Source organism: Gardnerella nova, assembly GCF_049244055.1.
In the GTDB taxonomy this organism is placed as follows: Bacteria; Actinomycetota; Actinomycetes; order Actinomycetales; family Bifidobacteriaceae; genus Bifidobacterium; species Bifidobacterium vaginale_H.
Window position 1 is genome coordinate 1,614,320 of record NZ_CP058369.1, and the last position, 57,671, is coordinate 1,671,990.

Genomic DNA, 57,671 nt, shown 5'->3' on the forward strand with positions numbered 1-57,671 from the left:
CGAGATTGCTAATTTCGCGAAGCTCTTTAACGATTTGCTTAGCAATTGTTTTGTCAATTTTCCCTAGCTGTTTTTCAGCTCTTTTAGATAAATTAATCTTCCAAATCAAGGCGCTTCACCACGTCGTCGAGTGGAGATGTTTCTAATTCTCCACGTTTATATGCTTCAATATCTGCCATTAGACCATATTCATGTTCAAGTTCATCGATTTGAGCCTCTAGTGCTTGATTCATGTAAAATGAACGAGTGCGGTGAGTGGTTTTAGCGAGCTGATCATAACGATCTAAAACGTTAGAGGGTACTCTTAATCCTGTAATTGTTGCGGCCATTTTTAATCTCCATTGTAAAACATGTAAAACATATATTACCTTACATGCAGAATAATGCAATTCAATGCGCTATAATCGCGAAGCATCGCGCGGTAACGCTAGACTGTAAACCATGAATCCAGAAAGCTTAAGTGAATTAATTGAAAAAATTGCTAAAGATTTAGTAGCAAACGGTAAAGCAGGCAGTTTAACAGAAGATTTGATTCCTGCAGCCGAAAAACTTGCTGTAATGCGACCAAAGGATCGCGCTCACGGCGATTGGGCTACTAACGTTGCTATGCAGCTTGCAAAAAAGGCTGGTATGAAGCCTCACGATTTGGCGGAACTTTTTGCTGAGCGTTTGCAAGAGGCGGAAGGAATTGCGTCAGTAGAAGTGGCCGGACCTGGTTTTATTAACATAACGCTTGACTCTGCTTCTGCAGCGGCCGTTGTCGACGAAGTCCTAAAGCAGGGCGCTAATTTTGGTAAGAATGCGCACTTAAGCGGCAAAACTTTAAATCTTGAGTTTGTTTCTGCAAACCCAACTGGCCCAATTCATATTGGTGGCACTCGCTGGGCTGCAGTTGGTGATTCCATGGCTCGAGTTTTGGAAGCAAATGGCGCAAAAGTTGTACGCGAATACTACTTCAACGATCACGGTGAGCAAATCAACCGTTTTGCAAAGTCTTTAGTTGCTGCAGCTCACGGCGAAGAAACTCCTGCAGACGGCTACAAAGGCGCGTATATTAACGAAATTGCGGATGCTGTTATAAAAGAAGCACAAGCAGACGGCATTGATATTCTTTCTTTGCCAAGGATTGATCTTGGAAAAGACGAGGAAGGTTTGTCACTTGGCGAAGGAGATTCCGAGCAGCGCGAAGAATTCCGCAAGCGCGCAGTTCCAATGATGTTTGCTGAGATTCGTAAGTCGATGCGCGATTTTCGCGTTGGTTTTGACGTGTGGTTCCACGAAAACAGCTTGTATGAAGATGGCGAAGTTGAGCGCGCTATTGCAGACTTGCGTGAGCGTGGAGACATCTTTGAAAAAGATGGCGCAACTTGGTTTGAATCCACTAAGCATGGCGACGACAAAGATCGCGTAATTATTAAGTCCGACGGCAACTACGCCTACTTTGCTGCCGATATTGCGTACTATCGCAACAAGCGTCACCGCGAACAGAATCCTGCAGACGTAGCAATCTACATGCTTGGTGCAGATCACCATGGATACATTGGTCGAATGATGGCAATGTGCGCTGCTTTTGGAGATAATCCTGGCGAAAACATGCAGATTCTTATTGGCCAGCTTGTAAACGTTATGAAAGACGGCAAGCCTGTGCGTATGAGCAAGCGCGCTGGAAATGTTATTACGATTGACGATTTAGTTGATGCAATCGGCGTTGACGCTTCTCGCTACTCGCTTGCTCGCACCGACTACAACACAAGCGTTGATATTGATTTGGATTTGCTCGCTTCTCACAGCAATGATAATCCTGTGTACTACGTGCAATATGCTCACGCGCGCAGTTGCAATGTGGCTCGTAACGCTGCAGACGCCGGAATTACGCAAGATGGCGCTGATTTGAGCTTGCTTAACACCGAAGCGGACGGCGAAGTGCTGGCTGCTTTGGCGCAATGGCCTGCAGCTTTGGCACAAGCTGGTGACTTGCGCGCTCCGCACAGAGTTGCGCATTATCTTGAGGATTTGGCTGCTAGCTACCACAAGTGGTACAACCTTGAGCGCGTAGTGCCGATGGAATTGAGTGACCCAGAAAATCGCTTGCCAGAAGCAGAGCGTGAAGCTGTTCGCATTGCAAAGTGCCCAGAGCCAGCACGAGCTGCAGCTCGACTTAAGCTTAACTCTGCTGTGCGTACGGTAATTGCAGAAGGCCTTGATTTGCTCGGTGTTTCTGCTCCGGAAAAGATGTGATTTTGCTTATTTTATATAAGATTTATAGCAAAAATATATAGCATTTTTTTGATTAAGTAGGACGTTGGTAACATTCCAGCGTCCTACTTATTTTTGATGAGAAGACACGCGCGAAATTGCAAATTTTTGTCGATTAAGTACATGCGATTTATTAATATACCCCCTAATATTATTTTCGCTTTAAATCCACAAAATTACAGAGTCAGAGATTTAGCTGAATAATATGCTTAAACAATTTTTCACCATATAGGAGGTGTAAGCATGAGCGTCACAACACAAAGTGTCAGCACAGACAGTGCCCCGAAAAAAAGGAACCTGACAATTATTGAATCCGCATACGTGGCGGTCATGTTGTTTGGCATGTTCTTTGGTGCTGGAAACCTGATTTTCCCTGTGTTTCTTGGAGCTAATGCAGGCACTAATTCTGCGCCTGCAGCGTTAGGTTTTATTGTTACTGGCGTTGGCTTGCCACTGCTTGGCGTTACAGCACTCGCAATGAGCCGCGCAAACGGTCTTTTTGAGCTTTCAAGCAAAGCTAGCAAAAAGTACGGCATGTTCTTCACTTGTGTGCTGTATTTAACAATCGGCCCGTTCTTTGCAATCCCACGCTGCGCAACAACTTCATACACTGTTGGATTAGAGCGCGTTATTCCGCAAGATGGAAACGGTCAGCTTTACTTATTCTTGTTCTCCGTAGTGTTCTTTGCGCTCGCGTTCTTCTTTGCTATGAAGCCAAGCGGAATACTTACGTGGGTTGGTAAAGTTCTTACGCCAATCTTCCTTGTGTTCCTAGCGATTTTGGTATTTACAGCACTATTTTCTCCTGTAAGCGGCGCTTCTGCGGATGCTGCTCCTATGGGAAATTACGTTAATAAGTCATTCTTTACAGGATTCTTAGATGGCTACAACACAATGGATGCTTTAGCTAGCTTGGCATTTGGAATTGTGGTTGTTAGCACCATTCGTCAGTTTGGTGTAAAAGATCCTAAAGATGTGGCAGTGAATACTGCTCGCTCTGGTTTCTTTAGCTGCTTGCTTATGGCAGTGATTTATGTTGCGATTGTTGTTGTTGGCGTGCGTAGCCGCGCTCTGTTCCCACCTGCAGAAAACGGTGGCGTAACTTTGGCGCAAGTTGCACGATACCATCTTGGAAACGTTGGCTTATTCGTGCTTGCTGCAACTGTAACTCTTGCATGCTTAAAGACTGCAGTTGGCTTAATAGTAAGCTGCTCGGAAACCTTCTCTAAGTTATTCCCTAAGGGGCCTAGCTATCGTGTTTGGGCTGTGTTGATTACGCTTGTTTCGTTTGGCCTTGCAAACTTTGGTTTGAGCGCAATCATCGAATACGCTGTTCCAGTATTAATGTTCTTGTATCCACTGTCAATCGTACTGATTCTTTTGGCTTTGTGCGGTCGACTCTTTGGAAATTCCAAAGTTGTGTATGCTTGGACACTTGGTTTTACTGGCGTTGCAGCTGTATTTGACTTTTTGAATAGTTCGCCAACAGCTTTGCGCAACGCATTGCATATAAACGATATGTTGATTGTTGCTCAAAACTGGTTGCCGTTCTCGGAATTTGGAATGGCTTGGGTTTGCCCTGCTGTTGTTGGATTTGTTGTTGGCTATGTTCGCATGGTTTTATTTGACAACAAAGGTATGGAAGAAGTGGCTCGTGCGGCTGCTGGCCCGGATCTTGAAGGCAGCGTTGCTAGTGACGATGATTATTCTTCAAGCGATGCTGACTTTGACGAGTCTGCTGACTTCGCTGCATCGGCTAAGTCTACTGCTGACGAACCTAATTTTAGTGAGCAATCCTAAATTTTGTAGAGTCGCGTAGACGTCATAATAATCGCCATATTTTGATGCGTATTTTACGTAACAAGATATGGCGATTTTTGTATAAAACGCGCACTTGACTTATTTATTGGAACGATTTAGTATATTTCAATAACGAACAAAATAATGTGCAATCTAAAGTAATTCTTGCTTAGCCAGTAAAGCAAGATACAAAAAGGCACGCACCTAATGCTCGATGCTGAGGCATTAGCAAAAGTGGTTGTTCATGAGTGAAAGGAGTAAACGACGCTGTTTGCAGCAGAAGTCTGGCGTTGCTATATATCAAATGGTGTATTGGGTGGTAAGCCCAAGAACCTAAGTTTCTCTAAATATTTCTAAGGAAGAACAACGATGTTGAAACTAAAAAAGTTTGGAGCAATCTCTATGATGCTCGCTGCTGCGCTGTCTCTTACTGCATGCGGTGGCGGCACAAGCTCTACAAGTAATACTCAAGGTAAAACAACCGTTTCTGTTTGGCACTACTGGGATGGTGCTAATGCAGATGCTTTCGATAAAAAAGTAAAAGCATTTAATGCTTCGCATAAGAACATTGAGATTAAAACTACAAATGTTCCTAATGCTGATTTCTTAACAAAATTACGCGCATCTGCTACGTCAAATACTTTGCCTGATATGGCAATAGGTGATTTGATTTGGATGCCTCAAATGGCGCAAATTGGCAAATCTGCAGACTTAAAAAAGCTTCTCAAGCCTGAAGTAATTGACAATATTAACCCAGCATTAAAGAATTTCGGCTCAATTGACGGTCATTTAGTATCCGTTCCAATGTCAGCCAATAATCTTGCATATATGTACAATCGCACAGTATTTAAGAAGGCTGGTTTAGATCCAGATAAGCCACCAAAAACTTGGGATGAATTAAAGCAAATGGCCAAGCAGATTAAAGATAAGACTGGTCTTCCAGGTTACGATTTGCCAACTGAAGCAGGAGACAGCGGTGAGGCTCTTACTTGGAACTTCCAAGTCAATCTTTGGCAAGCCGGTGGTGAATTCTTAAAGAAAGATAACTCTGCTGCAGCATTTAACACTCCTGCAGGTAAGAAAGCTGCAAACTTCTGGATGGATCTTATTAAAAGCGGAGTGAGCCCATACGCAGGATGGGGCAAATTTGAAAAAGGCCAAGGCGGTTCTGCTCAGGAAGGTTCTTGGATGGTAGGTATTTGGGCTGCTGACCCGCCGTTTGATTTTGCTGCAGCGCCATTGCCAACCCCTGAAGGTGGTAAACCATCTACCAACCTTGGTGGAGAACAGGCAATGCTGTTTAATAATGATGATGCAAAAGTAAAAGCCGCTGCTGAATTTGTTACTTGGTTCTTGCAAGATAAACAGGTTCTTGATTGGTGCGAGTCTACTGGATTCCTACCTGCAACAAAGAGTGCAGCTAGCAACGCAGAGTATCGTTCCTGGGTTGAGAAGAAAGAGCCTCGTTTGCTGCCATACATTGAACAAATGGCAACTGCTCATACTCGTCCGAACACTAAGCTATATCCACAGATTTCGTTGGCATTCGCAAAGGAAATGGAAAAAGCATTTTCTGGCGAAGTAAATGTTGATACTGCATTAAAGAATGCAGAAAAAGCAGTCAACGACGTAATAGCGCAAGGTAAGTAATCATGCGTAACCCGATAACACAGCTAAAAAATAAGCAGACAGCTGCTATTGACAATGTAAAAATTGGCAGTAGTAAGCTGATGCGAAATGGTAGTAAAACTGTAGGAAAATGGGAGCAAATTCTCACAGCATGGGGATTGTTGCTTCCGGGATTAGTGATTCTCGTCATCTTCACTTTTTATCCAATTATTTCTGCAGCCTACACGAGCTTAACGAATTGGAACGGTTTTTCTGCAAATCCAGATTTTATTGGATTGAAGAATTATGTAAAACTATCTCAAAATCCAGAATTTTGGAATAGTCTAACTGTGACTGTTATATATGCGTTTGGCGTAGCTGTGTTATCGGTTGTTTCCGGTTTGATTTTTGCGGTATTACTAGATGCGCCAATTCGCGCTCGCGGATTGTATCGCACCATATATTTCCTTCCTGTCGTTACCTCCTCGGTGGCTGTAGCAATTGTGTGGAAATATATGTTGGATCCATCGGGTCTTGTAAATTCTGTACTCTCATCCCTAGGTGTTGCAGGACCCGACTGGCTCCACAATAAGTGGCTAGCATTATTCGCTACTATATTTCTTACAGTTTGGAAGAACCTCGGTTTTAATATCATTCTATATTTGACTGCTTTGCAATCTCTTTCTAAATCAACTTATGAAGCGGCAAGTCTTGATGGTGCTACGAGCTGGCAACAGCTGCGTTATATTACAGTTCCTCTGTTGAGGCCAATGACATTCTTTGTGGTTGTGCAAGCGCTGATTAGTAGTTTCCAATCATTTGATTTAATTTACGTGTTTACTGAAGGCGGTCCTCGAGGGGGCACTGACGTACTAGGAATGTTTATGTATCGTCAAGCATTTAGGTTAGGCAATTTCGGTTATGGTACGGCAATTGCTATAGCGTCGCTGGTGTTAGTTCTTATCGTAACTCTTGTGCAATGGAAGGTAAGTAATGCAGAAAATAAGTAAGGTCTTTACGAGATTGCGTTCGTTGCATCTTGCTCGACATATTGTATTAATTGTTGGCGCAGCTTCAGTACTCATTCCATTTATGTGGATGTTTACAACGTCGTTGCAAACAAAAGCCGAAACGTATGCCGTTCAGTCAGTGATTCCAACATCGTGGCATTGGGAAAATTATTTGCATGCTTGGCAAAGCGCTCCGTTTGCAAACTATTATATTAATAGCTTGATCATGTCGGCAATTATTGTAGTTGGTCACCTTGCGTTTGATGCTATGGCAGCTTTTGCTTTTGCGCGATTAGAGTTTCCTGGAAAGAAAATATTATTCGTGCTGCTACTTTCTGCTTTCATGGTTCCAGCCTTCGTAACGGTTATACCTATGTACGGTATTATCGCCCAGTTGCGTTGGATTGATACTATGGCAGCCTTAACAGTTCCGCGTTTGGCTGATGTGTTCGGCATTATTTTGCTGCGGCAACATTTTACTACTATCCCGCGCGAACTTGATGAAGCTGCAAGAATTGATGGATGTTCAAGCCTTGGTATTTTTATTAAAGTTATTCTTCCGCTTTCTAAGCCAGCTCTTGCAACTCTTGGTGTATTCTCATTCCTATTTGCGTGGAATGATTTCCTGTGGCCTCTGTTGGTTACAAATGCAGAAGAAATGCGTACTATTCAAATCGGCTTAAGTGGTTTTGTTGGACGTTATGGTACTTCATGGAACTATTTAATGGCTGGAACTTTGACGTCAACTTTGCCATCAATTATTATTTTCTTCTTCTTCCAAAAAGCTCTTGAACGAGGAATCGCTTCTACTGGTCTTAAAGATTGAAGAAGTGATAAAACTTTCGTAATTTGTAAAATTTACTATTCGTTAGGAACAAGTCATGCAACCTGAATGGGTAAAATCAAGTGTATTTTATCAGATTTTTCCGGAGCGATTCGCAAATGCAAATGCTTCTATTAACCCTAATCCTGTAGAATCATGGGATAAATCTCCAACTAGGGATAATTTTTTCGGTGGCGATTTGCAAGGTATTAGTAAGCATCTTCCATATCTTGCGGATATGGGTGTCAATGCTTTATATCTCACTCCAATTTTCCAAGCAGATACGAATCATCGCTATGACGCTACTGATTATTTCAAAATTGATTCTCGACTTGGTAATGACGCAGATTTTGATGAATTTATTAAGCGCGCTCATGAATTGCAGATTCGTGTAGTCTTAGATGGTGTATTCAATCATTGTGGAATAGGCCACTGGGCTTTCCAAGATGTTGTGCGCAACGGTGAACAATCGCAGTATGTTAATTGGTTTTCAGTAGAGGGTTTTCCTGTAGTGTCTCATCCGGAACCAAATTATAAAACATGCTCTGGCTGCTACTATTTGCCAAAATGGAATGTATATAATCCAGAAGTGCGTAGGCATCACTATAACGTTGCTAAATATTGGTTAAATCGTGGTATTGATGGCTGGCGTTTAGATGTTCCATATTTCGTAAATAAAACATTTTGGAAAGGTTTCCATAAGGTAGTGAAATCTTTTGGGGATGATAAATACTTAGTAGCTGAAGAATGGCGTAACCCTTCTCAATGGCTTACGCCGGAACTTATGGATGGAACCATGAATTATACTGTTCGTGATTTAGTCCTAGGTTTTTGTGCTGATGAAACATTGGATGCTTATGATTTTGCAGATGGTATGAATGCTTTGTATAACGATATTCCAGAAGAACACCGCTCTTGTATGTTGAATTTGCTTGGGAGTCACGATACTGAGCGATTACTTACGCGCACAAAAGCTCATGAATATGCTTGGGATACGCCTGCTGAAGACGCTGAGAATTTAGCTTATGCGCTGTTATTCGCTGCTGATGGTGCTCCTATGGTGTACTACGGCGATGAAAATGGCATGGAAGGAGAAAATGATCCGGGTTGCCGCGCTCCTATGATTTGGAATGAGAATGCTTGGAATTTATCTGTTCGTAAAACAGTTTGCAAATTAATGCGTCTGCGTAGAGAAAATGCTGCTCTCCAATATGGCAGGCAGCATGTAGCTGCTTTAGGTAAACATACTGTGTGTGTTACGCGTACTTTGCCTTCAGGGCGTGCGTGCTTATGCTTAGTGCATCGCGGATCTGGAGCTTACATCAATTGTGATGATTTGCCAGTGCGTATGGATCGTTCGCTATTTGGTGTGCCAAGTATAATAGGTAATCAATACCGTATGGGAGAAAAATCCATAATAATGTATGAAGGTGAAGCAGTGGGGAAGCTATGAATGTTCGTAGAGTGACTATTAAGGATGTTGCAAAGAAAGCTAATGTTTCCAAGTCTGCAGTATCTTTTGCATATAATGATCCGTCAAAACTGTCTGAGGCGACGGTTGAGCATATTATGCAAACTGCTGAAGAAATGGGATATGTGCGAAGTGCAACAGCTAGAGCATTGCGCACGAATTCTTCGAATGCGTTGGGCTTGTTACTCCCGCAAGGTATTGATACAATTTTGCAAAATCCTTATTATTCACTTTTGATTCAAGGCATTGGGCAGGTTTGCCAGTCGGAAGGCTACACTTTAATGCTTGTCCCTCCGCTAAGAGGTTCAATGTTAAAAGCTATTCCTACAGCTGCAGTAAGTGGTTTTATAATTTGCGGCTTGGAAGCTGAGCGTGCAGAAGTTGTTGAAATTTTGAATAAGCATGTTCCTGTAGTGATTGTTGATCCTGCTCAACCTATTAACGTTCCAACTGTAGAAGTCGACGATGAGCATGATTTTGAAGATTTAGTAGATCGACTTATTGATTTAGGTCATAGGAATATTGGTATTGCAGCAATTGAAACGAAATCGCATACTGATTATCCGGGATGGCAAGGAATAGTTGGTAGACGCATGGCAAGTGTTGTGCGTGCGCTTAAAAAGCATAACTTATCGCCAGAAGATAAAGAAATTACCGTTATAGAAACGCCTTGCACGTATCAGGGTGGGGCTGATGTTTTCAACAAAATGTGGAATGACACTGATATTGAATGTAGGCCTACTGCGATTGTGTCGTTTAGTGACATTATTGCGCTTGGGGTGCTTGGAGCAGCTCAAGCGCAAGGATTACGCGTTCCTGAAGATCTTTCCATTACGGGTTATGATGATTTGCCTTTGTCTACAATTTGCACGCCTAGATTAACTACGGTTCATCAGCCAATTACTTCGAAAGGACGTTTGGCTGCAGAAAGTTTGATTGATCAAATACGCTTTGATGAAGAAGCTTTGCCTGTTTCTCATAAAAAACTAGGAACTGCCCTCATCGTGCGTGAATCGGTTGGGGCAGCTCCTACTAAGAAGTAATTGGCTTTAATATATTTTGCAGTTTTTACCTAGAAGTTGCCGCCGTTCCAACCCCAGTCAGTGGTTGCAGTGTAACGAATGTAAGTGCGATCCTGTGGAATCCCAAGCTCGCGCTCCAAAGCTGCCATAATCTGCTCAGTTAACTTTTCCCAAGCAGACCCAGGTACGCTGGAACCAAACACGTTCACCTCAACGTAAGCTGCAGGCTTAGTATTATCTCCTGCAAAATAAATCGGCATATTGTCCTCGAATGGGCACATAAGCCAATGCTCACTTTTGCCTGGAACTGCGCTAATTGCCTTGCCATAAGCAGCTTTTAATGCGTCGCGCTGGGCAGGTGTTGTGCTTACAGAAACATGAGTATGAATAACTGGCATAATTGCTCCTTCGCTAAATTTAGTAAGTTTTATTACTCCACAATATTACGTCACAATTATATGTTAATTGTTAGCCGTCGCGTGTTTAATGGAAGGTATGAAAAAGCTTATTGAACAGGTTGTTAAATTCGGTATTGTAGGCATTATTGCGTTGATTATTGACGTTGCAATACTGAATTTATTGCTGCTTGTGCACTTAAATAACGTGGTTGCTGGCACTATTTCGTTTATTATTTCGCTTATTTTTAACTATATTGCCAGCATGAAATACGTGTTTAAGCACCGCGAAGATATGGCTCGTTGGCTGGAATTACTGATTTTTGTTATTTCCGCGGTTATTGGCTTGCTTATTAACGATGCGATTATTTGGGCTAGTACGCTTGGAATGGCACAAACTTTGCGTGGTACTGCGATTTACATGCTTCGCACAAACATTGGCAAACTTATTGCAACAGTTGTTGTAGCTATATGGAATTTTGTTATTAGAAAGTGGCTTTTAGACGATACGAAGTCGCAAAAACCTGGTTATGATGCTGCTAAAGACAATACTTTTGCGCATAAGTTGGGTGAGTGGTCGCTAAATCATACGCCAAAAGGTTGGAAGTAGGTTCGCAAAGTAAGTTCGCAATTAGATTTGTAATTAATGCGGAAGTAAAAGTAGGAGTTAGTAATGCCGGCTACAACAATTCATTTTGTACGTCACGGGGAAGTAGATAATCCGAATCATGTGCTCTACGAGCGGCTGCCGGGATTCCATCTTTCTGCGCGAGGCGTGCGAATGGCGAAAGCTACGGCGCAATATATTGCCACGGTTCCGCAAATGCGAGGAATTAGCGCAATCTACTCTTCTCCGCTTGATCGCACTCGCGAAACAGCACGCGAAATCGAGAATGCTTTGCGCTCTATTCCCGATTCTTGCTATGTAAAAGCGCATTGTGGTGAGGATCCTGCGCAATCTTCTGTAAAATCTTCTTCGCAATCTTTTGCGCAATCTCCGGTGCAATCTCGAGAAAGCGACATTATTTTAGATAAGCGTTTGATTGAAGCTGGAAATAATTTTCGCGGAAAACGTATTGGCTACGGTGAAGGCGCGCTTTGGAAGAATAATAATTGGAAACTCGTAACAAATTTGTGGAAGCCAAGTTGGGGAGAAAGCTACAGAAGTATTGCTACTCGTGTTGGCGATTTTGCGCGCGAGCAAGTTCGCAAGCATCCAGGCGAGCAGATTGTAGCCGTAACGCACGAGTCGCCAATTTGGTCTTACCGCCATCTTCTGGAAACAGGTCATGCTGAGCACAATATGTTACTTCGTCACACGGCATTAGCTTCAATTACTTCTATTACTTATGATTGCAAAACTTTGCGTGTGCTTTCTATAACGTATGTCGATCCGGCTGCAGGTGTGCAATAAGTTGTGTAGTAGATTGTGTAATAGATTGTAGTAAGTTGTAATAAGTTGTGAAGAATGCAAAGGAGCGTTTGTGTGATGCAAGCAAGTGAAGATACTAAATGCGAACAAGTCTTAGGTGAGGCTGCTCAATCTGCGGCAAGTTTAATAACGTTATGGCCCCTTACGGAAGCTCGCCATCTCGATAACGACGCAAAATATGCGGAAAATCTGGAAGTGCGCTCGATGCGAGCAATAGCACGTATTCTCACGAATCTTGACGTTACTGTGCCGGATGCTGAATTTGTGTACGAAGGCGCGGACGAAATTCCGGGACGTCCGCAGGAAATTGTTGACGCACTACTTGTGGCTGCGGACGCTTACGATGAAATGGAATCCTGCTACGATCCTAATTATGAGGAAGCGGAAGAAGAAATATTAGAAAACAAGGGTTCTAGCGTCGATTTCGTTTTTAGTAATCTTGTATCTCACGTTGCGGAAGATGTCGACGTAATCAATAATGTTGCAACTACGTTAGGTGTAGAAGGCAACTTGAGCACTGAAGTTTTACAAGACGCTGTAGAATACGCAAAAAAGCAGTCATTTGAATATAAAGAATCTGTGGAATCGCAAAAAATTATGTTTATTTTGTGTATTCTTAATAATTTAATTGCAAAAACCGGAAATATTCGCGAAACTTTACCTATTTTCTTATATATCAACGAAGTGTGCGAATGCGTTGGTGTGCCGAGAATGATGTTCAAAGATTCTCAGTGGCGTGAGCTTGTTGATTGTGTACGCAAGAACGATACTGTTGGTGGCGGCGATATGAGTGCGCTGATTGCGTTTGCTGCTCCGCTGTTAATTAGTGAGTGGCAAAAGCATCGTGAGGATGTGCTTTGGGATCCGGAAGAGGCTAAAAAGCTCGCAAAAGAAGAAGATGATCGAAAGTCTCGCGAAGCGTTGGCGGCAAAGTTTGCGCATGTAGAAGGAAATAAGGAAGCTACGCAGGCTCTTGACTAGGCGGGCACGTCCGTAACGCGCGGCACAATGGAACCTATGACTGATACAGAGGAAACTCAAAACGCTGCGCAAGTTGCAGCAAAATCCGAAAAGCCGCAAATGCCTGAGCATGTTCGCGTGCGTTTTTGCCCTTCGCCAACCGGTACACCTCACGTAGGTATGGTTCGTACCGCATTGTTTAACTGGGCTGAGGCTCGCCATACGCACGGTAAGTTGTTGTTCCGTATTGAGGATACCGATAATGAGCGCGATAGCGAGGAAAGCTACCAGCAGATTATTGAGGCTCTTCGCTGGCTCAATATTGACTGGGATGAGGGTATTGACGTTGGTGGAGATAACGGCCCATATCGCCAGTCCCAGCGCATGGAGATTTATAAAGACGTAGCACAGAAGCTTTTTGAGGCTGGTTATGCTTACGAATCCTTCTCTACTCCTGAAGAAATTAAAGAGCGTAACGTTGCTGCAGGTCGTCCTGCTGAGTTTGGTTACGACGGCTACGATCGCAATCTTACAGAAGAACAGAAGCAAGCTTTCCGTGCGGAAGGTCGTAAGCCTGCGCTTCGTTTGAAGATGCCAGATGAAGACATTACTTTTAACGATTTAATTCGTGGTGAGATTACGTTTAAGGCTGGTACGGTTCCAGATTACGTGATTGTGCGTCCGAATGGCGACCCGCTTTACACGCTTACGAATCCTGTTGACGATGCGTTGATGGATGTGAACGTTGTTTTGCGTGGTGAGGATATTTTGAGCTCTACGCCTCGCCAGATTGTGCTGTACCGTTACCTTATGGAAATGGGTATTGCTAAGGAAACTCCGCTTTATGGTCACATGCCTTACGTTATGGGCGAAGGTAAGAAGAAGCTTTCTAAGAGAGACCCTGAGTCCAACTTGTTCTTGCATAGGGATAACGGCTTTATTCCAGAAGGCTTGCTGAACTACTTGGCTTTGCTTGGTTGGTCGATTGCGCCTGATCGTGACGTGTTCACTATGGACGAAATGATTGAAAAGTTCGATGTGCGCGACGTGAAGGCAAACCCTGCACACTTTGACTTAGATAAAGCAATTTCGATTAACGCTGAGCATATTCGCATGCTTGAGCCTCAAGATTTCTTGAACCGCTCTGTGCCTTATTTGCATAAGGATGGCGTAGTTAGCGCAGATTCTTGGGATGCGCTGACTGACCGCGAGCGCGAAGTGCTCACCGCTGCTGCTCCTCTTGTGCAGCCTCGCGTGCGTTTGCTTGGTGAGGTTGCCGGCATGGTTGGAAGCCTTCTTAGCGAAGATGGTTACATTGAGCCAGATGATGACGCTCGTAAGCAGTTGAAGGAATCTGCAGGCGAGGTTCTCGATGCTGCAATTGCTGCTTTGCAGGGTGTTGATGAGTCTGATTGGCATACTGACGTTTTGCATGATTTGCTTAACAAGAAGCTTGTTGAGGAAGCTGGTTACAAGCCGCGCTTGGCGTTTGGTCCTGTGCGAGTGGCGCTTTCCGGCCGTCGCGTTTCGCCTCCACTGTTTGAGTCCATGGAAATCGTGGGCAAAGACGTGACTTTGGCGCGTTTGGCTGGCTTGCGCGAGCATTTGTAAATTGCAAATAGCTTGTAAGCGCAAATAAAATTTGAATAAGTCGGGAATGTGGCGTTATTGCTGCATTCCCGGCTTTTTAATATGCTAATTCTCTCTAGTTCGACACGCCGCGGTTGCGTGTTGTGCTGTTATGTTGTAAAGTCGTCATTTGTTGCGTTAAGAGCGTAGCAATAAATGAAGCCCCCGTCGTCTAGCGGTCTAGGACTACGCCCTCTCACGGCGCCAACACCGGTTCAAATCCGGTCGGGGGTACGAAAGACGGAACGGTTCCAAGAGCCGCGAAGCCTGCCAATTGGGGTATGGTGTAATTGGCAACACAGGTGATTCTGGTTCATCCATTCTTGGTTCGAGTCCAGGTACCCCAGCGAATAGCTCTCGTAGTGCGAGGGCTTTTTTGTTATCTAACTACTTCTGAAATCCTGCCCTATAGCTCGCTTACTCGCTTACCCGTATATCCCGGCTTAAAATCAAAAACCCCGGTGCTTGACCGGGGTTAGAGAAAGAAGAGAAGAAGAGAGGTTCAATTATAAAATTCACTCGAACTATTGCGTGTAGTTCGTATTCCTTTTGATGTATCTATAATAGGCATAGCTTGCTGAGTGCAGTAATGCGATTGGCTGAAAGTTTCCTGTGAATTACGTATTATGTTGCTGAAATTGCCCAATATTTAGTATCGTCCGTCTTATATCTTCCGTTTTTTGCATAATTTGTGGGTAGTCTGCAAAGATTGTGTGCGTCGTGGCATATCTGCCGTATGCTTGAAGTATGACAGATTCTGCACAATCGGAAGTTGCGACGCCTGCTGCGCTTCCTGTATCGATTTCAGCGCGTTTGGGACTTCTGCAATTCCATCTTTCTGGGAAGTTTCGCGTACTGCAGTTTGCGGACGTGCAGGATGTTCCGAATGTTTCGTCAGATACCATTCGCTTAATTGAGTCTGCTTGTGATGCTGTACGTCCGGATATTGTGGTGTTTACGGGAAATCAGATTGCTGGATACGAGAAAGTATTTGCTAAAACTTTTCGTCGCCGTCGTTGGCAGGAATCTACTGAGCTTTCTCAATCCGATAGGCAGCAGTTATTGGAAAAAGTACGAAGTGGTATTGCTCGCCTTGTAAATCCTTTAGAAAAGCGGTGTATTCCGTGGGTGGTAACGTATGGGAACCACGATTTTCAGTGTGGTTTAAGTAACGCGGAATTAGACGCTTTGTATCAAGAGTTTCCGTGTTGTATGAATCGCAGTGCTCAAGTTGCGCGATCTGAAAACACTGCGCAATTTGGCGACGTTGCGCGATCTGGTAACGTTGCGAAATCTATTAGCGCTATGCAATCTACAAAGTGTGTGCTTCCTCATCAACTTATATTTCCTTGTGAGCCAGGTACTTTTGCGCTTCCTGTTAGGGACGAAAAACAAGAAAATGTTGTTTTTTCAATAGTTTTGCTTGATTCAGGGGATTATTCTCAGGCTGGAGGTTACGGTAAGCCTTCTCGTGAAGCTCTTGATTTTGTGGCTGATTTACCTACTTTTTTGCCGCCACGCCTTTGCGTTTTTCAGCATTTTCCGCTTCCTCAATACTATCGTTTGTTGCGTGAGGTTCCGCAAGAGTGTGCGGCAAGGCAACGTGCAATTGAGGGATATCGCACTTTTGCGGGGCATTATTATACGCTTGATAATCAGCGTGTGCTCCCAGATGGTTATTTGGGTGAGGGCGTGAGTTGCCCTGATGAGGACGCTGGCGAGTTTGACATATTGGCTCAGTCGGGCGCTTTTGTGGTTGTTGCAGGGCACGATCATCGTAATGCTTTCGCAGGTAGAGAACCGGAGCATAACATGCTACTGATATCTACTCCTACTTGTGGTTTCGGATCGTATGGTCCGGAGCCTTCAAAGCGTGGTGTTCGTTTGCTTGAATTTGACATTCGTCATCCGTTTGAGCCTCGTACGCAAATGCTTGAGTTTGGTGAGATTGTTGGTAAGCCTTCGTCAAAGAAGGCGTATACTTACGGTTTAACTGCTGAGTCTGAGCATGATTTGCCGGCGGTTAATTTATTGCGTAAGCCGTCGTTATTTGCTCGCCTGTTGCGTCGTTGGAGGAATCGTTCTGCGCGTTAGAGTGGCGTAATTTTTTCTGATTTGCTCTGATTTGCGTGCTATGTGTTTTATTTGTTGGGTTGCCTTGTGCGCGTTGGGGGGCGTGCCGGTATGATAGTGAATAGTTTTGAGGCGCGAACGAAAGAGGTAATTGTGTCCGCACAGAATACAGCTGAGCAGAGTGTTGATAGTGGCGTTGACGCTGCGGATGTGTTGCATGTAGAGGGTGGGAAGCCGCTTAACGGCACCATTAAAGTGCGCGGTGCGAAGAATTTTGTGAGCAAGGCAATGGTTGCCGCGTTGTTGGCTCCTGGGAAATCAGTGCTGAAGAATGTGCCTGAAATTCGCGACGTTCACGTGGTTTCTGATTTGTTGCGTTTGCACGGTGTTGACGTTGAGGTCAATGGTTCGGAAGGTATTGTCACTATTGATGCGAGCAAGGTTCAGTTAGCTGACGTTGCGGATGTCGATACGTTATCCGGATCTTCTCGTATCCCTATTTTGTTCTCGGGTCCTTTACTGCACCGTTTGGGTGAGGCGTTTATTCCAGCGCTTGGTGGCTGCAATATTGGTGGTCGTCCGATTGATTTTCATTTGGAGACCTTGCGTAAGCTTGGTGCGAACGTGGATAAGGATCATGAAGATGGTATTCATATTACTGCTCCTTATGGTTTGCACGGTACGAAGATTCATCTTCCGTATCCTTCTGTTGGCGCTACTGAGCAGACTTTGTTAGCTGCTGTTCTTGCGGATGGCAAGACGGAGCTTTCGGGTGCTGCTATTGAGCCGGAAATTATGGATTTGGTTGCCGTGTTGCAGAAGATGGGTGCCATTATTTCTGTAGACGTTGACCGCACGTTCCGCATTGAGGGTGTTAAGGAGCTTCAAGGCTATACTCATACTGCTTTAACTGATCGCATTGAGGCCGCTTCGTGGGCGTCTGCGGCGCTTGCAACTCATGGTGACGTGTTTATTAAGGGCGCCACTCAGCCGGAAATGATGACTTTCTTAAATGTGTTCCGTAAGGTTGGTGGCCAGTTTGATGTTACGGATAAGGGTATTCGTTTCTGGCATCCGGGTGGGGATTTGCATCCTGTTGCGATTGAAACTGATGTGCATCCTGGTTTTATGACCGATTGGCAGCAGCCGTTGGTGGTGGCTTTAACGCAGGCTAAGGGCTTGAGTATTGTGCATGAGACGGTGTATGAGAATCGTTTTGGTTTTACTAAGCCTCTGGTGCAAATGGGTGCGCAGGTTCAGTTGTATCGTGAGTGCTTAGGTTCGCTTCCTTGCCGATTCCAGCAGCGCAATTACAAACATTCTGCTGTGATTTTTGGTCCTACTCCGTTAACGGGTCAAGATATTGATGTGCCTGATTTGCGCGGCGGTTTTAGTCATCTGATTGCTGCTCTTACGGCTCAAGGTCCGTCAAACGTTCATGGAATTTCGCTGATTGATCGCGGTTATGCTGATTTCCGAGGCAAATTGCTTGCCTTGGGTGCTGATATCGATTAGTTAGATTAGGTTCGATTAGTCTGGACCGTTTTGTGGCTGAAAAATAAGCAGCGTTACCTAAGCTTTTATCCACAATGGTATAAAAAGCTTTTTTGAGCATAAATTTATCGGTACAGTAGTCGCAATTGTCATTCAATTTTCACTATTTTTGTGAAGATGCTGAGATTGCGGAGGTGTAACGATGGTTTGTGTAGGAGGGCGTTACCAACTATTAGGCGAGTTGGGACGCGGGGGTATTTCAACCGTTTTTCTTGCGGTTGATACTGTGCTACACAAACAGTGGGCGGTAAAAGAAACATTGCTTCAGGGGAGTCAAGCTCACTGTCAGCGTATCGTTCAGTCGCTTCATACTGAAGTTGAGGTGTTGAAAGCGTGCGATCATCCAGCTATTCCTCGTATTGTTGACTTTTTTGAAGAAAATGGTCGGCTGTATGTTGTGCGCGACTATGTGAAAGGTTATTCGCTACAGTCGCTGGTTGAATCTCAAGGTTTACAGAATGCGCCAACGGTACGAGACTGGGGTATGCAATTATGCGAAATACTGGCGTATTTGCATGCGCATCACCCACCTATTGTGTATGGTGATTTGAAGCCTTCTAACGTGATGATTGTAGACAATGGCACAGTGCGTTTGATTGATTTCGGTGCAGCCACACGGTTGCGTGATGCTGACAGTGAGCTTGATGCTCATAGACCAGCTCGCACTGACGTTCGTTTTGTCACGCCTCGTTTTACAGCTCCTGAAGTAATAGATGGAAGCACGGGAATTACCCCTTCAAGTGACGTATACGCAATTGGTATGACGCTACGGTATGCCTTATTACCTAGCGATACGACGTCGGGCAGTTTGCAATCTACTTCAGACAACCATCAATATCGTGAAATGACAGAACAGTTGATAGCGGTGTTAGCAATTGCTACAGCTAAAGATCCTGCGCAACGATACCCAAGTTGTGAAGCAATGTTTGCTGCTTTAGAAGATTGTTGCAATGTGACAGCGCAGCGCTCGCGTTCAGAAGTGAGTATTGATGAGCGAAAACAGCAAAGTCGACGAAGCAAACGGCATAACAAACAGCACAATCGTGCGCGGGATAATAAACGACGTCTCACATTTTTGATAGCAGCAACTATTTTTGTATTGGTCGCAACGATATTATTGTGCACTTGCTTAAGCGGATTATTTGCCAAAGCTTCAACCAGAAATCATGCTACTACTTTCGCAAAGTCGCCAAATGATACTTACCTTACGTCGAATTATGTTCAGACAGATAACAGTGAAGAAAGTCGCATAAAAGGTGAGTATGACATGTTCGTTAATTTAACTTCGCAAGAAAATAATTCCAGTATTGCTGAAAGTTACGCGAAGCACGCTATGAAATTACAAAATCGTATGCTGATAAAACGCTATATTTTGCATTTATCGGCTCAACCATTGCAAATGTTGTTGCAAGCTCAGTTAGCTGATAAACGTTGGGGCAGCAATGAAGAACAGAGTATGATGTGTGCAATTGCAGAATACGAACAAACCTTGCGGTTGAATGCTAAGTCTTGGGCGCAGTTTTCACAGAGCATAGGACGCGCATATTGGCATTATTATGCCGGTTTTTCTGGGAAAGTTGAAGAATCAGAGCATATTGCGCGCGGAATTATTGCTGATCAGTGGTTCCAGGAAGCTACCCAGCATCGCGCAGCAGCAAGTAATCAAGCCAACGCAGCTTATACTATTCTCGCCAACAATTATGGGCGACTTGTTCAAACTACTTACGATTCGCATAACATAGCGTACTATCAACAATACGTGCGCAACCTACGTGAGTTACTACGTGTGGCTCGCAAACAAAAAGACAACAACCTGCGCTTGCGATCGGGGGAAGTTGTTGTGCAATCTGTATACGCTTACATAAGCATGTTCCTACATGCTGGAATTAGTGGCGACGAAGTAGAGAAACTGTGTGAGGACGCGCGCGATTTGCTTGAAGACTCACGCGATGGTAGTGAAATAGCCAAACAGCGGGCGCAACAAGCAATTGACATGTTGTCGCGTGTTCATGACGATATTGCTACAGTGTTCGCTGCAAACCAACAGCAGCATGCAAATAATACGGATTCGAATTCGACAAATATTCATGGCGGCACATTTGCCTTGGATGAGGCAACGGCAGCAATGAATTATCGGCATGTTAAACAGGCTCAAGATGTGCGCGTAGAAGAATTACAGCCGCACGCGCTAGCATCTCCCGCAAAAGTAATCGTTATGAAAAATGGTGTTGCGAAAGAACTAAGCCAACAGGATTTTTCAACGCGACGTGTGCAAGAAAACGGTGTGAAAAAACGAATCTATACCATATTTCAACGCAATTTTGCGGATAACGCGCACTATCAGGTGCGTATTATTTCAGTAGACAAAGCAGGAAATTATTACTGTAATGAATCCGGTGTGCAATATCGTAACGGCATAGTTCACGCAGATCCGGCTACAGTAAAATTTACTGTTGATAGCAATAAGCCTATCGTAAAAGCGTTAAATATTCGCAATAATGCGGTGTACCAATCTTCGTATGAAGGCAAGATTGCGCGTTTAAGCATACACGATGATACGGCGTTGCGAACGATATCGTTGAGTGTAGACGGGAAAATAGTTCGCACATGGCGCGGAAATGAAACGAAACAGAGAGAATTTTCTTTCCGATTAAAACCGGATGGCGTGTCGCATAACCTGCTTATAAAAGCTGTTGATTATGCCGGGAACGCGGCTTCGGTGCGATACGATAACGTCATTGTATTGCAAATCAACGGTGGAAAGTACGCGCGGTAAGTGCCTATCAGTTAGTTCAATCAGTAGGAATCGAATCGGTAAGAATCGAATCAGTACGAACCAGCGCAGCAATATCATGTCGAATACGAGATAACAATAAAAAAGCCCACTGCGGTGGAATGAATGCAGTGGGCTTCGTGGAGCTAATGGTAATCGAAACCACGACCTCTTCGATGCGAACGAAGCGCTCTACCAACTGAGCTATAGCCCCAATGTAAAACGTAACGCTTTACAAAGTATTGTCTTACAACAACTCTGCACACTGTACTACAAACCGCGTATAAAAACAATATTTCTTAAAGCACAGTGTGCTCGAGTGTCGTGAAGGAGATATTAATTTATTTGCTGGCTTTCTTTGCTTGATGCGCTTTGTATAAACCTATAAACGTTGGTACCAAAGAAATCAGCAAAATGGCGACGATAACCAATTCAAAATTCTTTTGAACGAAAGGAATGTTGCCAAAGAAGTAACCCAGCAACGTAAACAACGATGACCACACGAGTCCGCCGAGAACTGAAAATGGGGTGAAACGAATCCAACGCATGCCAGAAACGCCGGAAATAAACGGCATAAATGTGCGAATAAACGGGAAGAATCGTCCCAAGAATACGGCTAACGGACCCCACTTTTCGATCATGCCCTCAGTTTTGGCAACGCGTTCAGGAGTAAGCGCCTTCACTTTGCCGGACGCCACAATGCGTCGTCCAAAGAAGTGCCCAATAAAGTAATTGCACTGATCGCCAATAATCGGAGCGAGCCAGACTGCAGCAAGCAGTAGAGGCAAGGGGAGTGCGCTATGCCCTGTTTGAGCGTCAGGAGCAGCAAAAAAGCCAGCGGCAAAAAGTAATGAATCTCCCGGAAGGAATGGGAAGAAAACTACGCCTGTTTCAATGAAAACAATAAGAAAAATAAGTCCTAGTGCGGGTGCTGTGCCCATCGCAATCCAGCTGGCGATAGCCGATCGTGGATCCTTAAGTAAGTTGACAATAAAATGAATAAATCCCATGATGTCCTGTCGTAGTTGCGCGATTTATTGCCGCTTTTTGAAGGCAGCAAAATGCTGTTATTACGAGATTATCAGCCGGCATAAACGGTCAAATGCTTTTATGAACGCTATTTGTTTCGCGACACTTAGCATACAATAATAAAGTAATAGTGTGTTATGCATGAGTAGAATCATGCTGGAAACTTGGTAAAAGTAAGATTTGCGGGAGGAATGTTTTATGGTGTTGAAGAATGAAAATAATTCAGAGCTTCCTCAAAGTTTTTCCCCGCTTAAGGTTAGAAAGCGCCCTACTTTTGCTAAAGACGCTGCTGCAAATGCTGCTGCTGGAAAAATTGACGATACTAAAGCTGCTACTGCAAAAGCCGAGGTTACAAAAGCTGATACTGCCGACAATAGCGAAACCAAAATTTCTTCTGAATACTTAAATTCCGATTTGCCGGAAACCGATCTTTCTATTGCTGATTTTTCACGCAAACACGCGAATCCTAAGCGTTGGTGGCTGTATTTGGCAGTGTTGCTTATTGCTATTGTGATTCCTTATTGGATTGGTCGCACGCTTGCGGTTCAGCATACTGCGTGGGTGGTTTCGCATTATTCTGGATTATCAGCTAAGGGCGTTGTGTTTATTTCTTGGTTGGTGACGGTTGCAGCTTTTACTAGTCTTGCTATGGCTTTGATTGAGTCGCGTAGCTGGTTGTGGCGATTTATTTTTGTAATATTTCTTGCGTTTGAGCAGTTTATTGCTGGGCTTTGTATGTTGAGTATGAGTTTTTGGTATTCAACGTATGTAGTGTATGGTGCTTCTTCTGGTTTGGCGAATGCTGCTAACCTGGGCATTATTTCTGCAGGTCTTGCTGTTGCTGTGTTTGCCGTGCTTTTTGTGGGGCTTTTGGTGACTATTCCTAAGACTTCGCCTTTGAATGTGCTTACGCGCAGCTGGGCTTCGTTCATAATGTTTTACGCTGTTGAAGTGTTGGCAATAGTTGTGGTATTTTTTGGCGGTTTTATGACGGCAATGTAGGCACGGCTTTTACTAATAAGTTGTTTGCGCATTGTTGTACTATAAAAACTTGGCGTGTAACGCCCGCGGATTGAGAGCGCTATAGCAGAAGGCTGTGGCACCGCGCAGTAATATTAAGGAGGACGCCGTGGCATTAACGGCTGAAGATAAGAAGAATATTATCAACGAATACGCGACGCACGAGGGTGACACGGGTTCCCCAGAAGTGCAGGTTGCTTTGCTTAGCAAGCGCATTGCTGACCTTACTGAGCACTTGAAGGAGCACAAGCACGATCATCATTCTCGTCGTGGTCTGCTTCTCATGGTTGGTGATCGTCGCCGTCTTCTCGATTATTTGAAGCGCGTTGATATCAACCGTTATCGTTCTTTGATTGAACGACTCGGCTTGCGTCGATAGTCTTGTAGCCCGGGCTTAAGCTCGGGCTTTTGTATAGTTGTACAGTTGTATAGTTGTATAGCTTGTGCGCACGTAAAGTTTTTGCGCTTATTACAATAGGCCCACATGTACATGATATTTGGGGTGAGTGTAGTGGGCAGTATTTAAGATTTATAACTAAAAAGTAAGATTTATAACTAAAAAGAATTAATAAATAATTCAACTCATAATTAAAAATTGAAGCATAATTGAATACGGATGATTGAAGTAACCGAAACAAAAAACACTACGAAATGTTGGCGTAACGCAAAGATTGCGAAAGTTCGTGAGGGATAGTAACAACGCGAAGCCGCCAATGTTGCTACGCATGTTGGTTGATTAGGTAAGTTAAGAAAAGGAGGAACCCGTGGAGGGTCCCGAAATTAAGGCTGTAGAAGCCGTTATTGATAATGGTTCATTTGGTAAGCGCACGTTGCGTTTTGAAACCGGTCGTTTGGCTCAGCAGGCAGATGGTGCTGTTGCTGCGTACTTGGATGACGATTCCATGATTTTGTCGACGACTACCGCAGGCTCTAGTCCGAAGGAAAATTATGATTTCTTCCCTCTGACTGTCGATGTGGAAGAAAAAATGTACGCTGCTGGTAAAATTCCAGGTTCGTTCTTCCGCAGGGAGGGTCGTCCTTCTAACGAGGCAACGTTGGCTTGCCGTATTATTGACCGCCCGTTGCGTCCGCTTTTCCCGCATACTTTGCGTAACGAAGTGCAGGTTGTGGAAACAATTTTGGCTATTAATCCGGATGATGCTTACGATGTCATCGCTTTGAACGCTGCTTCTGCATCTACTATGATTTCTGGTCTGCCATTTGAAGGCCCAGTTTCTGGCGTTCGTTTGGCTTTGATTGATGGTCAGTGGGTTGCTTTCCCGCGTTGGAGTGAGCGTGAGCGCGCTGTATTTGAGATTGTGGTGGCTGGCCGTGTGATTGAAAACGGCGATGTTGCTATTGCAATGATTGAAGCTGGTGCTGGTAAGAACGCTTGGAATTTGATTTACAATGAGGGTCAAACTAAGCCGGATGAGGAAGTTGTTGCCGGTGGTTTGGAAGCTGCTAAGCCGTTTATTAAGGTGATTTGCGAGGCTCAGAACGAGTTGAAGCGTATTGCAGCTAAGGAAACTAAGGAATTCCAGCTTTTCCCAGAGTACACTGATGAACTTTACGCTCGTATTGACGAGATTGCTCATAAGGATTTGGACGAGGCTCTTTCTATTGCTGAGAAGCTTCCTCGTCAGGATCGTATTGAGGAGATTAAAGAGAGTGTGCGTGCAACGCTCGCTGAAGAGTTTACGGATATGGATGATGCTGAGAAAGAAAAAGAGCTTGGCAATGCGTTCAAGGAGCTTCAGCGTCAGATTGTTCGTCGCCGTATTTTGACTGAGGATTATCGTATTGACGGCCGCGGTTTGCGCGATATTCGTACGCTTTCTGCCGAAGTTGATATTGTGCCTCGCGTGCACGGTTCTGCACTTTTCCAGCGCGGTGAAACCCAGATTTTGGGTGTAACTACGTTGAATATGTTGAAGATGGAACAGCAGGTTGATGCGCTTTCTGGTCCACAGACTAAGCGTTATATGCACAATTACGAGATGCCTCCATATTCCACTGGCGAAACTGGCCGCGTTGGTTCTCCTAAGCGTCGTGAAATCGGTCACGGTGCTTTGGCTGAGAAGGCTTTGGTGCCTGTGTTGCCTGGACGCGAAGAGTTCCCTTATGCTATTCGTCAGGTGTCTGAGGCTATTGGTTCTAACGGTTCCACTTCTATGGGTTCCGTGTGCGCTTCTACGCTTTCTTTGCTTGCAGCGGGCGTGCCGTTGAAGGCTCCGGTTGCGGGTATCGCTATGGGCTTAGTGTCTGGCGATGTTGACGGCAAGCACATTTTTAAGACTTTGACGGATATTCTTGGTGCAGAAGATGCGTTTGGTGACATGGACTTCAAGGTAGCTGGTACTTCTGAGTTCATTACGGCTTTGCAGCTTGACACTAAGCTCGATGGTATTCCAGCTGATATTTTGGCTGCCGCTTTGCAGCAGGCTCACGAAGCTCGTGCCACGATTCTTGAAGTGATTAACGAGTGCATCGATTGCCCAGCTGAGATGAGCCCATTTGCTCCGCGCATTATTACCACTACGATTCCTGTGGATAAGATTGGTGAGGTCATTGGTCCTAAGGGTAAGATGATTAATCAGATTCAGGAAGAAACTGGTGCGGAAATCGCTATTGAAGATGATGGTACCGTTTACATTTCTTCCGAGGGTGGTGAAGCTGCTCAGAAGGCTAAGGATATTATTGATTCCATTGCCAATCCTCGCGTGCCGAAAGCCGGCGAAACTTTCACCGGTAAGGTGGTGAAGACTACAAGCTTTGGTGCTTTTGTGAATTTGACTCCTGGAACTGATGGTTTGCTTCACATTTCGCAGATTCGTAATTTGGCGAACGGTGAGCGTATTGACACGGTTGAGGATGTGCTGAAGGAAGGCGATAGTGTTGAGGTAATCGTGCAGAGCGTGGATGAGCGCGGCAAGATTTCTTTGGCTATTCCAGGTTTTGAAGATCAGGAGTCGTCGGCTCCTGCGGGACGTGATAATCGTGGTCGCGGCTCTCGCGACGAGCGTGATTACCGCGGCGGCCGCGGACGTCGCGACGATCGTGATTCTCGCGATCGCGATGAACGTGATTCTCGCGACGAGCGTCCTCGCCGTCGTGTGCGCGACGATCGAGATGACCGCGACGATCGTGATTCTCGTGATGACCGTTATGCTGATCGCGATACTCGCTATGATGAGCGTGCTGCTCGTCGCGACGACCGCCGTGATTCGCGCGACGATCGTGCGGATCGCTATGACGACAACGATTTTGACGAGCGTCCTCGCCGTCGTGTGCGCGACGATCGTTACGATGACCGTGATACGCGTGATTCTCGTGATGACCGCGATAATCGTGATGCTCGCGACAATCGTTCGGAGCGCACTGATCGCACGAGTCGTCGCGCTTCTGCCGACCGCCGCGGCTCGGATCGTAATCCGCGCTACGCTGCAGATGACGACCACTATGACGAATATCGTTCGGCTCGCGAGGAGCGCACTGAGCGTCCGCGTCGTCGCGTTCGCCGCGATTTTGACCCATTTGATGAGGATTAATCGCTCAAACTTAATTAAGTAATGAATATTGTTGCCTAAGTCGAATAATTAAGTCGAATAATTAAGTCGAATAGTCATTACTTTACGAAGTGCCCCTACTGTGCGTTTGCGCAGGGGGCACTTTTATATTCAACGTAAGGTGAGCAACGCAAGGTGAGAAACACTTCTTATATTCAATCTGTGCAATAAAATATATTTCGTTAGTGCTCGCGTTTGCGATGATCGCGAAGTAACGTAAGCAATAAAGAACGAAGTAACAACGTAGTAAAGTAACAACGTAGTAAAGTAACAAACGACGTAACAGTCGAATCGTCTACAAAACAGGGGGCATATATGGTTATGAATCGTGCAATAGGCTCGTTTAACACCACGGCTATTGGCTTTGGTGAGATGCCGTTAACTATCGAAAATAATCTCGGCCACGATACGGGTATCGAAACTATTCACGCAGCTCTTGACGCTGGCTGCACACATATCGATACGGCGTGGGCGTATTACTGCTCTGGTGGCGAAGAACAAACCGGCGAAAAATTAGTTCGAGAAGCGTTGGACACCTGGAAGGGCGACAAAACCTCTATTCTCGTGGCTACTAAAGTTGGTCATTTCCGCAACTTTACCGACGGTCGCCCAACGTGGGGCAAGGATGGCAAGCCGGAGCATCTTATCAAGCACGCGAAAGAGTCGGCAATGGCTCTTGGTGTTGACACAATTGATCTTCTGTATTTCCACCGTCCGGATCCTGAAGTGCCATATAACGAATCTATTGAAGCAATGCAACAGTTGCTTGACGAGGGTGTGGCGCGAGAAATTGGTATTTCTAACGCTTCCGTTGAACAAATTGACATTGCGCGCGAAATTTTAGGGGATAAGCTTGTAGCAGTGCAAAACCAGTATTCGCCAGTACATTTGGAAAACGAAGATACGTTGCAGCATTGCGAAAAGCTTGGTATTGCTTTTGTTTGCTGGAGTCCGCTTGGAGGATTCCGCCACCCGTATGACGATCATCTTTTTGATCCGTTCCGCAAAGTTGCTCAGGCTCATGGCGTAAGTTATCAGCAGGTTGTGCTTGCGTGGGAGCTTGCAAAGGGCGAGCACGTGTTTGTTATTCCTGGTGCGCACAGGCCGGCTACGATTTTGGATAGTTTGAAGGCTTCCGAATTGCACTTAAGTGACGAAGAATTAGCTTATCTTAAGTAATCTTAAGTAATCTTAAGTAATCCAAAAACTAATTGCTGAACGTAATGCACAAAGTAATACAGAAAGAAAGCAAAATATGCAGCAAACAAGCGTAACCGGTATGCCACTTCCACACGAAGACAAAGAAGGCTTGCCCATTCCCGTAACTATTCCAATAGCATTGGGCAGTCGTACGCGTGCAGTGTTTACGACGCGATTGGGCGGCATTTCCGAAGGCAGCTTCGCTTCGCTCAATTTAGGCGGTCGAGCTGGAGATAGTTCGGAAGCGGTAGCTAGCAACCGTGCAGCTTTACAACGTGCGTTGCAAGCAGATTTATCACTTGTTGCTCAAGTCCACGGTAAGGAAGTGTTTGACGCTGATAGTGCAGTGAATTCATGGAATAGCGCCTATGGTTTCGATGCCACCGGTTTCGCGCATGCTGATGTGAGGATTGAGGCAGATGCGCAGGTTACTACGGCTTGCTCGTTGGCGTTGGGTATGTTTGCTGCGGATTGCTTGCCAGTTTTACTTGCTGACGATCAAGCAGGAGTGATTGCTGCAGCGCATTGTGGGCGAAAAGGTTTAATGGCAGGAGTGCTTGATTCGGCAATTGAAGCTATGTGCAAAAAAGGTGCTGAAATTTCGCGTATTGCTGCTGTGCTAGGTCCTTGCATTTGCGGTGATTGTTACGAAGTTGGTGAGGACATTGCGCTTGACTTCGAACGACGATACCCGCAGACGGTTACGAAAACACGTTTTGGAGGTTTGGGTATTGATATTGCTGAAGCTGCGCGCATAGATTTAGCGCTCGCGGGAGTGACGGATATTGTTGATGCGTTACCGCGTGTTACGGCCGCAACGCAATACTTGTCTGACGATGAGGAGTTGCGTACGATTTGCCAGGTGGATGGTGAAGGTGCCGTTTTGAAGGAACGTTTGCAAGATCTGCGCAATCCAATGTGTACTTTGGAAAATCCTTTGTGGTACTCGCATCGTCGCGCGGCGCTCACCGGAAAAACGCATGAAGGTAGGCTTTTAGCGCTTATTGTGAAAGATAATTAGTAATCAGTTAGCACGAAGTTACGAAATAAAGTTACGAAATAAAGTTACGAAATAAAGTAAGCGGAAAGTTAAGGCTGGAACATGCAACGCATCAATGTGGTAATTTCAGGATTTGGTCCGTACGAAGACTTGGAAGTAAATCCATCCTACGAAGTATCGCACGCGCTTGCCAATAGTGAAAACGCTGCCACTATGCAACCTTCGGATGACGTGTTGCTTCACGTTACTTCCGTCGCGTTACCTATTAGTTTCGCTAACGCCTGGCCTGAATTGTTGGCTACTATTGAACGCGAACAGGCTGATATTGTGATTGCGACTGGGGTAAAGCATGCTGCGCGCGGTGTGTTACTTGAGCGTTGCGCGACGAATGTTATAGATACCAATAAGCCGGATGCTGACAATAGCCGTCCGGAGCGAACAAAAATTGTGGAAGAAGGTCCGGCTGCGTATTGGACACGTCTTCCGTTAAGAAAGATTTTGCAATGTTTCGCGCACGATCGTATAGCATCCACTTTAAGTTCAGACGCTGGAACATACGTGTGTAATTCACTGTTCTATCAGCTACTTAATTGGGCTTCTGGGCAATCTCGCAACGTTCTCGCCGGCTTTGTCAGTTTTCCTCCAGTTGCTGTGGGGAAAGCGCGTTGCGGTTTGCCTTTGCAGAAGCAAATTGAAGCTGGACAGGATATTGTGCGTGAGGCTGCGCGATACTATGTGAAACCTTCCTCGCATGGTTTGTTGCTTGAGTAGCGTGTGTTGCGGTAAGTCAGGTTAGCTTGCGTACTTTGGAGCGGTTGTTTTTTATTGTGAAACGTTCTGTTTTTACTGTAAAACGTCCCTTTTCTTTACTGCATTTTTTGTTGCTGCTTAAGATGTTTGTGTGAGCTTCGCAAAAACGTGCGCCACGCCCGAGTGTTTTGTATGTGTAAGTGATAGCGTTGATGCTGATGGTGTATGCACAGCGTGTTGAGGTAGCTGTGTGGGGGCTTGGAAAGGAACATTATGGTAGCGGATTTATTCCCAACCGCGCTGCGTGGATACGATAAAGACAAGGTAAATGAAGCCTTTGCAAACTATGAGCGTACTATTTCACGATTGCGTGAGCAGGTGCGTTCTAGCGATGAGTCTATTCTGCAATTGCAAGCACAGTTGCAGGAAGAAAAAAATAACGTGAAGCGCGCGAAAAGCGGTACTACTTTTGCGTCTTTGGGTGCAAACGCGCAGCAGCTGTTGGCCTCGGCAGAGCAGACGAGTGCCCAATTACTTGAGCGTGCTAAGCAAGATTCTGCGTCAATTAAGAAGAATGCGCAGGCTCAGGCTGGGACGCTTCTGAACAACGCTAAGCTCGATGCAGCTCACTTAATGCAGGAAGCTAAAACTAAAGCCGATACTATGCTGTCAAATGCTACCAAAAAGTCTACGCAAATGATGCAGGCAGCTCAGGAGGATTCGGCTCGTTTGCGCGATACGACTGCGAAAGACGTGCAAGCGCAGCGAGATGCGGCGGAGTTAGCTTTGCAAAATGCCCACGAGGAGCATACGAAGCGTATGGCTTCGGAGCGCGCTCAGCAGGAAAGTAACATTGCGCAACTTAAGTCGGATGCAGCTCAGAAGATTGCTGAGCAGCGTGCTGCGGCGAATGAGGAAATTGCGCGCGCTAAGGCGGAAACGAACGATCAGATTGAGTCTGCTCTTGCGGAAGCAAACAAAAAGTTAGCGGATATGCGCGAACATGCTTCAAAGATGATGGCTGACGCACAACGTAAGGCTGGCGAAATTACGGATGCAGCTGCGGCTAAAGCGCAGGAAATTGCGGACGACGCTCAAGTTGAGCGCACTCGCACATTAAGCCAGGTTAGTGCGGAAGTTGAGCAGATTCGTGCGGATATTGCGGCTCAGCAGGAAGAAGCTACTAAGAAGGTTGACGCTCTGCTTTCTGGTTTGAAAGAGAAGGAAAGTGCTGCGCAGGAAGAGGCGGATGCTTTGGTTGCGCGTGCTAAGGAAGTGCATCAGGAGGCCGACGATTACGCTGCTCAAACGCATAAGGCTGCTGACGATCAAGCTGCAGATATTGTGCGTAAGGCTATGCAGGATGCTACTGCGCAGGTTGAAGAGCGCAGGGCTGCTGCTCAGCAGGAGCTGGATGGTATGACTGCGCGATTGAGCCAGTTGCAGCATCGCGAGGCGACGATTACGCAGCGCGTTACGGAATTGCGCTCGCTGTTTGCTAATGCGTTCTCGGGATTTGATTTTGGTGACGCTCAGCAGACTCAGCAGAATGCGGGTGTGGATGAGAATGTTGACGATGCTGATGACGCTGCTGCGCAGTCTTCTGTGGATGCTAAGCAGGCTCAGCGTGATGTTCAGGCTGCTTTGGCTGAGTCTGAGGCTGAGGATGCTCAGGGTGAGGACGAGTAGTAGCGTAGAGTAGTGGCGTAGAGTAGTAGCATTGAAAATATTGGTAACGCTAGCACGAGAGTGTTAGCGTTATCGTATGTTTACGGCTCATGTGTACAGTGAGATACGTTCCAAATAAGAAAATTGAAAAATAGGATACTAAAGATTCAAAGGAAGGTTAGCATAGTGACTGAGATTACTGCTTTAACTGACGAAGCATTGCAGGGTTTGCGTGGAGATTTTGATGCAAATCCGTGGAATCGTTTGGCGATGAATGGCGTAACTGCTGCTGGCATTGATAAGGTTGCTCGCAATTACGACCGCGCTCGCTTGTTGCAGCGTCGTTTTTCGACGATTGTTGATAATGGCGACGCTACGCATCAGGATCATTCTGGTCGCTGCTGGTTGTTTAGTTCGTTGAATGTGGCTCGTTTTGTTGCTAAAAAGTCGCTTGGTTTGAAGGAATTTGAGTTTTCTCAGAACTATGCCATGTATTATGACAAGCTTGAGCGTATTAATTACTTCTTGAAGGATGTTGCGGCTTTGGTTCGCGCTGGTGAGCCTTCTGATTCTAGACTTGTGCAGCATTTGTTGCACGAGGTTATGGGCGATGGTGGCCAGTGGACGATGGCTATGAACGTTTATAAGAAGTATGGTGCTGTGCCGAAGGATTTGTTCCCTGAGACTGCTTCTTCTATGAGTACTGATGTTATGAATACGCAGTTGCGCGCGCTTTTGCACACTGCTGTGGCTCACATGTATGCGAATGCTACTGAAATCGATGAGATTATTGCGCAAACTACTGCTGCAGGTCACAGGATTTTGACGATTCATTTGGGTGAGCCGCCTAAGAGTTTCGACTGGGAGTGGACTGATAAAGACGGCAAGTTCCATCGCGATGGTGAGATTACGCCGGTTGAGTTCTGGAAGAAGTATGTGAACGCTGGTCTTGAGGATTACGTGTGCTTGGTTGACGATCCTCGTGCTGAGCATCCAAAGGGTAAGAAGATTGCTATTGAGCATTTGGGAAATGTTGCTGGCGGAGATGCGACCGAGTATTTGAACGTACCTAATCAGTTTATGAAGGATTGCGTGCGTAAGGTTCTCGTTGAGCAGGGTATTCCGGTTTGGTTCGGTGCTGATTGCCATCCGATGATGGATCGTGAGAATGGTGCTTGGGCTACGGATTTGTTTGAGTATGGTCGTGTGTATGGCGTTGATTTTGACTTGGATAAGGAAGCGCGCGTGCGTTTCGCTGATTCTGCGATGAATCATGCTATGGCTTTTGCTGGTGTGGATGTTGCTGATGATGGTACGACCACTCGTCGTTGGCGTGTGGAGAACTCTTGGGGCGCGGATATTGCGGACAAGGGTTACTTTACGATGAGCGACGATTGGTTTACTGAGTACGTGTACGAGGTTGCGGTGCCAAAGAATATGCTTCCTGAGGAATATCGCAAGGCACTGGAAGAGCCAGCAATAGTATTACCGGCATGGGATCCAATGGGCACTCTCGCATAGGCTAATTTCATTAGGAAATTAGCCTACACGAGAGTGCCGCGCTTGCTATTTGCGAAAAGCACGGGGTGCTTTTCGCGCAAGCGCGGCGGTGCGCGTTCTAAAAACGCGCACCGACCCCATCAGGTGGGTTTTGTTTATTTTTGGGTTTTTGTTTGGCGTGCATTTGGCCTAGCTTAAGCGCGCACCGACCACACCGATTCAGATATAATTCTCTACTCGCACCCGTCAGCAGCCTAATTGCGCGACTTTAGTTGCACAAATATTAGCGTGGTGGAGATTTGAGATTTTTCGCGCTGAGCGAAGACGGACGTCAGAGCCGAAGGCTACTGACAAGTCGAGCGAAGAAGAAAAATCGAAAAATCTCGGCGATTAAGCGAGGTTATTAACGATTAGCACGCAGAGTTTGGGGGATTTCTCTACGAGCACTAAAAGAGGACTGAGCGAACGCAACACAACATAAACAAGGTTTTACTACAGTAAAAATGTTTCACATGAGTGCGGAGTGAAGGACGGGACGTGCGAGGAGAGAAATCCCCCAAAACTCGCGCCACACCAAACAGGAATATAGAGCCACTCTAAAGAAAAAATTATGTTTTCAAATATAAATTTCTTACCATGGTCTTAAATTAAATAAAATAAAACGTAAATATTGATAGTTATATTTGGCGGTGAACAAATGTCTTCTACAGCTGAGCAGCGTACTTCTCGCGCGGTAAAGAAGGAAGTTGAGGAGGGACGTAACCCTCTTAATTCTGCGAAGTTCCAGCGCTGGGAGGACCAGGTTGGTGTGGATCGCATTATCAACCGTCGCGTGCTTGAGCTTGAGCCGCTGCCGACTCCTGCTCAGGTGCTTGGCGAGTTGCCGTTGTCGCCGTATGCGCAGGATATTGTTGCGCAATCGCGTGATGAGATTCGTGGTTGCTTGAATGGCGACGATGATCGCTTGTTGGTTATTGTTGGCCCGTGTTCTGTGCATGATCCTAAGGCTGCTCTTGATTATGCGAGTCGTTTGGCTAAGTTGCGTTCGGAGCTTGAGGATGAGCTTCTTATTGTTATGCGCGTGTATTTTGAAAAGCCGCGTACGGCTCTTGGCTGGAAAGGTTTGATTAACGATCCGGATATTGATGGCACGCATGATATTCATAAGGGTTTGTTGCTTGCGCGTAAGACTTTGCTCGGCGTGTTGGATGCTGGTTTGGCTGCTGCTACTGAGTTTTTGGAGCCGACCAGCCCGCAGTTTATTGCGGATGCTGTGAGTTGGGGTGCGATTGGTGCGCGTAATACTGAGTCTCAGATTCATCGTCAGCTTGCTAGTGGTCTTTCTATGCCTGTTGGTTTTAAGAATGCTACGGATGGTTCTGTTTCTGCGGCTGTGAATGGTTGTTTGGCTGCGAGCCAGCATCATACGTTCTTTGGTATTGATCATCTTGGTCGCGCTTGTGCTGTGCAGACTCTTGGTAACCCGGATTGTCACGTGGTTTTGCGCGGTTCTAGCAATGGTCCGAATTATGATGCTGCGTCGGTTGCTTCTGCTGTTGCTTCGATTCGTTTGCGTTTGGGCACTGGTTGTGTGGCTTCTAATGGCGTGGTTGTGGATTGTTCGCATGGTAATTCTGGCAAGGATGAGCGTCGTCAGATTGGGGTTGTGCGCGAGATTGCGGATCGTTTGGCTGCTGGCGAGCAGGGCATTAAGGGCGTTATGATGGAGAGCTTCTTGCAGGGTGGTAATCAGGATCCTGCGCCTCTTAGCGAGCTTGAGTACGGCAAGTCTATTACGGATCGTTGTATTTCTTGGGAAGATACTGCCGATTTGCTAAGAACTTTAGCTGAATCTGTTGCAACACGCCGTAGAGATTAGATATTAGAGATTGTAGTAATATAATCCCAATTTACTTCTGCTCGGCTTATATTTCTTACTGTATTTGCCGGCTATTTTTGCATTATTTTGTGTACAAGGGAGTGTGCTGAAATGTGTAGCAAAGACTTGAATAAAGCGAATAAAGCAGATAAAGCGAATAAAGGTTTTGCGTGTAAAGCGTTTCCGATTGTGAAATATGTGCTGTTTGCTTTGATTGCAACTGGTGTTATTTTGCTTGCTTTTGCATGGTATCGTGGCACTCACAGTGCTGGGTATACGCTTGTGGCGGATTCTGCATTTTGGTTTAGCGTTTTTATGCCGTTTGTAACTGGAATCGTTTTGCTTATTTTTGCTCGCGGGTGGCGTCGTATCGTTGGCACTTTAGTTTGTGTGCTTCTTATAGTTGGATTTTTCGCTTTTCTTGCCTTGCAGGATCAAATTATTGCGTTTTTCAACGTTCCTATTACGAATCCTTGGTTTGATTTTACGTGTGGTGCATTGCTGAAGATTGCTACTTTAACTTTTGTTATTATGACTTTAGTGTGCGTGTTTTTGGTTAAGAATAACGATAAATGCGTAAGTGGCGAAGTAAAAAAGGATGATTCTGTTAATGTCTAATATTGAAAAACTTACGAAAGTTGATATTACTAAAGTTGCTATTGTTGGCGCTTTAGAGGAGGAAGTTGCGCATATTGCTAGCGCGCTTGAAAACGTGACTCACGATAAGTCTGCAAGCCTTGATGTATCTTGCGGTACTCTCGACTCGGCGAATGGCAGCAAAATCGAAGTCGCGGCTACGGTTGGCGGAATGGGCTTAGTAAATGCTGCTGCAACTGTGCAATATCTTATTGACGCATACCATCCTCAAGTCGTAATTTTTTCTGGAATTGCAGGAAATCTTAATAAAAATTTGCATACGAACGATGTTGTTCTTGGAAAAACTGTAAAATATCTCGATACCGATATGCGTTTAATCGGTCAATGGAAGCCGTTTGCAAGCGAGTTTCATTCGGATGATTATCTTCTTAACGTAGCTAGCAAAGTGCTTACCGATATGAAAATTATGCATATTGCTGGAACGATTGCATCCGGTGGCTATTTTGTTGATTCGCCAGAAAAAGTTGCGGAAGTAATTGCAGCTACTCAAGCCGATGCTGTGGAAATGGAAGGCGCCGCCGTCTTGCATGTGGCTGCGCGTAACGACGTTCCTGCTTTGGTTGTGCGCGCAATGAGTGACAATGCGGATACAAAATACGAGGAATTCCACACTTTCGACATTTCCGAATATGCGGACACTGCTGCAAAAATTACGGTAAATATTCTCCGCAATTTGTGACATTTCGACACGCTGAGGCGGTCGCCGACCTTCATTTTGCTTAAGTCGCGTCAAATATAGCGCCAAATACCGCCATTTTTAGTACCCACTTTATTTTTGCCGGTGCGGTTTTACCCACCTATTTATGATGATTGCGTTAATAAAAAAAGATAGGGATTAATTAAAAGAATGCGCCCAATTCGCAAATATGGCTATAGGAACGCGAAAATGTGGTGGGGCGCAAGGCAATTCTTCGCGAAAGGAAAGAAGAATATGCGTAACAATATGAATAAGTCAAATATGAATAAATTTAATATGAATAAAAGCGCTCTTAAGTTCCGTAGCATTGCTGCGGCCGCACTAACTTTCGGCTTGTGCGCAACTTGCGCTGCTTGCGGCGACAACGTTCCTGCAGACAACAACAACGCAGCTGGCGCACAGAATGCAAAAATTTCCGGCAATTTCCAAGGCTCTGGTGCTTCTTCGCAGCAGGTTGCAGTAGAAGCGTGGATCGCAGGATTCCAAGCCAAAAACAGTGGTGTAAAAATTGCTTACAATCCAACCGGATCTGGAGCTGGCGTTACTACTTTTATGACGGGAGCAACTGCCTGGGCTGGTTCTGATAAATCGTTAAGCGACGACGAGGTAGAAAAGTCAAAGTCGGTTTGCGCAAATGGTACTACAGCTTTCGACGTGCCTGTGTACGTTTCTCCAATTGCGATTATTTTTAACCTGAAGGGCGTTTCGGACGCTGGTAAGCATATTAATTTGGACGCTTCGACGATTGCTAAAATTTTCGACGGCAAGATTACAAGCTGGGACGACGACGCTATTAAGCAGCAAAATCCTAAGCTAAAACTTCCTAGCACTCCAATTACGGTTGTTCACCGCTCCGATAAGTCTGGCACAACGCAAAACTTCTTAAGCTATGTGAAGGATGCAGCTCCGGACGATTGGTCGCATGATCTTTCTGAAAATTGGCCGAATAGCGTCGGTCAAGGTGCTAAAGGCACTTCCGGCGTTGTGTCAACGGTTCGCATGGCTGATGGTGCTATTGGTTACGCTGATTTTTCACAAGTTGGTAAGCTCGGCACTGTTGCTGTGAAGGTGGGGGATACTTATAATGAGATTTCTCCTGAAGCAGCTTCGCAAACCTTGGCTGATTCCGAGATTGACTCTGATATCTCTGCAAAGTATCCTAACCGCGTTGTTATGAAAATTAATCATAATACGCAAACTAAGGGTGCGTACCCAATCGTGCTGGTTTCTTACGATATTTCTTGCCCGGTTTATAAGGATTCTGGAACTGCTAAGTTTGTGAAGTCTTGGCTTGGCTATGTAACCAGCGCGGAAGGTCAGAATGCTGCTTCTTCCGCCGCTGGAACGGCTCCACTTCCGCAAAATTTGGTAAGCAAAGTTAGTAAGTCAATTCAAGCGATTAAAACTGGAAAGTAAAAAATAAAAATCGGAAAGTAAAAATAAAAAGTAAAAACTTTTCGTAACTGATATTATGAAAAATATTAGTTATAAAGGAGCATGATTGAGTTCTACGAAAAATGCGAAAGCAGCTGCGGATAGTGCAAACGAAGCTACCCAAATTTCTGAGAAAAATAGCAGGAATTATGCTGGCAGCCATATTGCAGACCGCCTTTTTAAAGGCGTGGCTGCAGGCTGTGGCATGCTGATTTTGCTGGTGCTTACTGCTGTTGCACTGTTCCTGCTGTTTCGTGCTTGGCCGCTAATAAGCGGGGACCAAGTGCAGGTAAATCGTGTATTTTCCGACTTTACCGGCGGGAAAGCGCACGATTTTATAAGCTACGTGGCTCCTCTTATTTTCGGCACGGTGCTTATGTCTGCGCTCGCGCTGCTGTTCGCATTTTTCGTATCAATTGGAATTGCTCTATTTATTTCGTATTACGCTCCTAAAAAAATTGTTCCGCTGTTAAGTGGCGTGGTTGATTTGCTTGCTGCGATTCCGTCCGTAATTTACGGTTTGTGGGGCGGATTGGTGCTTGTGCCAGCAATGTATCCTTTTTGGGATTGGGTTTCTAAAGTTTTTGGCTGGATTCCGTTGTTTGCTGGGCCTGCGGCAAATCCTTCCAGAAGTGCTGCAACAGTTAGCTTAGTTTTGGCAGTTATGATTTTGCCGATTATTACTTCGATGGCTCGCGATATTTTCCAGCAGGCTCCGCGTTTGCAGCAGGAGGGTGCGTTGGCTTTGGGTGCTACGAAGTGGGAGATGATTAAGTTAGCTGTTCTGCCGTTTGCAAAGTCGGGTATTGTGTCTGCTTCGATGCTTGGCCTGGGCCGTGCTTTGGGTGAAACGATGGCAGTTTTGATGATTTTGTCTCCTGGATTTACTTTCGGGATCAATATTTTCAAGGCTTCTCAAAATCAAACTATTGCAGCAAATATTGCAGCGCAGTATCCGGAAGCGAACGGACTTGGCGTGAGTGCGCTTATTGCAACCGGCTTGGTGTTGTTTGTTATTTCTTTCGCTGTGAATTTTGTTGCTCGAAAGATTACTGAGAAGGTGGGTGCGTAATATGGTCGATCAGCGTGATCGTGCTGCTAACTCTGAGGCGGCTCCGGTTATAGATTTTGATAAGTTTCGCCCAACGCGTTCTTCGATTGCTGCGCGTAAGCGTAAAGATTTTTTGATGCGTTTGCTGATTTTTTTGTCGTTTGTGGTGGCGGTTATTCCGCTTGCTTCATTGTTATTCACTACTATTGTGCACGGTATTAAGCGATTAAATCTTGACTTTTTAACGCATAATATGACGTACGTAGTTGGCGGTAACGCTACAGGTACTGGCGGTTATGGCGGTGTTTTGCACGCTATTATTGGTACGTTTGAAATTACGTTGGGCGCTATGGTTATTTCGATTCCGGTTGGCCTGATGTGTGCCGTGTATTTGATCGAGTATGCTCGCGGTAGCAAAGTAGCTCGCATAATTAATCTGCTAGTTGACGTGATGAGTGGTATTCCGTCGATTGTTGCTGGCTTGTTTGCGTTTTCTATGTTTGCGCTTCTTGCTGGCCCCGGTACTATTAACGGTTTTGAAGGTTCCGTAGCGCTTTCTTTGCTTATGCTGCCAACGGTTGTGAAATCTTCCCAAGAGATGTTAAAGATTGTGCCGAACGATTTGCGCGAGGCGGCTTTGGCTTTGGGGGTAACTAAGCAGCGTATGATTACGAAAATTGTGTTGCGCACTGCGCTTCCGGGAATCGTATCTGGTTGTATTCTTGCAGTGGCTCGCGTAATTGGCGAAACTGCGCCGTTGCTTATGGCTGCTGGTTTTATTGCTTCCACTAATTTCAACTTGTTTGACGGACAGATGACGACGCTTCCGGTGTACGTTTACCAGGAATATTCCAAACTTTCTGCGAATTGTCCAGCTAACGCGCCGGCTTCTTGCGTCACGTCAATTCCAATGGAACGTGCGTGGGCTGCTGCTTTGGCGCTGATTGTGGTGGTGTTGCTGCTAAATATTATTGGACGCGTGGTGGCTCGCATATTTGCGGTGAAGGCAAAGTAAATTGCGTCAAAAGCGAAGTAAAGCAAAACAAAGCAAGATGAAGTAAAGCAAAACGAAAGATTTTAGAAAGCGAGTATAAAATGGGCCAACGTATTGACGTGAAGCATTTGAATATTTACTACGGTGATTTTCTCGCAGTAGAGGACGTAAATATTAATATTGAGCCAAATAAAGTGACGGCTTTTATTGGACCTTCCGGATGCGGAAAATCAACGGTTTTGCGCACTCTGAATCGCATGCACGAAATCACTCCGGGCGCTCGCGTGGAAGGTCAGGTGCTGCTTGAAGGACGCGATTTATATGGCAAAGACGTGGATCCAGTGGCAGTTCGACGAGATGTTGGAATGGTTTTCCAGCGCCCAAATCCTTTCCCAACAATGTCGATTCGTGAGAATGTACTTGCGGGCGTGCGTTTAAACAATCGCAAGATTGCTAAGCAGGACGCTGACGATTTAGTTGAGTGGGCTTTGCGAGGCGCGAATTTGTGGAATGAAGTTAAGGATCGCTTAGATAAGCCGGGTATTGGGTTGTCTGGCGGACAACAGCAGCGACTTTGCATTGCGCGAGCCGTTGCTGTGCATCCGCAAGTTTTACTTATGGACGAGCCTTGCTCAGCTCTTGACCCTATTTCTACTCTCGCAGTGGAAGATTTGATTAATGATTTGAAGCGTGAGTACACGATTGTGATTGTGACTCACAACATGCAGCAAGCTGCGCGTGTTGCGGATTACACTGCATTCTTTAATTTGAAAGCTGTAGGTCAGCCGGGGCATTTGGAATACTTTGCGGACACGACTACCATGTTCAACAATCCGCGCAATGCCGAAGCCGAACGCTATATTTCCGGCCGTTTTGGCTGAGTTTTTCTTTACCTTTTCAGTCTTGCTGCTGAATTTTTAACACTTTTTCCTTGGTGCGTTGGTCAGCACGTGCGCGTAAGGTCAGAGCTGTTCGGTTGTTCAAGGGTTTCGCAATTTTCATGATTTTATGTGAGATTTTGTGGTGCCTTCGTTCTTCCGACGAGTCGCAGTAACCTCTGCGTGAATGCCCAAATGTAATTGCGTCCGCGATTGCTCAAGTGCTTTCGCTGCGCTTTTCTGGTCTTTTGCGCTGTAAAACCAAGGAACAGAGAGTATATGGAAAAGTTCTTCCATCTCAAAGAAAACGGCACGAATGTATCAACGGAGATCACTGCAGGTCTCACTACATTCTTCGCAATGTCGTACATTATCGTCGTAAATCCAATGATTTTAAGCCAAACTGGAATGCCTAAAGGTGGCGTTTTCCTCGCTACAATCATTGCAGCAATCATTGGTACCCTTGTTATGGGCTTGTTTGCTAACGTGCCTTACGCTCAGGCTGCCGGCATGGGTCTTAACGCATTCTTTACCTACACAGTTTGCTTCGGTCTGCATTTTACTTGGCAAGAGGCCATGTGCATGGTGTTCTTGTGCGGTTTAATTAACATTATTATTACCGTTACCAAGATTCGTAAAATGATTATTCGTGCCATCCCGACTTCGTTACAACACGCAATCGGCGGTGGCATTGGTTTATTTGTGGCTTATGTTGGCATGATGAGCGTCGGTCTGATTACTTTTACTTCCAAGGACCCTGCCGCCGCTGCAAAGAGTAAACCAACTGCTGCTATTCCAGGTCTTGCTGTTATGAATAACCCTGTGCTTTGGTTATTCCTTATTGGACTTCTTTTTGCTATTGTTCTTACCGTTCTTAAAGTTCGCGCAAGCTTGCTTATTACAATTATTGCAACCTCTTTAATTGGTATTCCTTTGGGCTTGACTTCTTTGAACAATGCAGTGTCTGTTACTGACGCTTTTGCTCAGCTTCCAACTACTTTCGGCGCTATTTTTAGCGATAAGGGTTTTGCATCTTTGTTTGCTGATCCTGCTCGTATCCCGCTTGTGTTGGTAACTATTTTCGCATTCTCCATGTCTGATACTTTCGACACTCTTGGCACCTTCATTGGTACCGGCCGTCGCACTGGTATTTTCTCCGAGGCTGATGAGAAGGCTTTGGAGAATGGTTCCGGTTTCAGTTCTAAGATGGATCGTGCTTTGTTTGCTGATTCTATTGCAACTTCCGTTGGTGCAATTTGCGGTACTTCTAACACCACTACTTATGTAGAGTCTGCTGCTGGTATTGGCGCTGGTGGTCGCACTGGTCTGACTTCTGTGGTTGTGTCCGTGTGCTTTGCGCTTTCTATTGTTCTTGCGCCTTTTGCTTCTGCAGTTCCTGCTGCAGCAACTGCTGGCGTGCTTGTGGTTGTTGGCTGCATGATGGCAAGCTCTTTGAAGGAGATTGCTTGGGACGATATTTCCGAAGCAATTCCAGCATTCTTTGCTGCTGTATTTATGGCGTTCTCTTACTCCATTTCTTACGGCATCGCTGCAGGCTTCATCATGTACTGCTTAGTTATGACTTGCAAGAATCGTGCTAAGGAAGTTCATCCAATGCTTTGGATTGTTTCCTTGCTGTTCTTGCTTGATTTCGTTGCTAACGCTGTGCTTTAATTTGTGCTTTAATTTGCGAACGCAAGTTTTGAGTTGATAAGCAAAATATAAAAGAATATGAAATTCGAGGGTATGCGATTTGCGTATCCTCGAATTTTTTCTTGACAATGTCGCAGCTGCGTACTAAACTTGCCCAACGTAAACCACAGACCGTTGGTGAGGTCGCAAGACTTCTGAAATTGATGTGTCAGGCCAGCACAGGTTGAGCGATGATTTGCAAGTATTTATTGTGAGTCGAAAAATTAAGCACTTTAGTGTGCTTCGAATGTTGCTCTGCCGGTGCGCAGAGCTTTTTTGTTATCTGCGCGTGTGTTGAGTTTGATGTGTTTCTTTCGTGCCGACGGCCAATTTAGGAAGGAACGCCATGAAGAGGCCCGAAAAGGAAGCGGTAGTCGCACAGCTTACGGAGTTGTTCCGTAATGCGGATGCTGTCTACCTGACCGAGTACCGCGGGCTTACCGTTCCGCAGATTTCTGCTCTGCGTGAAAAGCTAGGCCGCGATACTTCCTACTCTGTGGCTAAGAACACGCTTGCTCGTATTGCTGCTAAGGAAGCGGGCATTGAAGGTCTTGACGAGCTTCTCGCCGGCCCAACTGCAGTCACCTTTGTTAAGGGTGATTTCATTGAGGCTGCTAAGACTTTGCGTGATTTTGCCAAGGAGAATAAAGCCCTCGTTGTTAAGGGCGGTTTCGCTGATGGAACCGTTTACGATGCTGAGGGTGCAAAGCAGCTCGCCGATTTGAAGTCGCGTCCAGAGTTGCTTTCCGAAATGGCTGGCGCGCTCAAGGGCACTATGTCCAAGGCCGCTTACCTGTTCAACGCTCTGCCAACCAAGGCTGTGCGCACTATCGACGCTTTGCGCGAGAAGCAGGAAAAGGCCGCTTGATTCCCTTGCAGCTTGCTGCATGAGACCAATCAATAAGAAAAATGTTATGGTCGTATGGTGCAACGTGCGCCTGACCAAGTAAGAAAGGAAGCCAATTATGGCTAAGCTCACTAGCGAAGAGCTTCTTGAAGCTTTCGGTGAAATGACCCTCGTTGAGCTCTCTGAGTTCGTCAAGGCCTTTGAAGAGAAGTTCGACGTCGAGGCTGCTGCCCCTGTCGCCGCTGTTGCCGCTGCTCCAGCTGCTGCTGGCGCTGCTGAGGAAGAGAAGGACGAGTTTGACGTCGTTCTTACCGCTGCTGGCGACAAGAAGATTGCAGTCATCAAGGCTGTGCGTGCTTTGACCAGCCTCGGCTTGGCTGAAGCTAAGGCTCTCGTGGACGGCGCTCCAAAGGCTGTTCTCGAGAAGGCTAAGAAGGAAGACGCTGAGAAGGCTAAGGCTGCTCTCGAAGAGGCCGGCGCTTCTGTGGAACTTAAGTAGTTTTAAGTTTGTATTGCTCTTTTCGTAACGTGCTTGTTGTGTGTTGCGTTTAGGGCACAAATAGGCGGCGAGATTTTTCTTGCCGCCTATTTTTTATGTTTTATTTCGCCGACACGCCGATATATTCTTGTTCTTTTTGTTTGATGCGTGGTTTCGAGCGTTATATAAAGTATTATTGTGTGCTGAGCGTGTTAAGAAACGCTTTGCTGGTAACTTCCAGTATGCTTGTTGGAAAGGTCGGACTGTAAGGTGTGATTTTTCTAGCGTGGGGGCACGTTCCCCAAGGAGAAAGGAAAATAATATGTTAAATAAGAAAGCTATGGCGGCTTTTGCTGCTGGTGCTACATTGCTTTCGAGCTTTGCTTTTGCTGCTCCTGCAATGGCTGCTTTTAGTGTAGCTGATCTTGGGGCTGCTGATTTTAGGGCTCCATCTGAGTCGACGTTAAATGGTTTAGACAAGTATATTTCTATTAGACCTTCTTCGAACGGTGCTTTGCCTAAGATTCAGGCTTTTGAGGTAGATTCTGATGCCGCTGCTGAGACTGCTTCCGATTTGTTGGGCGAAGGTTCAGCTTCTGAGGGGGATGCTGACGTAAGTGTGGATCTTTCTGGCGCTGATGATTTTGGCTTCGATGACGTCGATTTTGATGGTTTGTTTGACGACATTGATTTTGATGATTTGGGCTTGGATGACGTCGATTTTGATTTGTCTGACGTTGAAGCTCCAGCTGCTGAGACTCCAGCTCCTGCTGCCAAGGCTGCTCCTACTGCCGAAGCTCCAGCTGCTGAGACTCCAGCTCCTGCTGCCAAGGCTGCTCTTAAAGCTGCACCTGCTGTAAAGAATGCAGAGAACGCAGATCTTGCTGATGCCGATTTATCCCTCTGAACTGGCGCGCTAGCTGAGAAGTTGATATCCTTTAGAGTTAATTGCTGCGGATTTCGTGGATGAGCTATTCCACTTCCGTAGCAATGGGGAAGGATGCTTCCCAAGGAGAAAGGAAATAATATGTTGAATAAGAAAGCTATGGCGGCTTTTGCTGCTGGCGCTACGTTGGTGTCTGGTTTGGCCATCGTAAGCCCTGCAATGGCTGACGAAGTTGCTGCTCCTGCTGCTGAGGCTCCTAAGGCTGTTACTGCAGCTAAGCCTGAGGCTGTTACCGCAGTCAAGACCACTGCCGTTACTGCAGCTAATCCGGCTCCTAAGGCCGTTATTGCAGCTAATCCAGCTCCTGCTGCTGAGACTCCTGATGTTGAAGTTCCTGATGATATTGAATTGCCTGACCTTGGCGATTTTGACTTCAGCACTTTGGATTTTGGTGATTTACTCGACGTTGATATGGATGATGTCGCCGTTCCTGAGGATGCAGATGTTGAGGCTCCTGCCGACGTTGAGGGCTTGGATGATCTTGACGGCTTAGATAATCTTGAAGATTTGGGCGATTTCGACGACTTAGACGTTGCAGATGTCGATGCAGATGCAGATTTGTCTGATTTGTTCGGTGACGATTTCAATATGGATGATTTTGCTTCTGATGATTTCGCTGATTTGCTCGATGCTGATGTTGAAGCTCCTGCTGAGAAGCCAGCTGAGGAGAAACCAGCCGAAGAAGATTCTGCTGAGAAGCCAGCTGCTGAGAAGCCAGCTGAAGAGAAGCCAGTTGAGCTTCCAAAGCCAGCTCCTATGGAAGTAAAAAAGGGTAATCCTGACATCTTCGCCGATGCAAAGCATGCTGTAGAAAGCTCCGAAAAGCTTAGCGGGTTTATCAATATGGGCAATCTGCTTAATGCTCTTAAGAATAGCTCAGCTCCAGCTGAGAAGCCTGCTGAAGAGAAGCCAGCTACCCCAACTGAAACTCCAAAGGATGGTAAGCAGGATAATAAGAATGGTGATGCCACTCCTGCTCCTGCCGATAAGAAGGACGATAAGCAGGCTGATACTAACACTCCTGCTCCTGCTCCTGCCACTCCTGCAACTTCCGACAAGAAGGAAGGCGCTGCTAATCCTGAAGCAGCTAAGCCAGCTACGCCAGCAACTCCTGCAGTTGCCGGTTCTAATGCAGTTACTTCCGACAAACTTAACAACAACCCAGTTGGCAATCTTGTAAATCCAGCTGCTCCTTCTACAGATGGTAAGAAGCCAGTTGAGAAGCCAGTTGCTCCTGCTCCTGCCCCAAAGAAAGATGAGAAGCCTGTAACTCCAAAAATTAATTTAGGTGGTCTTCTTGGTGGTAATGATGGCGTAAGCAGCAGCCTTTTTGACGGTGGTTTAACTCCTAAAAAGCCGTGAGCTCAAGAAGTAGGTTACTGACTTATCGCTGATTTACTGTTATCGGCTTTGTAAGGTTTGCGCGGCGCGCGTAGTAAGCGATTGCTGAAAGCGTGGTTGCGCGGCTTTGCAAAGCCGATTTTTTTTTATTTGCTTTAGCATGCTTTCGCGTGTATTCCTTACGGTTATTAGTAACCGTTTGGGTGATTTAACACGTGAAGCATGACGTGTTTTGACGCAAGCTCAATAGCAAGAGCATTATCTACGTAAGCGTGCTCTGTTCTTAGGTGTCCGTAATGAGGCGCTCGAGTTTTATTACGCTCGTTTGCGAAACTCGCATTGAGTGTCTACGTGCGTTACGTTTTAAGCGCTCCGGTAAGTTAATGCGCAGTCTACTATTGTGCGGTCGTCAAAACTGCAAGCAGGACACACAAGATGTTGGTGTAACACGCAAAAAAAGAGCTTGAAGTTGCCAAAAGCAACCTCAAGCTCTACTGTTGTAGTACATTCGCAACGTGCCATTTAACGCAACCTTGCCACGTGGAAGGTCACTTAGCTACGTGAGCGAAATCTCACATACCGAATCACAAGGAATCGTAGTATTTAGCATTGCTTTAATAATAATATGGGTTATACGAATAATCGTTGTCGTAATAATTCGTATCCTCGTAATCGTCGCTGCTCCAATCGAAATTATCAAAATCGATTTCGTCTAGCAAGTCATCCAAATCGTCCCAATCAAAGTCGTCGAAATCGGAGTAATCATCTGATTCATCGTCGGACTCACTCTCATTATCGGATTCAGATTCATTATCAGACTCGTTGTCAGATTCGTCGTTGGACTCGTCTTCGTCTTCGCCCAATTGATGACGCAAAACTGCGAGATCATTCTTATTCTTCACCAGTTTCCCTAAAGCATTTAAGTAGTTTCTATATGCTTCGGCCGGCTTCCATGAGCAGGTGTTAGAGTCGAATTCGCCGCGAGCGTTTGTGCACAAATCAGTGAGATTACCATTTTTGTCTATAACGCCAGCTGCTGCAGCAAGTTCACGATATTGAGTGACTTCTGCCCTATCTTTAGCAATTTCAGTTTCCAAATTTTGCACTTTTGTATTATCTGAAGTAGTGCTATGGCTTGTGGCAGAGTTATTCAATTCCTTGAGCTGTTGTAATGCACTGGCGAGAGCGTTTTCGTGATACTGAAGAGTATTTTCGGCCTTATCATAGTTTCTATATGCTTCGGCCGTATAATACTCGCAGGTGTTAGAGTCGAATTCGCCTCGAGTGTTCTTGCACACGTCGGTGAGATTACCATTTTTATCTATAGCGCCAAATTCTGCTGCAGCTATACGTTTATCTGCCAAATCTGATTTATCGGCAGCAATGTCATTTTTAAGATTATTTATTTCCTTAATAAGGAACTTTGCAGATAAACTATTTGCTGGATTATCACCAGAATAGTTAGCGAAAACTTCCGGAGTAAAATCAGCATTCAACTCGTTAAGCTGTTGCTGTGCACTAGCTAGAGCATTCTGATGTTTCCATAAAGTGTATCTGGCTTCATCGTAGTTTTTATATGATTCGCCCGTATAATACTCGCAGGTGTTAGAGTCGAATTCGCCTCGAGTGTTCTTGCACACGTCGGTGAGATTACCATTTCTATCTATGACGCCAGTTGCCGCTGCTCGCGATCTTTTTGCCGCAAGGTCTGATTTATCCCCAACTATTTTACGCTGATAAAACGTAATATTTCTCTTTACCAGCGTAATAGCGGCTTTATTAAGCGGATTAACCGTACTGCCACTCGCCATAGCAGGCGAGGTAAAGGCGAGAGCGGATAGCAAAGTTGCGCAAGCAGCCAATGCTCCCACAAACTTTTTATGTAACATACTATTCTCCTTTCTCTGCTGCGTTAATATAAGAAACTCTTATAATCAAACGCATCAAGAAAATTTATTGCAGCTTAGAAGCTGTTTACCGAATCAGCGGAATCAAGCTGACACATAAACAGCATAACTCTGTGTAAGCACATGTGAAAAGTTAGCAATACTGCATATTACAAGCGTATTACGTATTGCAAGCGGATTGCGTGCCAAAACTAGTGGTTTGCAAAAGGTCCCGCAATTCTTTGATGGTAAAAGATTGGGAGAAACGAACAGTTTACTAGATCTTATGCATTGATGTAACTTGGAGCGTATCTCCGTATATGGGCATGTCTCATGTGAAGTGAGCCATACTCTATGAATGTGTTGTGCGGTGATCTAAACGTTGAAGATCTTGGTTAAGCCAAGCCAATATTAATAGTGCATCCTCTGGCAGCGAATCTCAGCTGTCGGAGGATGTTTCTGTAGTGTCTGAGGAGTATCATAATACGCAATGTGCTTTTCGTCTTTGCAAAGATTTGGCATTGCTATACTTACTTTGCGAGGCTGGAGGTGCTGCGTTTCGTTTGGACTACAAACGTTTAGTTTTGAACCAAATGCATTGTGCTACGCTTCAACGCGTAACAATAAGAAAGGGAAACACATGTTAAATAAGAAGGCTATTGCAGCGTTTTCTTTCGGTGCTGCATTTGTTGCGGGGTTAGCGTTTGCAACTCCTGCAATGGCTGCGGATGCTGAGACTAAGGGAGTTCCGGCACCTACCGCTGCTGCTCCAGTGGCTCCAGCACCTACCGCTGCCGCTCCAGCGCCTACCGCTGCTCCGGTGGCTCCAGCACCTGCTACCGCAGAAAATGATGTCGCTCTTGATGATGAGGGTGTCTCTCTCGCTGATGACAATGTTGCTGAAACTGAGGGCGAAGGCGATACTACTGAAACCGCAGCCGAAGACGATGCGGCTGCTGCTGAAAGCGATGTCAACCTTAGCGATTCCGATGATGTTCTTGATGGATTTGATGATTTTGGAGATCTCAACCTTGATGATTTGTTCGGAGATTTGAATTTCGACGATCTCGGTGACTTCGGTGAAGCCGATTTTGGTGAAGGCGAATTAGGCGACGTCAGCGAAGTTGGAGATGAAGATTTAGGCGTTGACTTCGCAGATTTCGGTGATCTTGGCGATTTTGATTTCGGTGATTTTGCTGTCGATGATTTCGATACTGACGTTGAACCAGAGCAAGAAGCTCCTGTGAATCCAACTCCTGCTGAACCAAAGCAAGAAACTCCTGCCAAACCAAAGCAAGAAGCCCCTGCTGAGCCAGAAACTAAGCCAGCTGAAGATCAGCAGGCTGAAAACGACGGTTCCGATAACTACGAAGATGGCGTAGAACTTTCTGCAGCTGAAAAAGCTAAGAAGGCGCAAGAGCTTGAAACTCAGATTGCTGCAGCAAAAGCTAAGCTTAGCTCCAGTGCCTTGGCATTGTACGATGCGTATGATGCTGAAGCTCAAAAAGCAGCAAAGCAAAGTAACTTGGTTAAAGAAACTTTCACTGACTATCTGAAAGATTATATTGCAAACCACAAGCTGAGCGGTGATGATTTGCGAGATGCTCAGGATGCGTTGGCTATTATGCAAGGTAAAACCATCAAGGGTTACAAGATTGTGGTAGATAAACACTGTGATGACAATGGCTGCCATTGGTCGGAAGGTAATGTTCCAGCAGAGCCTTCCCCAGACTTCTACCATCAAGCAAGGAATGCCCGTCCGCTTTCTGCAGCTAGCCTTCTGGAAATTCATAATGTTGCCAATTATTACGATAGGTTAAATGATTTCCGCAAGCAGGAAGGTCTGCATCCGGTGAATGTGAGCCTTCGCAGCATCGCTGAGGCCATTACGCACAGCATGTTCTCAGATACTGTCAAAGCCCATGCTTTGTTGCAAGTTCCAGAGCAAAACCCGTATGGAAATAATATTGCCGAGAATCTTGCTTGGGGTAATTTCCGCGATTCTGAAAACAATAACAAAGAAAATGATTTAATTAATCCTATGTATGGCTGGTACAACGAAGAAAAGGAACTTTTCGATAACGTTGCCGCAGGTAAAGACAGCCACTTTGTGCTCAAGGCAGGAGCAGACCTCGAACAATATCGTCATTATTTTTCTACATTAAGGTCCCTTACAGAATCCTTGTTTGAGAATGATGCAGATGGTAGCAAGATGGCAGAGTTTGAAGGTAGAGTTGGCCACTATCTCAACTTTATGAATGTTGAGAGTACAGTTGGCGGTTTTGCTCAAACCAACGATGCCGCCATATATGGTACTACGACTGTATGGCATGCTGGCTTAAAGAAGCACACTTCGCTCACTCCAAGCGAATTCGTCAAGTCCTTCAACGAGTACGTGAATAAGGTTACTGCGGGCGGAAAGACTATTAAGCCAGACAATCTCGAAGCCTTGTACCAGACTTCGCTTGATTTGGGTCAAAAGATGTGCGTAGATTCGGCTCTAACTACCTATGTGCAGTTGCAGAAGCAGTTGCAAGATTTAGGTGTTAAGTAGTCAATCCGTTTCAACGCTGTTGACATAATGCGTGTTTGTGTATTGTGATGTGCAAACACGCGTAACATAACCGCAAGTTCTTTCGGGGACTTGCGGTTTTTTACAAAACGCGCTCGCAAGAAAGAGGAATTTTCTAAGATTTTGCGAAATTTTCTAAGATTTTGCGAGATTCTTACATAAAATTCGTAAAAGCTAGCGCAATATACACAAAGCATGACACAATAGTAAGTAGTGTGTTTTTTGAAGGGAGCAGATCGCGTGAGTGAGCGACAAACCGTGCAGCGCTGGATGATTACAGTTGGTGGTGTCGAGCAGGCACGTGTGGGTGCAGGACAGTCTGTAGAGATTGGTCGAAAGCCTATACGCCCGTTGCGTGAGGATGGTTTCACGCGCATCGACATAGTAGATAACAAGCGTTCTATGTCAAAACGCCATGCTTTGCTCATAGTTGATACGCGAGGAGTGGCCACCATTCGCGATCTGCACTCTACTAATGGTACGTATTTAGTGGGAGCCAACGGAGACTTGTTGCGTTTGGAACCAGACGTTGACTTCCAGCTTCCAGACAATCTGATGCGCATGCAATTTGGTGATGTTCCTATTGATTTTGTGCGCGTGGAAGACGAAGTTGCGGATGACGAGCACGAAGTGCGCAATCTGTTCTCCTACGCAACTGACGATACGCACGAAGAGCCGGCTGCTGGCGACTTGTCAGTGGATCAAATCCTTGATTTGCGTGCAGGCGAGCCAACCGGCATTTTCCAAGCACAATCCGTGTCTCATCCGGGACTTTCATGGCAGCAAGGTGCCGCATTGCAACCATTGTCTTCTGAAATTTCCCACAATAATCATAATGTTGCTCTGCCGGTGGTACGCGAACAGCAAGAAGAGCCTGTCGAACCACGCAATTTGTTTGCTGACGCACAAGCAATACATTCGCAAATCGCGCAAGAAAGCAGCTATCAAGAGGGCGGCATTCAAGACGGTTCTGTAAATAGTGACGAAAATAGTGACGAAAATAGTGCAGAAACCAACGTTGAAAACAATGCTGTTCAAACGGAAGCAGCGTGCGAAGCGCAAACTAATACTGAACAAGCGGCTAATCAGCTGGAACAGTCTGTAACGGAAACTGCACACGCTAAAACCAACCACACGCTGTTAAGCCAATTCGACACAGTAGACGAGGCAACAACCGGACCTTTCGCAACCGATGTTATCAAGTCTAGTATCGCAGCAATCAACAATGCTGAAACTAATACTGCTGCAAACGCTAACCATTACGAAAGTGCAGACTACTTAAACTCGACTTCCGCAACCGCAGATTCTAAAACCGCAGATTCCGCAACTTATATTGCAACCGATAGTGAAGATTCTTACACTCCAGCGTTTGAGCCAGGTTCAGTATTTGAAAAAGTATCAAAAGGCGAATTCGACGCTCAACAAAACATGGTAGAAGTTGGCGGTTTCACTTCCCAAGATGCTAGAGAAATCACCGATTTTTCGCGACAATTTGAAATGGCACAATACGCTGAGTTACTTCCATACTTAGCCGAAAATCCCGGATTATACGACGACTTATATGCTTGGCTCGCAGCGCAAGGAAATGCGCAAGTTGACGCCGCACTAGCATGCAACAGCGGCTACAGTGCATATCGTGAAGCTATTGAACAATAAGCGGGTAGGGGAAGAATATGAGCGACACACAAAGCATAAAATCAGCAAACGATTCCATTAGCGACGCGTCAACAGCGATGTCAACGGCATCGGTTGCGGAAACAATAACAAATGACGCGTCGAATACTACAGAAGCGACGCGTATTGGAAAGAGTACTGCTCAAGGAAATCGCGCGGAAGCATTGCAACAAATAGTAGCTTGGAAACAACAATATCAGTCCCAGCTTGCCCCTTCACCGTTGGAAGACATTACCAAACTTGCGGCTCAACTAGAACTCACGCACGCGCATCCCTCTGGTATAGCCCAGCTTTTTGCGAGCGGAAAAGTAACCTTAAAAGCATTATTCCGTGACGCTGGCATGCTCCGTGCGGCAGGACGTAGGCTTGACCGCGTTTTTGAAGACCGCGATATGAAAGCTCACGAAAGTGGCGTATCGGAATTGTCGCTCATTGTCGGCGTTGCCTTGTGGAATGGCAACCATATGCCAGTACTGACATACCCTGTGCACGTTGTCCGCGATGCTAATCAAGACGAAACCGCAGCAACCATGTATTTCTCGGGAAGCGTAGGGTTGAACCAGGCTTTGGTTGCGCGCTTGCGTGAGCGTGGCGTAGAACTTCGAGAAGATGTGCTATTTGACGGTTCTCACTACGAAAGTGGCACCCCGGAGACGTCCGTTGTGTTCGAGGCTATCTGTCAGCAAGCACGCCGTGCTTTCCCAGATTTCGACATTGAGCGCGATATTGTCCTCGGCTGCTTCACTGACGCAGGCTCACGTTTTGTAGCCGAAAGTGAGCAGATTATACAATCTTTGCGGTCGGGCAGTGCTTCACACACCATAATTGATGCTCTTGCGGGAGATGAGAACGCGGCACAAGCGCTGCAAACAGGAAGTAAACTCGAATATAGTCCTTTTGACGCCGACCCTCACGGTGAGTGTGAAGTGGGAGACGTTGACAACGCTGTACGTTACGCTGCTGACGTGGTTTCAGAAGGAAATTCGCTTTTTGTAAACATTGATGCAGGTTCTGATTCCACGGCAATCGCCGCAGCTATTGCTTCACGTTCGGTACTAGCGGGCCGTTCCGTGCTGTATGTTCCGCACGTGCTTGAGCAGCAGCGTCGCTTCCGTTATACGCTGAACACGCACGAAATTTCGTCGCTTTCACTTGACGTAGCTGACGGGCATATTGCTAAGCATGTCGATTCCCAGCTTATTGCAGCAGTTGGTGCTCGCCAAAGCGTGGCAACTTCGCGTTTTGAGCAGGTTGCGGATGAGCTTGTTGGCGTGCGATCGCGATTGACACGCTACTTAGGAGATCTTCACGGAATAAACAAAACGTGGGGAGTTTCGGCATATCAAACCATTCAAAATCTTGCTGCTATAGCAATGCTCCCTTCTCATCCTTCAACGCATGTGCGACTCGATGTTGCCGCAGCGCACGCTATGACTGGTCATATCGATGAGTGGGCGAAAAAGTTCCATCAGGCAGATGAACTTGGCGAGTTTAGTATTAATCCGGAAGACACGCCTTGGTTTGGTGCGTCAATATTTGACGAAAACGAAGCCGTCACCGTGTACCAACGTGTGGTGGACGTACTGCTTAAACTGTTGCCTGCCACGCGTGAACAAGTAAAAAGTACGGTACAAAGCTGCGGTTTCCCTGTACCAACTACTGCTCGCGAATGGAGCCGTCAAGTTACGGTACTTAAAAACTTGCGTCGCGTACTCGACGTATTCCAGCCTGAAATTTTTGAACGCGATCTTGATGCCATGATTGAGGCTAGTAAGCCGAAAGCCGTGCGCAAAGCAGAAGGCACTGTTATGGGCTTCTGGGAGCGTCGCCATCATGTAAAAGAAGCGCGTAGTTTGCTGCGCGTAGGTGCCAAAGTTGAAGATTTGCACGAAGCGTTGAAAGTCGTGGCTCAGCAGGCTGCGCAATGGCGCACTTTTGTGCCTCACGGCGGTTGGCCAGTGTTGCCTCCAAAGTTGGACGAACTGGTAAGTACGCAGGAGGTGCTTTCGAGGAATTTGATTGCCCTTGATGCGGTGCTTGCAACAACTCGTCTTGGTGCGGACCTTGAAAACATTGAGTTTACACAACTTGAGGCGCGTTTGAAGGCCTTGCACGACGATCGCGCTTCCTTGGATACGCTTCCTGGGCGTTGCAAGCTGGAACGAGAATTTAGTAAAGCTGGTTTAACTGATTTAGTTACCGATTTGCGTCATCGTCACATCACTGGAAGTAAAATCGACGGCGAGTTGCATTTAGCATGGTGGACTACTGTTTTTGAAGATATTGTAAATGCTTCCGCCATTATCTCGCACCAAGACGGTTCTGCAATGCAGGATGCTTCTGATCGTTTTGTGCAGGTAGACACTGAACACGTGCGTTCTATCGGTCCGATGGTTGCTCAGGAAGCTATGAAGCACTTGTGTGATTTGCTGTTCTCAAGAACTCAGGAAGCAAACCAATTGCACACAATGCTTGCCAGCAACCGTTCTGGCATTACCTTTACGAAATTGTTGCGCAATTACGCGGATTTGCTGCTGGCTGCGAAACCAATTCTGGTGGCAATGCCTTCTACGCTTACTATGATGACTCCGATGAAGCCTATTGCGGACACTGTTATCATTGATTCCGCAGAGCATATTTCGAATATTGAGTTGTTCTCTATTGTGGCGCGTGCTCGACAAGTAGTAGTGTTGGCTCACAGGGAGACGGTAAGTTCTGAAAGCTTGCGTGCGCTGATTTCCATGCTTCCTTCGGTAACTGTTGTTTCGCGCGCTACTAGGCGTTCGTTGCGTTTGGCTCAATTCTTGGAAGAGCACGGTTACGGAAAGTTGCGTCACGATATTCCTGTTGAGCGTTTGCAAGGCAAAGTTAGGTTGCATCAGATTGAGGCAACTGGTGTGCCGGTGTTGTCTTCTGGTTTAATCGAAAGTAGCCAGCGTGAAATAGACGAAGTAGTCGATCTGATTCGCCAACGTGCAAAAACATTTACTGTAGTGCCTTCGAGCTATGTGCTGGTAGTGGTGACGTTAACAAGCGTGTTCCGTAGTCGTTTGGGTGCAGAACTCAAATCGCTTGCGGTTAAAGACGAAAATATGGCTCGTTTCTTGCGTCATGTGCGACTACTAAGTGTGCATGAAGCCTCTGGAGCCGTAGCAACAGATGTGATTATGTCGTTGTGCTACGCCAAAACTTCTCACGGACGACTTCTTCAGCAGTTTGGTGTGCTTGAGGAAGAAGGCGGCAGTGCGATGCTGCTTGACGCGCTTGCGTTGGCACGACGTCACCTTGACATTGTGAGTGCTTTTACGTCCAAAGATATGGACGATGAGCGGTTGCATCAGGACGGTCCAAAGCTGTTGAAAATGTTGCTTCAATGGGCGGAAGGACTTACCGACAAGCCTTTGCGTCCAGAAGATGTCCACGATGTTAATGCTAAGATTGCCGCATCTGCTGTGCGAGATAATGTGCTTTTTGCTGACTTGGCTGAACGTATTCGTGCGCGCGGTTTGCGCGTGGCCGTTAACTACGGTTTCGACAGCGATTCGCGTATTCCGCTAGTGGTTGGTCTTGCAGATAAGCCGTTTGCGCTTGCTGTGCTTACCGATGATGCGCAGTTTATGGGTATTCAGTCCACACGCGAACGCCACCGCATGATGGTTCAGGATTTGGAATCGCTTGGATGGTCGGTTATGACTGTGTGGAGTGTTGGCGCATTCGTTAATCCTGAAAAAGAGGTTGATCGTGTCGTTTCACGCCTCGGTGAGCTGTATGGTGACAACGAATGAGTCAGTATGATCCGTCTCGTCGTTCTCCGCGCATACACGTGCGCGTAGTGCGTGAAGGTTCTGAGCTTTTTGACGCTGATGGCGTTAAGTCGGAACCTTCAGACGCGCTTACGTTACAGCAGCGCGATGTGGACGACGACAATCGTATACTTGGCGAGCTTCCACCGCATTGGGCGATATTTTCGGAGCGTGGACACTGAGATTTGTTTGCTTACCATAGGCTTGGCTAACTAATCCGTTCCTTTCATAGCAACAATAGCCAGAGTTGGGTTCGCCGCCTGCGCTTGTAACATTCGCAGAGCATCTCCCGCAGGCAATGCAATAGTTGTGCTGTTCTGTTGATTTTGCTGCGATTGCTGGTTTTGTGTGATTCGCATTACTATAACGTGACGCACTATTGCTACGTATCGTTCGTCAATAGCAGATGGATTATCTTCGTAGTTTTCTTGAGCATTTTTGTTGTCTTTAGCACCGTTACGTCCTGGTTCATTATCGCGTGCTTCGCTGTCTTGAGTTGGCTTACTAAACGCCAAATCAATATATTTACCAGGAATAATAGTGTGGTCAGCGCTTGCTAAATGAACAGTGATGGTAGTAAATCCTTCTGGAATACTGGGAATATGACTCACCGAATTGCGTAAAATAGGCATTCCGGGCTGTATTTCGCACGTAGTAACGAGAGGATTTTTTGCGCTTATGTGTTCAGTAAGCGTGTGTTGAAAAACTGTATGTTGTGGAACGCTAACGTAACGTACGTCTCGAGCTGTTACGTGCGCACCTTGCGCAATATAGCGTGCAGCTACCGGAATAACTTGCGTAGCTTGCGCTGCAATAATTGAAGACACGACTAAAAACATCATCAATCCAGCGCATAAGACGACAACAATTTTTTGCACAAAAGCGCGCTGACGGCGACGTAATAACCCAACCGGTTGTAAGTTTGAGGAAACGCCGAAGCTTACGCCTGATTGCGTATAAGCTGGTGCGTTGTAACCTTGGTTCTTACGCTGACGCAACGTTTGTAGTAAAGAAAAATGTATACTCATACGTTGCATTGTGCTACGTATGTTGCACTGATATCAAGAAAATATGAGCCTTGTGGATAAAAGCTATTAACGTTGCAATATAGCCATTTGTTGGCATATCTTACTTATCGGTGCGGTAAAAACCTTTACCTTTGAAGTTAATTGGGGGAGCAGAATACACTTTGTGAACGGTATTCTTGCCGCATTGAGGACAAATGGTAACAGGATCATCTGAGAACGACTGGTGTTCTGAAAAATCGTATCCGCACTGCTTGCAACGATAATGATAAGTAGGCAAAAGTCCCTCCGAAGTTACATGAGCACGCAAGCAAAGGCCTTGTGTGTGCTTGCTGTTCCTTCACATATCCTAGTACATACCCAGACAGTATTCGTCATAATTACTCATATCGCTTAACGCAGTCAGCGGTCAGCTTAAGTAGATTCAATAAACTTGCTGAACTTTAGTCCTTTGTACCCTCAGCGACACGCCGGAACGTATATATTGCTACACATCCCGCGACTTCCTTATATTAATAGGTATGGGTTATGAATCGGTGAGTGCGCTGCTTGTGTTAATCATCCTCGTAGCCTTATGGTTCGGGTGGTTACCTAAGCGCACGGTTAATGGCATGAAAACCATGCTTGAACATCGTGAGGATAGGTTTTCGCCTTCACTGCATTTGGTGGGTGAGTGGAGTACCGTGCGTATTTGTGACGGCACTGGCATGGTGACAAAAGGGGTTCGTATGCAGCCAACTCAACAAAAACGAGCATTAACGCCTGAACATATAGCGCGTATTCGAGCTGCGCGCCGTGCTGCTGTTCGTCGTCGTCGCGTATTAGTGCTTTCTCTTGCAGTATTGACCATATTAGTGCTGTTATCCGGCTGTTCAGGGCTGTTCTCGCCGCTTTTTGCAATTATTCCGTTGGCAATGTTAGCTGCGGTATTGTTCTTCGGCGCTCGCGCATCTCAGCACGCACGCCAGTGGGAAGCGCGCGTGGCAAGTATGCGTGTTGCAGCCAAACGTCAATCGGAAGATGCTAGGTATGATCGGCATAACGGTGCTGTTATGCATCAATTGAGCGAGCTAAATCCGCAATATGCGGCTGAAATTATGGCAGCTGAAACTTCTTCAGCACCGGTGGAGCGTGTTGCGTTTGACGAAGCGAATATTCATAATCCTGAGGAAACTCAAAACAACGTTTCGTTACCGCACCAGGGTTCTCGTGACGATACTGAAACTTCTATTATGGAACAGCGCGAAATTCGTGTAGCTGTGCGCAAGGCTGTGG

47 protein-coding genes and 3 tRNA genes (2 of these 50 running past the window's edge) are annotated in these 57,671 nt (G+C 45.9%); 41 read left to right on the forward strand and 9 right to left on the reverse strand.

Translation table 11 applies throughout. The annotated features are described in order from the left end of the window. Both HXT56_RS06370 and relB read right to left on the reverse strand, forming a co-directional pair. Positions 1 to 109, reverse strand: the 5' portion of a protein-coding gene (locus HXT56_RS06370) for a type II toxin-antitoxin system RelE family toxin (RefSeq protein ID WP_012913788.1). The gene continues 158 nt to the left of window position 1, outside the view; only the first 109 of its 267 coding nucleotides appear in the window; the start codon lies at positions 107 to 109; its stop codon lies off the left edge, out of view. Next, positions 93 to 329 carry a type II toxin-antitoxin system RelB family antitoxin gene (gene relB / locus HXT56_RS06375; RefSeq protein ID WP_115794039.1) on the reverse strand — a complete coding sequence of 79 codons (237 nt, stop codon included), beginning with the start codon at positions 327 to 329 and terminating at the stop codon, positions 93 to 95. The genes HXT56_RS06370 and relB overlap by 17 nt, the downstream gene beginning before the upstream one ends. Positions 330 to 441: 112 nt before the next feature. On the opposite strand from relB, the gene argS reads away from it, so the two are divergent. From argS to HXT56_RS06410, 7 genes are all read left to right on the forward strand, one after another. Then, positions 442 to 2,238, forward strand: a complete 1,797-nt coding sequence (gene argS / locus HXT56_RS06380; RefSeq protein ID WP_421778070.1) for an arginine--tRNA ligase — start codon at positions 442 to 444, stop codon at positions 2,236 to 2,238. A gap of 261 nt (positions 2,239 to 2,499) precedes the next feature. Further along, positions 2,500 to 4,056 (forward strand): branched-chain amino acid transport system II carrier protein, encoded by a 1,557-nt coding sequence (gene brnQ, locus HXT56_RS06385; RefSeq protein ID WP_284346610.1) that lies wholly within the window; start codon positions 2,500 to 2,502, stop codon positions 4,054 to 4,056. A gap of 369 nt (positions 4,057 to 4,425) precedes the next feature. After that, the gene (locus tag HXT56_RS06390) at positions 4,426 to 5,706 is read left to right on the forward strand and encodes an ABC transporter substrate-binding protein (RefSeq protein ID WP_004135811.1); all 1,281 of its coding nucleotides are present in this window, start codon (positions 4,426 to 4,428) and stop codon (positions 5,704 to 5,706) included. 2 nt (positions 5,707 to 5,708) lie between these two features. Further along, positions 5,709 to 6,674 carry a carbohydrate ABC transporter permease gene (locus HXT56_RS06395; protein ID WP_421778071.1) on the forward strand — a complete coding sequence of 322 codons (966 nt, stop codon included), beginning with the start codon at positions 5,709 to 5,711 and terminating at the stop codon, positions 6,672 to 6,674. Continuing rightward, positions 6,658 to 7,500, forward strand: a complete 843-nt coding sequence (locus tag HXT56_RS06400; RefSeq protein ID WP_102695011.1) for a carbohydrate ABC transporter permease — start codon at positions 6,658 to 6,660, stop codon at positions 7,498 to 7,500. Before HXT56_RS06395 ends, HXT56_RS06400 begins: the two co-directional genes overlap by 17 nt. A gap of 55 nt (positions 7,501 to 7,555) precedes the next feature. After that, positions 7,556 to 8,950, forward strand: coding sequence for a glycoside hydrolase family 13 protein (locus tag HXT56_RS06405; RefSeq protein WP_250309835.1), 1,395 nt, complete (start codon positions 7,556 to 7,558; stop codon positions 8,948 to 8,950). Then, positions 8,947 to 10,011 carry a LacI family DNA-binding transcriptional regulator gene (locus HXT56_RS06410; protein WP_421778072.1) on the forward strand — a complete coding sequence of 355 codons (1,065 nt, stop codon included), beginning with the start codon at positions 8,947 to 8,949 and terminating at the stop codon, positions 10,009 to 10,011. The genes HXT56_RS06405 and HXT56_RS06410 overlap by 4 nt, the downstream gene beginning before the upstream one ends. 29 nt (positions 10,012 to 10,040) lie before the next feature. Here HXT56_RS06410 and HXT56_RS06415 read toward each other — a convergent pair whose 3' ends face one another. Continuing rightward, the gene (locus HXT56_RS06415; RefSeq protein ID WP_004574134.1) at positions 10,041 to 10,388 is read right to left on the reverse strand and encodes a phenylpyruvate tautomerase MIF-related protein; all 348 of its coding nucleotides are present in this window, start codon (positions 10,386 to 10,388) and stop codon (positions 10,041 to 10,043) included. A 97-nt stretch (positions 10,389 to 10,485) separates the two neighbouring features. Between HXT56_RS06415 and HXT56_RS06420 the strand changes: the two genes are divergently transcribed. The 9 genes from HXT56_RS06420 to HXT56_RS06460 all read left to right on the forward strand — a co-directional run bounded on the left by HXT56_RS06420 (position 10,486) and on the right by HXT56_RS06460 (position 20,809). Beyond that, positions 10,486 to 10,995 (forward strand): GtrA family protein, encoded by a 510-nt coding sequence (locus tag HXT56_RS06420; RefSeq protein ID WP_421778508.1) that lies wholly within the window; start codon positions 10,486 to 10,488, stop codon positions 10,993 to 10,995. Positions 10,996 to 11,058: 63 nt separating this feature from the next. Then, on the forward strand, positions 11,059 to 11,799 hold the full coding sequence (locus HXT56_RS06425; protein WP_421778073.1) for a histidine phosphatase family protein: 741 nt from the start codon (positions 11,059 to 11,061) through the stop codon (positions 11,797 to 11,799). Positions 11,800 to 11,853: 54 nt separating this feature from the next. Further along, positions 11,854 to 12,798 carry a hypothetical protein gene (locus tag HXT56_RS06430; RefSeq protein ID WP_421778074.1) on the forward strand — a complete coding sequence of 315 codons (945 nt, stop codon included), beginning with the start codon at positions 11,854 to 11,856 and terminating at the stop codon, positions 12,796 to 12,798. A gap of 27 nt (positions 12,799 to 12,825) precedes the next feature. Further along, positions 12,826 to 14,388 carry a glutamate--tRNA ligase gene (gene gltX, locus HXT56_RS06435; protein WP_421778075.1) on the forward strand — a complete coding sequence of 521 codons (1,563 nt, stop codon included), beginning with the start codon at positions 12,826 to 12,828 and terminating at the stop codon, positions 14,386 to 14,388. A gap of 179 nt (positions 14,389 to 14,567) precedes the next feature. Continuing rightward, a tRNA-Glu gene (locus HXT56_RS06440) sits at positions 14,568 to 14,640 on the forward strand. A gap of 41 nt (positions 14,641 to 14,681) precedes the next feature. Further along, a tRNA-Gln gene (locus HXT56_RS06445) sits at positions 14,682 to 14,753 on the forward strand. A 400-nt stretch (positions 14,754 to 15,153) separates the two neighbouring features. After that, positions 15,154 to 16,500, forward strand: a complete 1,347-nt coding sequence (locus HXT56_RS06450; protein WP_421778076.1) for a metallophosphoesterase — start codon at positions 15,154 to 15,156, stop codon at positions 16,498 to 16,500. Positions 16,501 to 16,632: 132 nt separating this feature from the next. Next, positions 16,633 to 17,994 carry a UDP-N-acetylglucosamine 1-carboxyvinyltransferase gene (gene murA, locus HXT56_RS06455; RefSeq protein WP_165846065.1) on the forward strand — a complete coding sequence of 454 codons (1,362 nt, stop codon included), beginning with the start codon at positions 16,633 to 16,635 and terminating at the stop codon, positions 17,992 to 17,994. Positions 17,995 to 18,175: 181 nt separating this feature from the next. After that, a complete protein-coding gene (locus HXT56_RS06460; RefSeq protein WP_421778077.1) occupies positions 18,176 to 20,809 on the forward strand; it encodes a serine/threonine protein kinase in 2,634 nt (877 codons plus the stop codon). Positions 20,810 to 20,825: 16 nt separating this feature from the next. On the opposite strand, the gene HXT56_RS06465 is transcribed toward HXT56_RS06460, so the two are convergent. The 3 genes from HXT56_RS06465 to HXT56_RS06475 form a co-directional block, all read right to left on the reverse strand. After that, positions 20,826 to 20,972, reverse strand: coding sequence for a hypothetical protein (locus tag HXT56_RS06465; RefSeq protein WP_250309828.1), 147 nt, complete (start codon positions 20,970 to 20,972; stop codon positions 20,826 to 20,828). Then, positions 20,948 to 21,020: transfer RNA gene (locus tag HXT56_RS06470), tRNA-Ala, on the reverse strand. The genes HXT56_RS06465 and HXT56_RS06470 overlap by 25 nt, the downstream gene beginning before the upstream one ends. Before the next feature lie 127 nt (positions 21,021 to 21,147). Then, positions 21,148 to 21,816, reverse strand: coding sequence for a DedA family protein (locus HXT56_RS06475; RefSeq protein WP_116712213.1), 669 nt, complete (start codon positions 21,814 to 21,816; stop codon positions 21,148 to 21,150). Positions 21,817 to 22,033: 217 nt separating this feature from the next. Here HXT56_RS06475 and HXT56_RS06480 point away from each other — a divergent pair, with 217 nt between their 5' ends. The 20 genes from HXT56_RS06480 (at position 22,034) to HXT56_RS06575 (ending at position 45,457) form a co-directional block, all read left to right on the forward strand. Continuing rightward, positions 22,034 to 22,837: a teichoic acid transporter gene (locus HXT56_RS06480; protein WP_421778078.1), complete on the forward strand. Its 804-nt coding sequence runs from the start codon at positions 22,034 to 22,036 to the stop codon at positions 22,835 to 22,837. Positions 22,838 to 22,964: 127 nt separating this feature from the next. Next, on the forward strand, positions 22,965 to 23,234 hold the full coding sequence (rpsO, locus tag HXT56_RS06485; protein WP_004109774.1) for a 30S ribosomal protein S15: 270 nt from the start codon (positions 22,965 to 22,967) through the stop codon (positions 23,232 to 23,234). A gap of 385 nt (positions 23,235 to 23,619) precedes the next feature. Next, a complete protein-coding gene (locus HXT56_RS06490; RefSeq protein ID WP_421778079.1) occupies positions 23,620 to 26,406 on the forward strand; it encodes a polyribonucleotide nucleotidyltransferase in 2,787 nt (928 codons plus the stop codon). Positions 26,407 to 26,739: 333 nt separating this feature from the next. Further along, positions 26,740 to 27,603, forward strand: a complete 864-nt coding sequence (locus HXT56_RS06495) for an aldo/keto reductase (RefSeq protein ID WP_421778080.1) — start codon at positions 26,740 to 26,742, stop codon at positions 27,601 to 27,603. A gap of 76 nt (positions 27,604 to 27,679) precedes the next feature. Continuing rightward, the gene (locus tag HXT56_RS06500) at positions 27,680 to 28,645 is read left to right on the forward strand and encodes a polyphenol oxidase family protein (protein WP_421778081.1); all 966 of its coding nucleotides are present in this window, start codon (positions 27,680 to 27,682) and stop codon (positions 28,643 to 28,645) included. An 81-nt stretch (positions 28,646 to 28,726) separates the two neighbouring features. Further along, on the forward strand, positions 28,727 to 29,395 hold the full coding sequence (locus HXT56_RS06505) for a pyroglutamyl-peptidase I (RefSeq protein WP_116712217.1): 669 nt from the start codon (positions 28,727 to 28,729) through the stop codon (positions 29,393 to 29,395). A 252-nt stretch (positions 29,396 to 29,647) separates the two neighbouring features. Further along, positions 29,648 to 31,063 carry a cell division protein gene (locus HXT56_RS06510; protein ID WP_250309825.1) on the forward strand — a complete coding sequence of 472 codons (1,416 nt, stop codon included), beginning with the start codon at positions 29,648 to 29,650 and terminating at the stop codon, positions 31,061 to 31,063. Between the two features lie 165 nt (positions 31,064 to 31,228). Next, positions 31,229 to 32,563 carry a C1 family peptidase gene (locus tag HXT56_RS06515; RefSeq protein WP_116712219.1) on the forward strand — a complete coding sequence of 445 codons (1,335 nt, stop codon included), beginning with the start codon at positions 31,229 to 31,231 and terminating at the stop codon, positions 32,561 to 32,563. A 676-nt stretch (positions 32,564 to 33,239) separates the two neighbouring features. After that, complete coding sequence (locus tag HXT56_RS06520) at positions 33,240 to 34,421, forward strand: 3-deoxy-7-phosphoheptulonate synthase (RefSeq protein ID WP_421778082.1); 1,182 nt, start codon at positions 33,240 to 33,242, stop codon at positions 34,419 to 34,421. A gap of 111 nt (positions 34,422 to 34,532) precedes the next feature. Further along, a complete protein-coding gene (locus HXT56_RS06525; RefSeq protein WP_116712221.1) occupies positions 34,533 to 35,039 on the forward strand; it encodes a hypothetical protein in 507 nt (168 codons plus the stop codon). Then, positions 35,032 to 35,757 (forward strand): 5'-methylthioadenosine/S-adenosylhomocysteine nucleosidase, encoded by a 726-nt coding sequence (mtnN, locus tag HXT56_RS06530; protein WP_421778083.1) that lies wholly within the window; start codon positions 35,032 to 35,034, stop codon positions 35,755 to 35,757. Before HXT56_RS06525 ends, mtnN begins: the two co-directional genes overlap by 8 nt. Before the next feature lie 207 nt (positions 35,758 to 35,964). Continuing rightward, entirely contained in the window at positions 35,965 to 37,191 is a 1,227-nt protein-coding gene (gene pstS, locus HXT56_RS06535; RefSeq protein WP_250309821.1) for a phosphate ABC transporter substrate-binding protein PstS, read from the forward strand. A 142-nt stretch (positions 37,192 to 37,333) separates the two neighbouring features. After that, positions 37,334 to 38,281: a phosphate ABC transporter permease subunit PstC gene (pstC, locus tag HXT56_RS06540; protein WP_421778509.1), complete on the forward strand. Its 948-nt coding sequence runs from the start codon at positions 37,334 to 37,336 to the stop codon at positions 38,279 to 38,281. A 1-nt stretch (position 38,282) separates the two neighbouring features. Then, on the forward strand, positions 38,283 to 39,275 hold the full coding sequence (gene pstA / locus HXT56_RS06545) for a phosphate ABC transporter permease PstA (protein ID WP_250309820.1): 993 nt from the start codon (positions 38,283 to 38,285) through the stop codon (positions 39,273 to 39,275). An 80-nt stretch (positions 39,276 to 39,355) separates the two neighbouring features. Further along, complete coding sequence (pstB, locus tag HXT56_RS06550; RefSeq protein ID WP_421778084.1) at positions 39,356 to 40,135, forward strand: phosphate ABC transporter ATP-binding protein PstB; 780 nt, start codon at positions 39,356 to 39,358, stop codon at positions 40,133 to 40,135. Between the two features lie 276 nt (positions 40,136 to 40,411). After that, a complete protein-coding gene (locus HXT56_RS06555; protein ID WP_250309818.1) occupies positions 40,412 to 41,806 on the forward strand; it encodes an NCS2 family permease in 1,395 nt (464 codons plus the stop codon). A 364-nt stretch (positions 41,807 to 42,170) separates the two neighbouring features. Then, on the forward strand, positions 42,171 to 42,692 hold the full coding sequence (gene rplJ / locus HXT56_RS06560; protein ID WP_116712227.1) for a 50S ribosomal protein L10: 522 nt from the start codon (positions 42,171 to 42,173) through the stop codon (positions 42,690 to 42,692). A gap of 97 nt (positions 42,693 to 42,789) precedes the next feature. After that, the gene (gene rplL / locus HXT56_RS06565) at positions 42,790 to 43,170 is read left to right on the forward strand and encodes a 50S ribosomal protein L7/L12 (RefSeq protein WP_032814643.1); all 381 of its coding nucleotides are present in this window, start codon (positions 42,790 to 42,792) and stop codon (positions 43,168 to 43,170) included. A gap of 301 nt (positions 43,171 to 43,471) precedes the next feature. Continuing rightward, a complete protein-coding gene (locus tag HXT56_RS06570) occupies positions 43,472 to 44,056 on the forward strand; it encodes a hypothetical protein (RefSeq protein WP_421778085.1) in 585 nt (194 codons plus the stop codon). Positions 44,057 to 44,176: 120 nt separating this feature from the next. Beyond that, positions 44,177 to 45,457 (forward strand): hypothetical protein, encoded by a 1,281-nt coding sequence (locus HXT56_RS06575; RefSeq protein WP_421778086.1) that lies wholly within the window; start codon positions 44,177 to 44,179, stop codon positions 45,455 to 45,457. 593 nt (positions 45,458 to 46,050) lie between these two features. Here the strand turns inward: HXT56_RS06575 and HXT56_RS06580 are convergent. Further along, positions 46,051 to 47,325: a hypothetical protein gene (locus tag HXT56_RS06580; protein WP_116712229.1), complete on the reverse strand. Its 1,275-nt coding sequence runs from the start codon at positions 47,323 to 47,325 to the stop codon at positions 46,051 to 46,053. A 637-nt stretch (positions 47,326 to 47,962) separates the two neighbouring features. On the opposite strand from HXT56_RS06580, the gene HXT56_RS06585 reads away from it, so the two are divergent. The 4 genes from HXT56_RS06585 (at position 47,963) to HXT56_RS06600 (ending at position 55,553) form a co-directional block, all read left to right on the forward strand. Continuing rightward, a complete protein-coding gene (locus HXT56_RS06585) occupies positions 47,963 to 49,876 on the forward strand; it encodes a cell envelope integrity protein TolA (protein ID WP_421778087.1) in 1,914 nt (637 codons plus the stop codon). Positions 49,877 to 50,134: 258 nt separating this feature from the next. Next, positions 50,135 to 51,550 (forward strand): FHA domain-containing protein, encoded by a 1,416-nt coding sequence (locus HXT56_RS06590; protein WP_421778088.1) that lies wholly within the window; start codon positions 50,135 to 50,137, stop codon positions 51,548 to 51,550. A gap of 17 nt (positions 51,551 to 51,567) precedes the next feature. Beyond that, on the forward strand, positions 51,568 to 55,353 hold the full coding sequence (locus tag HXT56_RS06595) for a helicase (RefSeq protein WP_421778089.1): 3,786 nt from the start codon (positions 51,568 to 51,570) through the stop codon (positions 55,351 to 55,353). Next, entirely contained in the window at positions 55,350 to 55,553 is a 204-nt protein-coding gene (locus HXT56_RS06600) for a hypothetical protein (RefSeq protein ID WP_421778090.1), read from the forward strand. Before HXT56_RS06595 ends, HXT56_RS06600 begins: the two co-directional genes overlap by 4 nt. Before the next feature lie 30 nt (positions 55,554 to 55,583). Here the strand turns inward: HXT56_RS06600 and HXT56_RS06605 are convergent, their stop codons facing one another. Further along, positions 55,584 to 56,399 (reverse strand): hypothetical protein, encoded by an 816-nt coding sequence (locus HXT56_RS06605; RefSeq protein ID WP_421778091.1) that lies wholly within the window; start codon positions 56,397 to 56,399, stop codon positions 55,584 to 55,586. A gap of 100 nt (positions 56,400 to 56,499) precedes the next feature. Beyond that, positions 56,500 to 56,676 (reverse strand): FmdB family zinc ribbon protein, encoded by a 177-nt coding sequence (locus HXT56_RS06610; RefSeq protein WP_116712297.1) that lies wholly within the window; start codon positions 56,674 to 56,676, stop codon positions 56,500 to 56,502. A gap of 241 nt (positions 56,677 to 56,917) precedes the next feature. Between HXT56_RS06610 and HXT56_RS06615 the strand changes: the two genes are divergently transcribed. Then, positions 56,918 to 57,671 carry the 5' portion of a hypothetical protein gene (locus tag HXT56_RS06615; protein WP_421778092.1) on the forward strand. The gene runs 407 nt beyond the window's last position, so only the first 754 of its 1,161 coding nucleotides appear in the window; its start codon is at positions 56,918 to 56,920; the stop codon falls past the right edge of the window.

What these genes read in the sequence shown, in the direction of transcription:
- relB (WP_115794039.1), bottom strand. Translation starts at nt 329, where the DNA reads ATGGCCGCAACAATTACAGGATTAAGAGTACCCTCTAACGTTTTAGAT.
- argS (WP_421778070.1), top strand. Translation starts at nt 442, where the DNA reads ATGAATCCAGAAAGCTTAAGTGAATTAATTGAAAAAATTGCTAAAGAT.
- brnQ (WP_284346610.1), top strand. Translation starts at nt 2,500, where the DNA reads ATGAGCGTCACAACACAAAGTGTCAGCACAGACAGTGCCCCGAAAAAA.
- HXT56_RS06390 (WP_004135811.1), top strand. Translation starts at nt 4,426, where the DNA reads ATGTTGAAACTAAAAAAGTTTGGAGCAATCTCTATGATGCTCGCTGCT.
- HXT56_RS06395 (WP_421778071.1), top strand. Translation starts at nt 5,709, where the DNA reads ATGCGTAACCCGATAACACAGCTAAAAAATAAGCAGACAGCTGCTATT.
- HXT56_RS06400 (WP_102695011.1), top strand. Translation starts at nt 6,658, where the DNA reads ATGCAGAAAATAAGTAAGGTCTTTACGAGATTGCGTTCGTTGCATCTT.
- HXT56_RS06405 (WP_250309835.1), top strand. Translation starts at nt 7,556, where the DNA reads ATGCAACCTGAATGGGTAAAATCAAGTGTATTTTATCAGATTTTTCCG.
- HXT56_RS06410 (WP_421778072.1), top strand. Translation starts at nt 8,947, where the DNA reads ATGAATGTTCGTAGAGTGACTATTAAGGATGTTGCAAAGAAAGCTAAT.
- HXT56_RS06415 (WP_004574134.1), bottom strand. Translation starts at nt 10,388, where the DNA reads ATGCCAGTTATTCATACTCATGTTTCTGTAAGCACAACACCTGCCCAG.
- HXT56_RS06420 (WP_421778508.1), top strand. Translation starts at nt 10,486, where the DNA reads ATGAAAAAGCTTATTGAACAGGTTGTTAAATTCGGTATTGTAGGCATT.
- HXT56_RS06425 (WP_421778073.1), top strand. Translation starts at nt 11,059, where the DNA reads ATGCCGGCTACAACAATTCATTTTGTACGTCACGGGGAAGTAGATAAT.
- HXT56_RS06430 (WP_421778074.1), top strand. Translation starts at nt 11,854, where the DNA reads ATGCAAAGGAGCGTTTGTGTGATGCAAGCAAGTGAAGATACTAAATGC.
- gltX (WP_421778075.1), top strand. Translation starts at nt 12,826, where the DNA reads ATGGAACCTATGACTGATACAGAGGAAACTCAAAACGCTGCGCAAGTT.
- HXT56_RS06450 (WP_421778076.1), top strand. Translation starts at nt 15,154, where the DNA reads ATGACAGATTCTGCACAATCGGAAGTTGCGACGCCTGCTGCGCTTCCT.
- HXT56_RS06460 (WP_421778077.1), top strand. Translation starts at nt 18,176, where the DNA reads ATGGTTTGTGTAGGAGGGCGTTACCAACTATTAGGCGAGTTGGGACGC.
- HXT56_RS06475 (WP_116712213.1), bottom strand. Translation starts at nt 21,816, where the DNA reads ATGGGATTTATTCATTTTATTGTCAACTTACTTAAGGATCCACGATCG.
- HXT56_RS06480 (WP_421778078.1), top strand. Translation starts at nt 22,034, where the DNA reads ATGGTGTTGAAGAATGAAAATAATTCAGAGCTTCCTCAAAGTTTTTCC.
- HXT56_RS06495 (WP_421778080.1), top strand. Translation starts at nt 26,740, where the DNA reads ATGGTTATGAATCGTGCAATAGGCTCGTTTAACACCACGGCTATTGGC.
- HXT56_RS06500 (WP_421778081.1), top strand. Translation starts at nt 27,680, where the DNA reads ATGCAGCAAACAAGCGTAACCGGTATGCCACTTCCACACGAAGACAAA.
- HXT56_RS06505 (WP_116712217.1), top strand. Translation starts at nt 28,727, where the DNA reads ATGCAACGCATCAATGTGGTAATTTCAGGATTTGGTCCGTACGAAGAC.
- HXT56_RS06510 (WP_250309825.1), top strand. Translation starts at nt 29,648, where the DNA reads ATGGTAGCGGATTTATTCCCAACCGCGCTGCGTGGATACGATAAAGAC.
- HXT56_RS06520 (WP_421778082.1), top strand. Translation starts at nt 33,240, where the DNA reads ATGTCTTCTACAGCTGAGCAGCGTACTTCTCGCGCGGTAAAGAAGGAA.
- HXT56_RS06525 (WP_116712221.1), top strand. Translation starts at nt 34,533, where the DNA reads ATGTGTAGCAAAGACTTGAATAAAGCGAATAAAGCAGATAAAGCGAAT.
- mtnN (WP_421778083.1), top strand. Translation starts at nt 35,032, where the DNA reads ATGTCTAATATTGAAAAACTTACGAAAGTTGATATTACTAAAGTTGCT.
- pstS (WP_250309821.1), top strand. Translation starts at nt 35,965, where the DNA reads ATGTGGTGGGGCGCAAGGCAATTCTTCGCGAAAGGAAAGAAGAATATG.
- pstA (WP_250309820.1), top strand. Translation starts at nt 38,283, where the DNA reads ATGGTCGATCAGCGTGATCGTGCTGCTAACTCTGAGGCGGCTCCGGTT.
- pstB (WP_421778084.1), top strand. Translation starts at nt 39,356, where the DNA reads ATGGGCCAACGTATTGACGTGAAGCATTTGAATATTTACTACGGTGAT.
- HXT56_RS06555 (WP_250309818.1), top strand. Translation starts at nt 40,412, where the DNA reads ATGGAAAAGTTCTTCCATCTCAAAGAAAACGGCACGAATGTATCAACG.
- rplJ (WP_116712227.1), top strand. Translation starts at nt 42,171, where the DNA reads ATGAAGAGGCCCGAAAAGGAAGCGGTAGTCGCACAGCTTACGGAGTTG.
- rplL (WP_032814643.1), top strand. Translation starts at nt 42,790, where the DNA reads ATGGCTAAGCTCACTAGCGAAGAGCTTCTTGAAGCTTTCGGTGAAATG.
- HXT56_RS06570 (WP_421778085.1), top strand. Translation starts at nt 43,472, where the DNA reads ATGTTAAATAAGAAAGCTATGGCGGCTTTTGCTGCTGGTGCTACATTG.
- HXT56_RS06575 (WP_421778086.1), top strand. Translation starts at nt 44,177, where the DNA reads ATGTTGAATAAGAAAGCTATGGCGGCTTTTGCTGCTGGCGCTACGTTG.
- HXT56_RS06580 (WP_116712229.1), bottom strand. Translation starts at nt 47,325, where the DNA reads ATGTTACATAAAAAGTTTGTGGGAGCATTGGCTGCTTGCGCAACTTTG.
- HXT56_RS06585 (WP_421778087.1), top strand. Translation starts at nt 47,963, where the DNA reads ATGTTAAATAAGAAGGCTATTGCAGCGTTTTCTTTCGGTGCTGCATTT.
- HXT56_RS06595 (WP_421778089.1), top strand. Translation starts at nt 51,568, where the DNA reads ATGAGCGACACACAAAGCATAAAATCAGCAAACGATTCCATTAGCGAC.
- HXT56_RS06600 (WP_421778090.1), top strand. Translation starts at nt 55,350, where the DNA reads ATGAGTCAGTATGATCCGTCTCGTCGTTCTCCGCGCATACACGTGCGC.
- HXT56_RS06605 (WP_421778091.1), bottom strand. Translation starts at nt 56,399, where the DNA reads ATGAGTATACATTTTTCTTTACTACAAACGTTGCGTCAGCGTAAGAAC.